This window comes from Halomonas nitroreducens (assembly GCF_003966155.1).
Lineage (GTDB): Bacteria > Pseudomonadota > Gammaproteobacteria > Pseudomonadales > Halomonadaceae > Halomonas > Halomonas nitroreducens.
Genome location: NZ_RXNS01000014.1, coordinates 1 through 56,072, shown reverse-complemented (window position 1 = coordinate 56,072; position 56,072 = coordinate 1). Strand labels below are relative to the sequence as shown.

Annotated in this window: 49 protein-coding genes and 2 pseudogenes (1 of these 51 running past the window's edge); 20 read left to right on the top strand and 31 right to left on the bottom strand. The window is 69.6% G+C overall.

Annotated elements, in window-relative coordinates; translation table 11 throughout:
• The 7 genes in view from hypF to EKG36_RS14635 are tightly spaced (at most 33 nt apart) and all read left to right on the top strand, a layout consistent with a single transcriptional unit that may run on beyond the window.
• Positions 1-2,717, top strand: the 3' portion of a protein-coding gene (gene hypF, locus EKG36_RS14665; protein ID WP_221766089.1) for a carbamoyltransferase HypF. The gene continues 730 nt to the left of window position 1, outside the view; 2,717 of the gene's 3,447 nt are visible here — the last part of the coding sequence; its start codon lies beyond the left edge, outside the window; it ends in the stop codon at positions 2,715-2,717.
• Complete coding sequence (gene hypE / locus EKG36_RS14660) at positions 2,714-3,736, top strand: hydrogenase expression/formation protein HypE (RefSeq protein WP_221766088.1); 1,023 nt, start codon at positions 2,714-2,716, stop codon at positions 3,734-3,736. Before hypF ends, hypE begins: the two co-directional genes overlap by 4 nt.
• 33 nt (positions 3,737-3,769) lie before the next feature.
• Complete coding sequence (locus EKG36_RS14655) at positions 3,770-4,966, top strand: 4Fe-4S dicluster domain-containing protein (RefSeq protein ID WP_126485380.1); 1,197 nt, start codon at positions 3,770-3,772, stop codon at positions 4,964-4,966.
• Positions 4,959-5,792 carry an FAD/NAD(P)-binding protein gene (locus EKG36_RS14650; RefSeq protein WP_126485378.1) on the top strand — a complete coding sequence of 278 codons (834 nt, stop codon included), beginning with the start codon at positions 4,959-4,961 and terminating at the stop codon, positions 5,790-5,792. Before EKG36_RS14655 ends, EKG36_RS14650 begins: the two co-directional genes overlap by 8 nt.
• Before the next feature lie 14 nt (positions 5,793-5,806).
• Entirely contained in the window at positions 5,807-6,625 is an 819-nt protein-coding gene (locus tag EKG36_RS14645; RefSeq protein WP_126485376.1) for an NADH-quinone oxidoreductase subunit B family protein, read from the top strand.
• Positions 6,622-7,923: a Ni/Fe hydrogenase subunit alpha gene (locus EKG36_RS14640; protein ID WP_126485374.1), complete on the top strand. Its 1,302-nt coding sequence runs from the start codon at positions 6,622-6,624 to the stop codon at positions 7,921-7,923. Before EKG36_RS14645 ends, EKG36_RS14640 begins: the two co-directional genes overlap by 4 nt.
• On the top strand, positions 7,907-8,443 hold the full coding sequence (locus EKG36_RS14635) for a hydrogenase maturation protease (protein ID WP_126485372.1): 537 nt from the start codon (positions 7,907-7,909) through the stop codon (positions 8,441-8,443). Before EKG36_RS14640 ends, EKG36_RS14635 begins: the two co-directional genes overlap by 17 nt.
• A 41-nt stretch (positions 8,444-8,484) precedes the next feature.
• On the opposite strand, the gene EKG36_RS14630 is transcribed toward EKG36_RS14635, so the two are convergent.
• From EKG36_RS14630 to EKG36_RS14605, 6 genes are all read right to left on the bottom strand, one after another.
• Positions 8,485-9,255, bottom strand: a complete 771-nt coding sequence (locus EKG36_RS14630) for an META domain-containing protein (protein ID WP_126485370.1) — start codon at positions 9,253-9,255, stop codon at positions 8,485-8,487.
• 88 nt (positions 9,256-9,343) lie between these two features.
• On the bottom strand, positions 9,344-9,787 hold the full coding sequence (locus tag EKG36_RS14625; protein ID WP_126485368.1) for a DUF4399 domain-containing protein: 444 nt from the start codon (positions 9,785-9,787) through the stop codon (positions 9,344-9,346).
• Positions 9,788-10,035: 248 nt separating this feature from the next.
• Positions 10,036-10,893: a PA4780 family RIO1-like protein kinase gene (locus tag EKG36_RS14620; RefSeq protein ID WP_126485366.1), complete on the bottom strand. Its 858-nt coding sequence runs from the start codon at positions 10,891-10,893 to the stop codon at positions 10,036-10,038.
• A 43-nt stretch (positions 10,894-10,936) separates the two neighbouring features.
• On the bottom strand, positions 10,937-12,343 hold the full coding sequence (dbpA, locus tag EKG36_RS14615; protein WP_126485364.1) for an ATP-dependent RNA helicase DbpA: 1,407 nt from the start codon (positions 12,341-12,343) through the stop codon (positions 10,937-10,939).
• Between the two features lie 117 nt (positions 12,344-12,460).
• Positions 12,461-15,505: an EAL domain-containing protein gene (locus tag EKG36_RS14610; RefSeq protein WP_246007528.1), complete on the bottom strand. Its 3,045-nt coding sequence runs from the start codon at positions 15,503-15,505 to the stop codon at positions 12,461-12,463.
• Positions 15,505-16,650 (bottom strand): substrate-binding domain-containing protein, encoded by a 1,146-nt coding sequence (locus EKG36_RS14605; protein ID WP_185827568.1) that lies wholly within the window; start codon positions 16,648-16,650, stop codon positions 15,505-15,507. Before EKG36_RS14605 ends, EKG36_RS14610 begins: the two co-directional genes overlap by 1 nt.
• Positions 16,651-16,987: 337 nt before the next feature.
• Between EKG36_RS14605 and mltF the strand changes: the two genes are divergently transcribed.
• Positions 16,988-18,418, top strand: a complete 1,431-nt coding sequence (gene mltF, locus EKG36_RS14600) for a membrane-bound lytic murein transglycosylase MltF (protein ID WP_246007522.1) — start codon at positions 16,988-16,990, stop codon at positions 18,416-18,418.
• On the opposite strand, the gene EKG36_RS14595 is transcribed toward mltF, so the two are convergent.
• The 3 genes and pseudogenes from EKG36_RS14595 to EKG36_RS14585 all read right to left on the bottom strand — a co-directional run bounded on the left by EKG36_RS14595 (position 18,401) and on the right by EKG36_RS14585 (position 21,834).
• A complete protein-coding gene (locus EKG36_RS14595; protein WP_185827567.1) occupies positions 18,401-19,387 on the bottom strand; it encodes a sensor domain-containing diguanylate cyclase in 987 nt (328 codons plus the stop codon). The two genes, mltF and EKG36_RS14595, sit on opposite strands and share 18 nt — an antisense overlap.
• Positions 19,388-19,573: 186 nt before the next feature.
• Entirely contained in the window at positions 19,574-20,905 is a 1,332-nt protein-coding gene (locus EKG36_RS14590) for a tetratricopeptide repeat protein (protein WP_126485356.1), read from the bottom strand.
• Between the two features lie 96 nt (positions 20,906-21,001).
• Positions 21,002-21,834 (bottom strand): annotated as a pseudogene (locus EKG36_RS14585) (IS481 family transposase).
• 221 nt (positions 21,835-22,055) lie between these two features.
• Between EKG36_RS14585 and EKG36_RS14580 the strand changes: the two are divergent.
• Positions 22,056-23,546 (top strand): cysteine synthase, encoded by a 1,491-nt coding sequence (locus EKG36_RS14580; RefSeq protein ID WP_126485353.1) that lies wholly within the window; start codon positions 22,056-22,058, stop codon positions 23,544-23,546.
• A gap of 9 nt (positions 23,547-23,555) precedes the next feature.
• Here the strand turns inward: EKG36_RS14580 and bluB are convergent, their stop codons facing one another.
• Both bluB and EKG36_RS14570 read right to left on the bottom strand, forming a co-directional pair.
• Positions 23,556-24,293: a 5,6-dimethylbenzimidazole synthase gene (gene bluB / locus EKG36_RS14575; RefSeq protein ID WP_126485351.1), complete on the bottom strand. Its 738-nt coding sequence runs from the start codon at positions 24,291-24,293 to the stop codon at positions 23,556-23,558.
• A gap of 114 nt (positions 24,294-24,407) precedes the next feature.
• Positions 24,408-25,025 carry a LysE/ArgO family amino acid transporter gene (locus EKG36_RS14570; protein WP_126485349.1) on the bottom strand — a complete coding sequence of 206 codons (618 nt, stop codon included), beginning with the start codon at positions 25,023-25,025 and terminating at the stop codon, positions 24,408-24,410.
• Between the two features lie 90 nt (positions 25,026-25,115).
• On the opposite strand from EKG36_RS14570, the gene EKG36_RS14565 reads away from it, so the two are divergent.
• Complete coding sequence (locus EKG36_RS14565) at positions 25,116-25,985, top strand: LysR family transcriptional regulator ArgP (RefSeq protein ID WP_126485348.1); 870 nt, start codon at positions 25,116-25,118, stop codon at positions 25,983-25,985.
• Positions 25,986-26,036: 51 nt separating this feature from the next.
• On the opposite strand, the gene EKG36_RS14560 is transcribed toward EKG36_RS14565, so the two are convergent.
• Both EKG36_RS14560 and EKG36_RS14555 read right to left on the bottom strand, forming a co-directional pair.
• Positions 26,037-27,704 carry a mechanosensitive ion channel family protein gene (locus EKG36_RS14560; RefSeq protein ID WP_126485346.1) on the bottom strand — a complete coding sequence of 556 codons (1,668 nt, stop codon included), beginning with the start codon at positions 27,702-27,704 and terminating at the stop codon, positions 26,037-26,039.
• 122 nt (positions 27,705-27,826) lie between these two features.
• The gene (locus tag EKG36_RS14555) at positions 27,827-29,239 is read right to left on the bottom strand and encodes a sensor domain-containing diguanylate cyclase (RefSeq protein WP_126485344.1); all 1,413 of its coding nucleotides are present in this window, start codon (positions 29,237-29,239) and stop codon (positions 27,827-27,829) included.
• A 263-nt stretch (positions 29,240-29,502) separates the two neighbouring features.
• Between EKG36_RS14555 and EKG36_RS14550 the strand changes: the two genes are divergently transcribed.
• Entirely contained in the window at positions 29,503-29,814 is a 312-nt protein-coding gene (locus EKG36_RS14550) for a hypothetical protein (protein WP_126485342.1), read from the top strand.
• Between the two features lie 89 nt (positions 29,815-29,903).
• Here EKG36_RS14550 and EKG36_RS14545 read toward each other — a convergent pair whose 3' ends face one another.
• A complete protein-coding gene (locus EKG36_RS14545; protein ID WP_126485340.1) occupies positions 29,904-30,779 on the bottom strand; it encodes a PhzF family phenazine biosynthesis protein in 876 nt (291 codons plus the stop codon).
• 100 nt (positions 30,780-30,879) lie between these two features.
• On the opposite strand from EKG36_RS14545, the gene EKG36_RS20490 reads away from it, so the two are divergent.
• On the top strand, positions 30,880-31,062 hold the full coding sequence (locus EKG36_RS20490) for a LysR family transcriptional regulator (protein ID WP_185827566.1): 183 nt from the start codon (positions 30,880-30,882) through the stop codon (positions 31,060-31,062).
• On the top strand, positions 31,059-31,829 hold the full coding sequence (locus tag EKG36_RS14540) for a LysR substrate-binding domain-containing protein (RefSeq protein ID WP_185827565.1): 771 nt from the start codon (positions 31,059-31,061) through the stop codon (positions 31,827-31,829). Before EKG36_RS20490 ends, EKG36_RS14540 begins: the two co-directional genes overlap by 4 nt.
• 64 nt (positions 31,830-31,893) lie before the next feature.
• On the opposite strand, the gene EKG36_RS14535 is transcribed toward EKG36_RS14540, so the two are convergent.
• Positions 31,894-32,451 carry a hypothetical protein gene (locus tag EKG36_RS14535; protein ID WP_221766087.1) on the bottom strand — a complete coding sequence of 186 codons (558 nt, stop codon included), beginning with the start codon at positions 32,449-32,451 and terminating at the stop codon, positions 31,894-31,896.
• 493 nt (positions 32,452-32,944) lie between these two features.
• On the opposite strand from EKG36_RS14535, the gene EKG36_RS14530 reads away from it, so the two are divergent.
• Complete coding sequence (locus EKG36_RS14530; RefSeq protein ID WP_126485336.1) at positions 32,945-33,751, top strand: DUF5602 domain-containing protein; 807 nt, start codon at positions 32,945-32,947, stop codon at positions 33,749-33,751.
• A 214-nt stretch (positions 33,752-33,965) separates the two neighbouring features.
• Complete coding sequence (locus EKG36_RS14525) at positions 33,966-34,853, top strand: S66 peptidase family protein (protein WP_126485334.1); 888 nt, start codon at positions 33,966-33,968, stop codon at positions 34,851-34,853.
• 60 nt (positions 34,854-34,913) lie between these two features.
• Here the strand turns inward: EKG36_RS14525 and EKG36_RS14520 are convergent, their stop codons facing one another.
• The 3 genes from EKG36_RS14520 to ftsH all read right to left on the bottom strand — a co-directional run bounded on the left by EKG36_RS14520 (position 34,914) and on the right by ftsH (position 39,309).
• Positions 34,914-36,719 carry a C1 family peptidase gene (locus EKG36_RS14520; RefSeq protein WP_126485332.1) on the bottom strand — a complete coding sequence of 602 codons (1,806 nt, stop codon included), beginning with the start codon at positions 36,717-36,719 and terminating at the stop codon, positions 34,914-34,916.
• A 191-nt stretch (positions 36,720-36,910) separates the two neighbouring features.
• Positions 36,911-37,258 carry a hypothetical protein gene (locus EKG36_RS14515; protein WP_126485330.1) on the bottom strand — a complete coding sequence of 116 codons (348 nt, stop codon included), beginning with the start codon at positions 37,256-37,258 and terminating at the stop codon, positions 36,911-36,913.
• A gap of 68 nt (positions 37,259-37,326) precedes the next feature.
• Positions 37,327-39,309: an ATP-dependent zinc metalloprotease FtsH gene (gene ftsH, locus EKG36_RS14510; RefSeq protein WP_246007521.1), complete on the bottom strand. Its 1,983-nt coding sequence runs from the start codon at positions 39,307-39,309 to the stop codon at positions 37,327-37,329.
• A 294-nt stretch (positions 39,310-39,603) separates the two neighbouring features.
• Between ftsH and EKG36_RS14505 the strand changes: the two genes are divergently transcribed.
• From EKG36_RS14505 to EKG36_RS14495, 3 genes are all read left to right on the top strand, one after another.
• On the top strand, positions 39,604-40,746 hold the full coding sequence (locus tag EKG36_RS14505; RefSeq protein WP_126485328.1) for a putative sulfate/molybdate transporter: 1,143 nt from the start codon (positions 39,604-39,606) through the stop codon (positions 40,744-40,746).
• A gap of 260 nt (positions 40,747-41,006) precedes the next feature.
• Positions 41,007-41,942 (top strand): aldo/keto reductase, encoded by a 936-nt coding sequence (locus EKG36_RS14500; RefSeq protein ID WP_126485326.1) that lies wholly within the window; start codon positions 41,007-41,009, stop codon positions 41,940-41,942.
• Between the two features lie 12 nt (positions 41,943-41,954).
• Positions 41,955-42,626 (top strand): MFS transporter permease, encoded by a 672-nt coding sequence (locus EKG36_RS14495; protein ID WP_126485324.1) that lies wholly within the window; start codon positions 41,955-41,957, stop codon positions 42,624-42,626.
• 82 nt (positions 42,627-42,708) lie between these two features.
• On the opposite strand, the gene EKG36_RS14490 is transcribed toward EKG36_RS14495, so the two are convergent.
• The 7 genes from EKG36_RS14490 to EKG36_RS14460 all read right to left on the bottom strand — a co-directional run bounded on the left by EKG36_RS14490 (position 42,709) and on the right by EKG36_RS14460 (position 48,913).
• A complete protein-coding gene (locus EKG36_RS14490; RefSeq protein WP_126485322.1) occupies positions 42,709-43,884 on the bottom strand; it encodes an MFS transporter in 1,176 nt (391 codons plus the stop codon).
• Positions 43,875-44,915 carry a GlxA family transcriptional regulator gene (locus EKG36_RS14485; RefSeq protein WP_126485320.1) on the bottom strand — a complete coding sequence of 347 codons (1,041 nt, stop codon included), beginning with the start codon at positions 44,913-44,915 and terminating at the stop codon, positions 43,875-43,877. The genes EKG36_RS14490 and EKG36_RS14485 overlap by 10 nt, the downstream gene beginning before the upstream one ends.
• 155 nt (positions 44,916-45,070) lie before the next feature.
• Complete coding sequence (locus tag EKG36_RS14480) at positions 45,071-45,769, bottom strand: exonuclease/endonuclease/phosphatase family protein (RefSeq protein ID WP_126485318.1); 699 nt, start codon at positions 45,767-45,769, stop codon at positions 45,071-45,073.
• The gene (locus EKG36_RS14475) at positions 45,769-46,083 is read right to left on the bottom strand and encodes an exonuclease/endonuclease/phosphatase family protein (protein WP_126485316.1); all 315 of its coding nucleotides are present in this window, start codon (positions 46,081-46,083) and stop codon (positions 45,769-45,771) included. Before EKG36_RS14475 ends, EKG36_RS14480 begins: the two co-directional genes overlap by 1 nt.
• Before the next feature lie 18 nt (positions 46,084-46,101).
• Positions 46,102-47,466 (bottom strand): glutamate--cysteine ligase, encoded by a 1,365-nt coding sequence (locus EKG36_RS14470; RefSeq protein WP_185827564.1) that lies wholly within the window; start codon positions 47,464-47,466, stop codon positions 46,102-46,104.
• Positions 47,467-47,710: 244 nt separating this feature from the next.
• Positions 47,711-48,157: a DUF6789 family protein gene (locus EKG36_RS14465; RefSeq protein WP_126485312.1), complete on the bottom strand. Its 447-nt coding sequence runs from the start codon at positions 48,155-48,157 to the stop codon at positions 47,711-47,713.
• A gap of 210 nt (positions 48,158-48,367) precedes the next feature.
• The gene (locus tag EKG36_RS14460; protein WP_246007520.1) at positions 48,368-48,913 is read right to left on the bottom strand and encodes a cytochrome P460 family protein; all 546 of its coding nucleotides are present in this window, start codon (positions 48,911-48,913) and stop codon (positions 48,368-48,370) included.
• 119 nt (positions 48,914-49,032) lie between these two features.
• On the opposite strand from EKG36_RS14460, the gene EKG36_RS14455 reads away from it, so the two are divergent.
• Positions 49,033-49,905 (top strand): AraC family transcriptional regulator, encoded by an 873-nt coding sequence (locus tag EKG36_RS14455; protein WP_126485308.1) that lies wholly within the window; start codon positions 49,033-49,035, stop codon positions 49,903-49,905.
• Positions 49,906-50,057: 152 nt separating this feature from the next.
• Here the strand turns inward: EKG36_RS14455 and EKG36_RS21110 are convergent.
• The 3 genes and pseudogenes from EKG36_RS21110 to yghU form a co-directional block, all read right to left on the bottom strand.
• Positions 50,058-50,213 (bottom strand): annotated as a pseudogene (locus tag EKG36_RS21110) (YpsA SLOG family protein); the annotation flags it as partial.
• Positions 50,210-51,493 (bottom strand): dicarboxylate/amino acid:cation symporter, encoded by a 1,284-nt coding sequence (locus tag EKG36_RS14445; protein ID WP_126485304.1) that lies wholly within the window; start codon positions 51,491-51,493, stop codon positions 50,210-50,212. The pseudogene EKG36_RS21110 and the gene EKG36_RS14445, both read right to left, overlap by 4 nt.
• Positions 51,494-51,563: 70 nt before the next feature.
• On the bottom strand, positions 51,564-52,433 hold the full coding sequence (gene yghU / locus EKG36_RS14440; RefSeq protein WP_126485302.1) for a glutathione-dependent disulfide-bond oxidoreductase: 870 nt from the start codon (positions 52,431-52,433) through the stop codon (positions 51,564-51,566).
• Between the two features lie 646 nt (positions 52,434-53,079).
• Here yghU and EKG36_RS14435 point away from each other — a divergent pair.
• Positions 53,080-53,286, top strand: coding sequence for a cold-shock protein (locus EKG36_RS14435; RefSeq protein WP_126485300.1), 207 nt, complete (start codon positions 53,080-53,082; stop codon positions 53,284-53,286).
• Between the two features lie 264 nt (positions 53,287-53,550).
• On the opposite strand, the gene EKG36_RS14430 is transcribed toward EKG36_RS14435, so the two are convergent.
• The 3 genes from EKG36_RS14430 to EKG36_RS14420 form a co-directional block, all read right to left on the bottom strand.
• Positions 53,551-53,943, bottom strand: coding sequence for an HIT family protein (locus EKG36_RS14430; RefSeq protein ID WP_126485298.1), 393 nt, complete (start codon positions 53,941-53,943; stop codon positions 53,551-53,553).
• Positions 53,944-54,012: 69 nt separating this feature from the next.
• A complete protein-coding gene (locus EKG36_RS14425; protein WP_126485296.1) occupies positions 54,013-54,645 on the bottom strand; it encodes a hypothetical protein in 633 nt (210 codons plus the stop codon).
• A gap of 210 nt (positions 54,646-54,855) precedes the next feature.
• Positions 54,856-55,968, bottom strand: a complete 1,113-nt coding sequence (locus tag EKG36_RS14420) for a DNA glycosylase AlkZ-like family protein (RefSeq protein WP_126485294.1) — start codon at positions 55,966-55,968, stop codon at positions 54,856-54,858.
• Between the last annotated feature and the right edge of the window lie 104 nt (positions 55,969-56,072).

Genomic DNA, 56,072 nt, shown 5'->3' with positions numbered 1-56,072 from the left:
ATGCCTACCCGCAGTGTGTCAGCGCCGACGGCAATCCCCGGGCCCGGGCGCTGCTGGCCGAGCGCTTCGCGGTCGGCGCGGCGCCGTGGCGCGGCATCGGCACCCTGCCCGGCTCGGGCTACGCCTGCCGCGACGCCCTGGCCGAGCGCGACGCCCGGCGCCGCTATCCGGAGGTGCTCGAGGCCGCCTATCGACGGCGCGGCGAGATGCCCCCCGGGTGCGACTGCGCGGGAGTCGTGCTGGGCCGCATCCGGCCGCCGCAATGCCGCCTCTACGGCAGCGCCTGCCGCCCGGAGAATCCGGTGGGGCCCTGCATGGTCTCCGAGGAGGGCGCCTGCAGTATCTGGTGGAGCAGCGGCGTCACCGCGCCCGAGACGCCGGCCCCATCGCCCGCCGTAGCGCCCCACCCCGTGGACGGCCCCGACGCGGCGCGCCGCTGGGTGCTCGAGGGGGGCGTCCAGGGCGTCGGCTTCCGTCCCTTCGTCCACCGCCTGGCCCACCGCCTGAACCTGGGGGGACGGGTCCGCAACCACGGCGGCCGGGTGGTAGTCGAGGCCCAGGGACCGCCGGAGCGCCTCGCGCGCTTCGCCCGCGCCCTGCTCGACGAGGCCCCGCCCCGCGCCGCCCCACGCATCACCGCGACCCGGGCCATCGCCGCCGACCTGTCGCGTCCCTTCGCCATCCTGCCGAGCGACGGCGATGCCCCCGGCCCCCTGCCGCTGGACCTGCCGGTCTGCGAGGCCTGCCTCGCGGAGATGGCCGACCCCGCCGATCGCCGCCACCGCTACCCCTTCACCCACTGCGACCAGTGCGGTCCGCGCTACAGCGTGATCGAGGCGCTGCCCTACGACCGTGCCCGCACCAGCCTGGCGGACTTCCCCCTGTGTGCGGCTTGCCGGCGGGAGTATGAGGATCCCGACGATCGCCGCTTCCATGCCCAGTCCATCGGCTGCCCCGACTGCGGACCGCGGCTGCGACTGGTGGACGGCGACCGGAAGACGCCGGGCAATGGCGAGGCCCTGGCGGGGGCCATTGCCGCCCTGGCCGATGGCCGGATCGTCGCGGTGAAGGGCGTGGGCGGCTATCACCTGATGGCCGATGCCGGCCATCACGAGGTGGTGGCGCGCCTGCGCGCGCGCAAGCATCGCCCGGACAAGCCCTTGGCGGTGATGTTCCCCTGGGCCGGGGCCGACGGCCTGGACGCGGTGCGCCACCACGCCGCCGTCGAGGCGGCCGCCGCCCGGGCCCTGGCAAGCGACGAGCGCCCCATCGTGCTGCTGCCGCTGCGCGAGGGCCATGGCCTCGCCGCGGGCATCGCCCCGGGCCTCGGGGAGGTCGGCGCCCTGCTGCCCTATGCGCCGCTCCACCACCTGCTGCTGCAGACGCTGGAGCGCCCCCTGGTCGCCACCTCTGCCAACCTCGGCGGCGAGCCGATCGTCACCGACGCCGCCACCGCCGAGGCGCGCCTCGGCGCGATCGCCGATGCCTTCCTGCATCATGATCGCGACATCCTGCATGCCGTCGATGACAGCGTCCGGCGGGTGATCGCCGGCCGGGCGCGTCCGCTGCGACTCGGCCGCGGCGCGACGCCCCTCGAGCTCGCGCTGCCCGCGCCGCTGCCCGCGCCGGTCCTCGCCGCGGGCGCCCAGCAGAAGGCCGCCCTCAGCCTGGCCTGGGAGGCTCGCCTGGCGTTGTCGCCCCACCTGGGCGACCTGGACGGCCTGCGCGCCCAGCGGGCCTTCGCGGTCATGGCCGCGGCCATGACCGCCGCCTACACCGTGCGCCCCGAGGTCGTCCTCCACGACCGGCACCCCGACTACCACAGCACCCGCTGGGCTCGCGACAGCGGCCTGGCCTGCCACGGCGTGGCCCACCACCATGCCCATGCCGCCGCCCTGTGCGGCGAACATGGCCGCCTCGACGAGACACTGCTGGTCTTCACCTGGGACGGGACCGGCCTGGGCGCGGACGGCACACTGTGGGGCGGCGAGGCCCTGCTGGGCCGACCCGGTCAGTGGCGACACCATGGCTCCTTCCTGCCCTTCCCCCTGACCGGCGGCGAGGCGGCCATTCGTTCGCCCTGGCGCCTCGCGACCCTGCTCGGCTGGCAGGCAGGCCTCGACTGGCGGCCCGAGGACGTCGCCGATGACGAGCTCGCGCTGCTCCACCAGGCCTGGCGGCGGCGGCTCAACAGCCCGCCCTGCAGCGCGGTGGGCCGGCTGTTCGATGCCGCCGGCGCCCTGTTGCTGGACCTCTACCACACCAGCTTCGAGGCCCAGGCAGCCATGCGTGTCGAGGCCCTGGCCGAGGGCGAAGGACGGGCGCTGGCCCTGCCCCAGGTCAGGGACGACGCCGGGGTGCTGCGCTGCGACTGGCGCCCGTTGGTTCGCCGCCTTGCCGACGCCCGTCGGCCACCGGCCCAGCGCGCCGCAGACCTGCATGCCACCCTGGCGGAGAGCCTCCGACACCAGGCCCGGGCGGCCCGCGAGGCCACCGGGATCGCCACGGTCGGCCTGAGCGGCGGGGTGTTCCAGAACAGGCGCCTGACCGAGAGGGCCGCCGCTGGCCTGGCGGCGGACGGCTTCGAGGTGCTGCTCCACGAACGCCTGCCCTGCAACGACGCCGGGATCAGCGTCGGGCAGGTCATCGAGTATGGCTATCGGCATGCCCGCCAGGCCCCACCGGCGTCCGGTCACCCCATGAGGAGGAGTGAGTGATAACGCCCGAAACCGACAGCATCACCCTCGCCCACGGTAACGGCGGTCGCCGCATGCGCGAGTTGATCACCTCGATCTTCGTGCGCCACCTGGGCAATCCCTGCCTGGCACCGCTCGCCGACGCCGCCCGGCTTCCCGACCATCTCGCCGACGACGAGGCGCTGGCCGTGAGCAGCGACGGGGTCACCGTGCAGCCCCTGTTCTTCGCCGGCGGTGACATCGGCAGCCTGGCGGTACACGGTACGGTCAACGACCTGGCCGTCGCCGGGGCGACACCCCGCTACCTGACCATCAACGCCTTCCTCGAGGAAGGCCTGCCCCTGGCGACGCTCGAGCAGATCGTCGCCAGCCTGGCCGCGGCCGCCCAGGCATGCGGCGTGCAGGTGGTGGCCGGCGACACCAAGGTTCTGCCCCGGGGACTGTGCGGCGGGCTCTATCTGGGTGTCTCGGGGATCGGGGTGCGGTCACGCCGCCTGTCCCTCGGCGCCGAGGCCATCCGTCCCGGCGATGCCGTGCTGGTCAGCGGGCCGGTGGGCGACCACGGCGTCGCGGTGATGCTGGCCCGCGAGGCGTTCGGCCTGCGCGGGGAGCTGCGTTCGGACAGCGCCAGCGTGCTGCCCCTGACCCAGGCGCTGCTGGCCCTGCCGGGACTGCGCTTCATGCGCGACCCCACCCGGGGCGGACTGGCCACCGTGATGCACGAGGTGCGGCAGGCCACCGGTCTGGGCATTACCCTCAGGCAGGAGCGGATACCGATCCGGGGGGGCGTGTGCAGCGTGTGCGAGATGCTCGGTTATGACCCCCTCTACCTCGCCTGCGAGGGCCGGGTGGTGGCGATCGTCGCCGCCGAGCGGGCCGAGGAGGCCCTCGGTCGCTGGCGGGCCCTGCCCCAGGGGCGCTCGGCGGCGCGGATCGGCACCCTCGAGGCGGACCACGACCGTCTGCTGCTGGTCAACGACTGGGGCGGGGAACGGACCCTGCTCGAGCTGGAGGACGATCCCCTGCCGCGGATCTGCTAGGTCGGACCGCTCGACGAGACCGGAGGATGCCCCATGAAGGTACAGCGCTTTCTCGCCCGGGACCGCTTCCCGTCGCTGCTCGAGCGGCTCGAGGAGGCGGGCTATGACGTCATCGGCCCCCAGGTCCGCGACCACGCCATCGTCTTCGATACCTTGCCCTCGGTCGAGGCGCTGCCCCGCGGGGTCACCGACGAGCAAGGCCCCGGCCATTACCGTCTCGCCGCCTCGCACTCGGGCCGCTACTTCGACTGGGCCAACGGCCCCCAGGCCCTCAAGCCGCTGACCTTCGTGCCGCGGGAGACCCTGTGGACCAGCAAGACCCGGGATGACGGCACCCTGGTGTTTCGCGAGCAGCCTCCCGAGGCTCGCCCCACCGCGGTGATCGGCGTGCGGGCCTGCGACCTGGCGGCACTGGCGATCCACGACCGCCACTTCCTGCACGGTGCCGAGCCCGACCCTCATTATCGCGCCCGGCGCGAGAACCTGTTCCTGGTCGCCGTGAACTGCTCGCGCTCGGCGGCCACCTGCTTCTGCACCGCCACCGGGGACGGGCCGAGGGTTCGCCATGGCCACGACCTGGCGCTGGGGGAGCTCGACGACGGCTTCGTGGTAGAGGCACATACCGACCGCGGCCGGGAGCTTCTCGCCACCCTGGACACCACCGAGGTCACCGCCGAGGCACTCGACGAGGTCGAAGCCGCCCTCGAGCGCGCCGCCGGCCAGCAGCATCGCCGCCTGCCCGCCGGTTCCCTGCCGGATCAGCTGCAGGCGGCGGTGGTGCACCCGCACTGGCAGAACCTGAACGACCGCTGCCTGACCTGCGGCAACTGCACCGCGGTCTGCCCCACCTGCTTCTGCCAGACCCACGTCGACACGCTATCGCTGGACGGCCGCGAGGCCGGCCACGCCCGGCAGTGGGAGACCTGCTTCAGCCCCGACCACAGCTACATCCACGGCACCATCATCCGCGCGGAGCGGCCTCAGCGCTATCGCCAGTGGCTGACCCACAAGTTCGGCACCTGGGTGGAGCAGTTCGGTCGCAGTGGCTGCGTGGGCTGTGGCCGCTGCATTGCCTGGTGCCCGGTCGGCATCGACGTCACCGAGGAGCTTGCCGCGCTATGTCAGGCGCCCGCCCCCGCGCCGGGTCAGACACCCGAACGCGCGCCGTCCCGGGCAGGCGACAGCGCGACAGGCGACATCCCCGGACGCCAGGAGGCCGGCGATGACTAGCGCCCTGCTGCCCCACGAGGCCGTGGTCGTCGACCGCAAGGACGAGACCCCCGAGATGTTCAGCCTGCGGCTGCGCTTCACTGATCCCGAGGTGCAGGCCGGCTACCGCTTCTCGCTGGGCCAGTTCAACATGCTCTGCCTGCCCGGCATGGGCGAGGTACCGATCTCCATCGTCTCCGATCCCGAAGACCGGCAGACCATCGACCACACCATCCGCCAGGTCGGCTCGCTCACCCGCAACCTGGGACGCCTCGAGATCGGCGACCGGCTGGGCCTGCGCGGCCCCTATGGCCGCGGCTGGCCAGCCGCGTCGGCCGAGGGGACCGACCTGGTGATCGTCACCGGCGGGCTGGGCTGCGCGCCCGCCGTCTCGTTGATCGAGTTCGCCCTGCGCCGGCGCTCCCGCTACGGACGCCTCCACATCGTGCAGGGCGTCAAGCATGCCCACGACCTGATCTGGCGGGAACGTTACGATGCCTGGCGACAGCACCCCGACGTCGAGGTCTACCTGACCGCCGACACAGGTGACACCCTCTGGCCCTGGCACCTCGGCCCGGTGACCCAGTTCTTCGACCGCATCGACATCGATCCCACGCGCTGCTCGGTGTTCCTGTGCGGGCCGGAGGGCATGATGAAGGCCGTGATCCGCGAGATGGACCGGCGCCGCGTGCCGGCCCGGCGGATCTGGCTGAGCATGGAGCGCAACATGCACTGCGCCCTGGGCGCTTGTGGCCGCTGTCAGCTGGGAGCCAAGTTCGTCTGTCGTGACGGGCCGGTCTTCTCCTGGGCGGAACTGGCCCCCTACCTGGCCCACCAGGGCATCTGACCGGGAGGCTGCCGATGATCACGCCGCACCGACGCCCGCGCATCGCCGTGCACAAGTTCAGCTCCTGCGACGGCTGCCAGCTCGCCTTCCTCAACCTGGGGGAACCGCTGCTGGCCCTGGCCGAGAGCGTCGACATCCTGCACTTTGCCGAAGCCGGCCCCGTGGACGAGTCCGCCGACGTCGACATCGCCTTCATCGAGGGCAGCGTCGCCACGTCCGCGGACGCCGCCCGGCTACGCGGCATCCGCGAGCGCAGCCGCCACGTGGTCACCATCGGCGCCTGCGCCACGGCCGGCGGGCTCCAGGCCCTGCGCAACCTCGCGGACAGCGAGGCCTGGATCGAGGGCATCTACGCCCGGCCCGAGGACATCGACCTGATGGCCGACTCCACGCCCATCGCCAAGACCATCCGCGTCGACCTGGAGCTGTGGGGCTGCCCGGTCAACGGCGAGCAGGTGCTGGGAGTGACCCAGGCGCTGCTGGCCGGCCACCTCCCGCACGTGGATCACGCCGCGGTGTGCACCGAATGCAAGCGCCGGCAGACGGTCTGCGTGATGGTCGCTCGTGGCACGCCCTGCCTGGGGCCGGTCACCAGTACCGGCTGCGGGGCGATCTGCCCACAGCTGCAGCGCGGCTGCTACGCCTGCTACGGTCCCGCCGTTCAGGCCAATGTCGCGGCCCTGAGCAGCTACCTGGTGGACACCGGCATGCCGGCCGACGAGATCGCCCGCCGCCTGCTGTTCATCAACAACCAGGCCCCGCCTTTTCTTGACGCCGGCCGGGAGTGGCAGGCCCGGGTGATCCAGCGCAGCGGCGGCGAGGAGACCTCATGAACGACAACACGCGCACCGGGGAGATCCATGTGCCGGTCCTGGCCCGGGTCGAGGGCGAGGGCGCGCTCGACATCCGGGTGCGCGAGGGGCGCATCGAGACACTCAAGCTGCGCATCTTCGAGCCACCGCGCCTGTTCGAGAAGCTGCTCGAGGGCCGCGCCGTCCAGGACGTGATCGACGGCGTGGCGCGCATCTGCGGCATCTGCCCCGTGGCCTATCAGATGAGTGCCGTGGCGGCGCTCGAAGCGATCCTCGGGATCACCCCCTCACCCTGGGTGACGCGCATGCGGCGGGTGATGTACTGCGGCGAGTGGCTGCAGAGCCATAGCCTGCACATCCATCTGCTGGCCGCCCCGGATTTCCTGGGCTTCGACAGCGCCCCGGCCATGGCCAGGCGCTACCCCGACGAGGTGCGCCGTGGCCTGCGGCTGCAGGGGCTGGGCAATGCCATCATGCAGACCTTCGGCGGCCGCTCGGTGCACCCGGTCGGCGTGTGCACCGGGGGCTTCTTCCGCGCGCCCGATGCCTCGTCCATGGCCGCCCTGCGGGCCCGGCTCGAGGCGAGCCGCGACGAGTCCCTGGCGCTGATCGACTGGGTGGCCGGCCTGCCGCTTCCCGAGGACGACCAGGACTTCGTCTCGGTCTCGCTGCGTCACCCAAGGGACTATCCCATCACCGCGGGACGGATCGTCTCGGACCATGGACTGGATATCTCTGTCGACGATTTCGAGCAGCACGTCCGGGAATTCCAGGTGCCCCACTCCACGGCCCTGCACGCCCACCTCGACGGACGTCCCTACCTGGTGGGGCCGCTGGCCCGGCTCAACAACAACCTCGACCGGCTGCCGGCCGAGCTGCGTGACCGGCTCGCGACGAGCGGCATCCGCTTCCCCAGCCGCAACATGTTCCACAGCATCATCGCCCGGGCGGTGGAGATGCATCTCGCCCTGGACGAGGCGCTGCAGCTCACCGAAGCCTATGACCCCGCCGCAGAGCCCCATGTCCAGGCCACGCCCCGCGCCGGCACCGGAGTCGGCTGCACCGAGGCGCCGCGGGGCATTCTCTGGCACCGCTACACGCTCGACGCGCAGGGCCTGGTCGAGAGCGCCCGCATCGTGCCGCCGACCAGCCAGAACCAGGCGCGCATGGAGGAAGACCTCGGCGCGGCGCTGACCCGCTTCGGCCTCGACCGCGACGACGATGCCCTGCGACTCCACGGCGAGATGGTGATACGCAACTACGACCCCTGCATCTCCTGCGCCACCCACTTCCTCGACTTCCATGCCGACCGTGAATGAGCCGCGATCGTCCGGCGCCGGGGGCCACGCCTACCTGTTCGGGCTCGGCTCGCCCCATGGTCGCGACCGACTCGGCTGGCTCGCCGCCGAGCGGCTGGGCGCCGAACTGGCCGGTCGGGGCGACCTTTCGGTCGCGTGCCTCGGCCAGCCCAGCGATCTCTTCCTCCACCCGCTGGCGGCTGGCGACCGTCTGCTGCTGCTGGATGCCATGCGCGGCAAGGGGCCACCCGGCACGGTCATGGCCTTCTCGCCCGGAGAGCTCCCCGATGGCGTCGGGACATTGTCGTCGCACGGCATCGGCCTGGCCGGCACTCTGGCACTGGTCGAGGCACTGGGCCTCTGCCGAGCGGGCATCCGGGTCGTCGGCATCGAGATGGCGCCGGCCGGTGCCGCTCCCACCCTCGGCGAGGGCACCGCCAGGCGACTGCGCAACGAGGTACAGCGCTGGCTCGAGGCCCCCCCGCATGCACCGGGCCCGGCCACTGCCGGAGCCTCGACCGCGCGGCCGCCGCCGGAATAGCCGCTCCGGCGGCGGCCGATGCCGATGCCGATGCCGATGCCTCAGGTCAGATGGCGCACCACGAAGCGGGCCAGCAGTTGGCCCCGCGCATCATAGAGCTCGAGATGATCGGCCAGCACGCGATAGCCGGCCGTGGCCTCCAGGGCGGCCAGGAAGCGCGACTCGAGGGGGGCGGCGTCCCCGCAGGCCATGCGGGTGGCGGCCAGCGTGCCGAAGCGCAGCGCATCGCCCCTCAGCAGGTAGGCGCCCGCCAGGCGGTTGCAGCCGGTGGAGCCGGCGACCCGGTTATCCTCGCCATGCAGGACCAGGTGCGGCTCGCGGCCGTCGGCCGGCAGGGCGACCGGGGTATCGCCGAGCTGGACCAGCTTCCAGTAGGTGTCCTCCAGGGTCTCGGTCACGAAGGCCTCGGTGCGCCGTAGTCGGTAGTCCAGCGCGGAATCGATCTCGCGCCCTTCCAGGTCGAGCAGTTCGAGGGTGTCGGCATCACGCAGCCGCCAGAACCGCGGCCCCTGATCGCCGCCCACCAGGGTGAGGGTCTGGCGGTCGCCATCCAGCGACCACTCGCCGCGCTCGTGGAAGCGGCGGCGTTCGTCCGGCCCCAGGTAGGCCGTGGCCAGCGTGTAGACCCCGTCGGGGAACAGCGAGAGGTGATAGCGGATGCCCGTGCAGTCGGCACAGGGCAGTTGACCGCGGAAGCTGGCCGGCAGCTCACCCAGCGCCTCCTCCGGCTTGCCGGAGCGCTCGAGCGCCGCACAACCCACCAGGAAGACGGCGGTCAGCAGGAAATAGGCAAAGAGAAACATCCTTTTCATCGGGTAACATCCTGTCGCAAGGGGCGGGTAGGCGCTTGGACCACAGGATGCGAAAAGGTTCGGCGCGGCCGGCGGCCGCGCCGGGAGATCACTCCACGGTGATGGTGATCGGCTCGGAGGCCACCGGTGGATCGAAGCTCAGGTGGCGATGGTCCATGAACAGCAGCTGCAGGGTGTGCTCGCCAGGGGGCAGCTCCAGGGTGGCCTGGGTCTGGCCGCCGCCGAAGTGGCGGGTCTGGTCGGTGGAGGGCAGCGGAGCCGAGAGATCGACCTCCGCCAGCGGCGTGTCGATCAGCAGGTGATGGTGTCCGGTCTTGGGGGCCTCCATGCCGGCCGGGGCCACCCCCATGCCCTTGAGCCCCATGCGCACGGTCAGCGGCCCCGAGACGGTGGCCCCGTCCTGTGGTGCGATGATGTAGACCTCGGCATCCTCCGGCGGCGCCTGGCGCTGCATCTCGTCGGCCAGGGCCGGCGAGGCCAGCAGGGCACTGCCGAGCAGCACGGCGGCAATTCCGGAAAGTGAACGGCGCATGACGATACCTCCTGTACCTTACTTGGGCTCCATGACGGGCCCCGGGGCCCATCGCGGGCGTGCCCGAGCGGCGGGCACGTCAGCCAAAGTGTAGCAAGGCACGTCCCGCCTGCGCGCCTCGACGGCTGTGCACTCGAAGCCGGGAGCGCTGGCCGGGACGGCGCCTGCCGGCTCCAGACCCAGCAGGTCTGGCCGATCCGGCATCCCGGATACGGATGCATTGCGCCCAGCGCCCGCCGCCGGCCAGGCTATTCCTCGTCCTGCGCTTCGCCGCACCGCGCGAGACGCCAGGCCTGCTGCTCCCGGGCATCCTCGATGACGGTAATCAGCTCGTCGACATCCACGGCCGTGGAATCTCCCACGAAACGCCCGGTCAGGGCGCTGTCCGGATGCAGCTCGCCGGCCTCGTAGAGCGCCCAGATCTCCCGACCATAATCGGTGTCGTGCAGGGCCGGGGCAAATCGCCCGAAATAGGCTCGCATGTTGTCGACGTCGCGGCGCAGCAGCATGCCGGCGCTGTTGTTGCCGGCGGCATCCACCGCCTGGGGCAGGTCGATGATCACCGGCCCTGCGTGGCCGAGTAGCACGTTGAACTCGGAGAGATCGCCATGCACCAGGCCGGCACACAGCATGCGCACGACCTCACGGATCACGGCGTCGTGATGGGCGATCGCCTGCTCGGCGCTCAGGGTGACGTCATCGAGGCGCGGCGCCGCCCGGCCGTCCGCGTCGGAGACCATCTCCATCAGCAGCACGCCATCGACAAAGCCCAGGGGGGTGGGCACCCGGACTCCCGCCGCCGCCAGGCGATGGAGAGCCTCGACCTCGGCATTCAGCCAGGCCTGCTCTTGTTCCTGCTGGCCATAGCGGGTCTTCTTGGCCATGGCCCGTTCGCGTCGGCTGTTGCGCCCCCTGCGCCCCTCCCGGTACTGCACCGCCTGCTTGAAACTGCGCTGCCGGGCCTCCTTGAAGACCTTGGCGCAGCGACGCTCCTCGCCACAGCGCACCACATAGACCTGGGCCTCCTTGCCGCTCATCAGCTGGCCGAGGACCGCATCGATCAGGCCGTCATCGACCAGCGGCTGCAATCGCGCGGGAATCTTCATTGCGTGACTCCAGCGGCGCGAATGAGGAACACTGCGCCGCTCATCAACGGCTGACACGACGGGCGCGGAAGGTGCGTCCCTTGATACGCCCGCCGTTCAGCTGCGCCAGGGCGATCGCGGCAAGCTCGCGCTCGACGGCCACATAGGTGCTGCGTGCCAGCACCTTGATCTTGCCGATCCGCGCCCCGTCGAGGCCGCCCTCACCGGTGAGGGCCCCGAGAATGTCCCCGGGGCGAATCTTCTGCTGCTTGCCGGCACCGAGTTGCAGGGTCGCCATGGGTGCACGCAGGGGCGCTCGCTCGCCCGGCCGATCGGGCAACACCTCGGTCTCGAGGGCCTGGCCGAGGAAGGCCTCGAGACGCGCCAGCCGATGCATCTCGTCCTCGCCGACCAGGGTGCAGGCCATGCCCTGGCTGCCGGCCCGACCGGTACGCCCGACCCGGTGCACATGGACCTCGAGTTCCCGGGCGATGCGGTAGTTGAACACCGCATCGAGTTCCGCGATATCCAGCCCCCGGGCCGCCACATCGGTGGCCACCAGCACCGAGGCGCTGCGATTGGCGAACAGCACCAGGCGCCGATCGCGGTCCTGCTGCTCCAGGTCGCCATGCAGGGCCAGGGCACTGATACCCGCCTCGTCCAGCGCCTCGGCGAGCTCCCGGGTCTCCTGCCTGGTATTGCAGAACACCACGCTGGACGTCGGCCGCCGCTGCAACAGCAGTTGCCGCAGGGCCTCGAAGCGCGCCGGGTCATCCGCCACCCGGTAGAAGTGCTCACGGATAGTGGCGCGGTCGTGGGTCTCGGCAGCCGAGATCGAGACCGGGTCGCGCATCCGGCCCTCGGCCAGCGGCCGGACGCCCTCGCCGTAGGTGGCACTGAACAGCCAGGTGCGACGGTCCTCGGGGGTGGCGGCGATGATCGCCTCCAGGGTCGCCTGGAAGCCCATGTCGAGCATGCGGTCGGCCTCATCGAGCACCAGGGCGTCGAGGTCCGCCAGGGCCAGGCTACCCTTGCGCAGGTGCTCTTCCACGCGCCCCGGGGTGCCGACGACGAGATGGGCGCCGTGGACCAGTGAGGCGAGCTGCGGGCCCAGGGGGGCGCCGCCACACAGCGTCAACACCTTGATGTTGGGCAGCCCACGCGCCAGGCGGCGCAGCTCCTCGGCGACCTGGTCGGCCAGTTCCCGGGTCGGGCACAACACCAGCCCCTGCACGCGGAAGCTCGCTGGGACAAGCCGCGCCAGCAGCCCCAGCCCGAAGGCCGCGGTCTTGCCCGATCCGGTCCGGGCCTGGGCGATCAGGTCACGCCCGGCCAGCATCGCCGGCAGGCTCTCGGCCTGGATCGGCGTCATGCGCCGGTAACCCAGCGACGCCAGGTTGGCCAGCAGTTCGGCGCCCAGCGGCAGGCGGGAGAAGGCGCCGGCGGCGTCCGGGGAGAGGGCATCAGTCACGGGTCGGACCTGTCTTGAGGGGGCGGGGAAGCGGGACAGGCGACGCTACGCACTTGCCGGCGCCAGGGCAAGAAAAAACGTCACCACTGACGCTCCCTGCCGGTAGCGGGATCCGCGTCACGGACTGGCAGTTGCATCGCAGCGGCGCAGCTTGCCGAGCAGCTTGCCGGCACTCTCGGGACGGCCGAGCAGGAAACCCTGCACCTCGTCGCAACCGAGGCCCTCGAGGAAGGCGCGCTGTGCCTCGGTCTCCACGCCCTCGGCGACGACCCGGAAGTTCAGGCTGTGCGACATGCTGATGATCGCACTGACCAGGACCTCGTCATCGACGTCGCCGGGGACGTCGGTGATGAAACTGCGATCGATCTTGAGGATCTCGATCGGCAGCCGCTTGAGGTAGGTCAGGGACGAATAGCCGGTGCCGAAGTCGTCGATCGCCAGCCCCAGTCCCATGGCGCGGATCTGGTGGAGCACCGGCAGCACCTGATCGACGTTGTCCATCAGATGGGTCTCGGTGATCTCGAGCTCCAGCAGCTGGGGGGGCAGATCGGCCTGCTGGATCGCGCCCTGGATATCGCGGATCAGCTCACCCTCATGGAGCTGACGCGGCGAAAGGTTGACCGAGACCGGCACCGGGTAGCCCGCCTCTGCCCACCGAGCGGCCTGGCGGCAGGCCTCCTTGAGCACCAGGTGGCCGATATCGACGATCAACCGGGAGTTCTCGGCGATGGGGATAAAGGTGCTCGGCGGCACCGGACCGTATTCCTCGCTCTGCCAGCGCACCAGCGCCTCGGCACCGACCACGCGCTGGCCGGCAATGTCGAAGCGAGGCTGGAAGTGCACGTAGAGTTCGCCGTTGTCGATGGCCTTGCGCAGCCCCGCCTCGTAGCGCAGACGTAGCTGGTGGCGCTCGTCGATGGACGGGTCGAAGAGGACCACCTTCTGGCGACCCAGCGACTTGGCCTCGTACATCGCCTGGTCGGCGTTGCGGACCAGCGCCTCGACGGAACAGCCATGCCGCGACGCCAGGGTGATCCCCAGGCTCGCGGTGCTGAAGCAGGAGGCGATGCCCAGATCATAGGGCTCGCTCAGGGCGCGCAGGATGCGCCGGGCGATGGCCATGGCCTGCCCCTCCTGGGTGATCCCCCGCAGCAGGATGGTGAACTCGTCGCCCCCGAAACGGGCCACGGTATCCCGTGACTGGACACAGTGACGCAGGCGATCCGCCACCTGGCAGAGCAGTTCGTCGCCCAGGGAGTGGCCGTGGGTGTCGTTGATGTCCTTGAAGTGGTCGATATCAATGAAGATCACGCCGGTCTCTTTCGAGGCTTCGCCCTGCAGTGCCTCGTCCAGCTTGAGGGTGAAGAGGCTGCGATTGGCCAGGCCCGTCAGGGGGTCGTACCAGGCCAGCCGTTCCAGACGCTGCTCGGCGACCTTCAGCGAGGTGATGTCGCTGAACAGCAGCACGTGGTGCCGTTCGCCCTCGGTGGGCGGCAGGCTGGTGACCGAGACCAGCACCGGCAGGCTGCCGCCGCCATTCTGCTGCAGGTCACACTGGCCCTGCCAGCGATGCCCCCGCGACAGGTGGTAGGTCACCTCGGGGTGTCTCATCAGGAAATCGCGGATGGCGGCGGTGGCTCGCGACTCGTCGTGCCCGCTCATCTCCCCGAAGGCCCGGTTGGCGAGGAGCGTGCGATGGTTGTCGTCGAGCACGATGATCGCCTCGCTGGTCTCGGCGAACACCTGGTGGGCGAGCTGCAGCTGCTCCCGGGCCTGGGTGATACCGGTGATGTCGGTGGCGATCCCGCCGACCAGATAGGGCCGCCCCTGGTCGTCATAAATGGGGAACTTGGTGACCAGGTAGCGATGGATGCCGTCCGGTGTCGCGAGTTCCGTCTTGTACTTGACCGGCTTCAGCTCATGCAGCAACTGCTGGTCGGACTCCGTGGCCAGGACCACCACCTCTTCGTCCAGGGCGTCGTCCGCCCGGCTCTGGAGCATCGCCTCCGGCGTCGAGTGGACCGCCCAGGCGTAGCGCTCGTTGACCAGCCGGTAGCGATTCTCCAGGTCCTTGACGAAGACCAGGTCGGGAGAGTGCTCGAGGATGCCGGACAGGTACTTGTCGTGTTCGCGGATGCGCGTGAGCATGGCCTCGAAGGCCTTGCCGACCCGGTTGAATTCCAGGAACCGTCCTCCCGGGAAGGGCGTCGGCACCCCGCTCTGGGGCACCCGCTCGGCATAGCTCACCAGGTTGTCCAGCGCCCGACTGCTCAGCCGGCGCAGCACCAGCATCAGGGCGACTCCCAGGCCAAGCACCAGCAGGGTAGCGTAGAGGATGCTGGACATGTAGGTATCGCGCAGCGCTGCGAAGCTGTCGTCGGGCAGCAACGACCGCACCCGATAGCGATCACTGTTGCCAACCTGCAGCACATGCTCGCGTACCACCCCCTGGGGGGTGGTCACGACCGAGTCGTCGACGCTGTCCATGACCTCGAGGGCGTCGAGCTGGCCCGGTTTCTGCGCCAGGGCGTCGAGCACCGCGCCGTCGTGGCCGAGCACGGTGGCCCGCGCCCCGAACAGCGTCTGCAGGGCATTGGTGATCCAGAAGTTGTCGTTGATCTGCACGAAGACATGCAGCCTGCCGACCACTCGGCCCAGCGACGACTCGAGGATCGGCCGGGTCAGGCGCAGCAGGCTGTAGTGCCGCCCCTCCACCCGGGCATTCACCGTGCTCCAGGTCGACAGCGGGGCCGGCTGTCGACTCAGTGCCACCAGCGGCAAGGGCGTGCCCAGCAGGCTGACACTGGTCGAGACGAAGGCCTCGTCGTCGGTCTCGACCACCAGCGCATCGATACGCTGGGCTTCGTTGTCGTCCCGCAGGCTATCGAGGACCGCGGTCACCGCCGAGGCATCGCCATCGCTCAGGGCCCGGCTCAGACTGTCCCGCTCGACGAGGCCCAGGCTGTAGCGCCGGATGTTGCGCAGTTCGGACTCGATCAGGCTGTCGAGCACGCGCTGGTCCCGCGCATGGGCCTGTCGGGAGCCCTGCTCCAGGGCCTGCTGGGCCCCCATATAGGCGGTGGTCAGCAGGATGACGGCGACCGTCGTCAACAGCGCCAGCTGCAGCACCAGCACCATCCGCGAAAAGCGCCAGACCCGCATCACGGCGACTCCGACGACGGCTCGCTGAGCCGGAAGGCGCGGCGCTCGAGCCGCTCGATCGCGCCTGGCGACATGTCCCGGGTGATCAGGGCGATGTCCCCGGCGAAGATGTCGGGCACCTGTCGGGCCTGGCCCGACAGGTCCAGCTTGAGCGCTTCGGCCATGGCGATGCCGTTGTCATCATTAAGGCGCATGGCGGTGACATCCAGCCCCCCGGCCGCGAGGGCCTCCAGCTCGGCCGCCCCGCCGCCCCAGCCGTTGAGCAGGACCGTCTCTTCCCGCCCGGCCTCGCGCAGGGCGCGCAGGGCGCCGAGGGCGACATCCGTGGCACTGGCGAAGATCATCGCCAGGTCGGGATGGGCCTCGAGGGTCCGGCGGGTGGCGCGATAGGCCTGGTCGCTGTCACCATCGGTGTAGAAGGCCGCCACCTGCTCGACCTCGGGATAGTCGGCGGCCATGGCGGCGAAGGTGCCGCCGCGCATGCGGCTCACATAGCCCGGGGTGAAGTAGAGCATCAGGTACTTGCCACGCTGGTCGGCACGCTCGAGCATCCAGTCGGCGATCAGCCGGGTGCCCTGGGCATGGTCGAAGCCGACGTGCAGGAACGGCAGGTGGCCCTGCCACTCGGCCAGGGGCGTGGTGATGTTCTGCAGGATCAGGCGGGGCTCTCCCCGGGCCAGCAGGCGCTCGATGATGCGCTTGTGCGGCAGGGCATCCAGGGTGAAGACCAGGTAGTCCGGCTCCCAGGCCAGGGCCTCGGCGAGCTGCTTCGCCTGGAGGTCGACGTCCACCGAGGGACGCGAGAAGAAGGCCTTCAGCTCGTAGGGAATGTCCAGGCGGGCCAGCCGTGACTCGAAGGACACCAGGCTGCGCCGCCAGTAGTCCGAGGTCTGCAGCCCCGGATAGACGACGGCGATCCGTACGGGCGTCTCGGGCGGTGTCGCCAGCGGCACGGCCGGTGCACGCACCTGCTCGGCGAACTGCGCCATCAGGGCGCGCTGCTCGGGGTGTCGAGCCACATGCTCCTCGACACGAATGTACTCGTTCTCCGCCCGGGCCGGCATCGCCACGCCGAGGCCGGCGACCAGGGCCAGGCCCATGAGCCAGGCGAGCGGAGCGGTGAGTCTCGACCAGCGATCCTGCATCGTATCGCTCTCCTCATGCGCCGGAAGCGCCGTCAGGAGACCGATGCCCGACCACCCGCCTCCCTGACGACCGTCCCCATACGCTACCAGGCCGACTCCCCACCCCGGGTGAGTCAACGTTACCATTCCTTATAGTTAAGTTAACGCTGATGAAAAACGCAAAGGGGGAGACCACCTGGTGCTATCGGCTTACATCAAGCCAAGCGATATCGTACAAAGTATCCCGCCACGGTCATCGCGCTTTCCGTCCCAGGGAGGCTGCCACCTCCCCGGCTCACGCCACGCCAACGCTCGGGCCTGTTAGGGTGGCAGGCGAACTTCCCGACGCCGAGGGCCCTTGAGACCGCCACGACGCCTTCTCTCCCTGACCCTGGTGGGGCTGCTGAGCGTGGCCCTGCTGCTGGTGATGATCCATGAGGCGACACCGCGCCTTGCGCCGCCGAGCGAAAGCGGGACGCTGCGGGTGGCCACCCGCAACGCCGCCACCATCTACTACCTGGATCGCCACCAGCGGGCGGTCGGCCCCGAGCATGACCTGGTCCGGCGCTTCGCCGCGGCCAATGCCTGGCAGGTCGAATGGGAGCTGTTCGAGACCACCGCCGAGGTGCTCGCGGCCCTGGAAGACGGCGCGGTCCACCTGGCCGCCGCCGGTCTGACCCACCTGCCGTCCCGCGATGCGCGCTTCGCCCGAGGTCCCGCGCATACCGAGATCGTCGAGCAGCTGGTCTGCCACCGGGATGACCGTCCCCTGCCCCGCCGGGTGAGCGAGCTGGCCGGGGTCGAAGTGCGTGTCACCGCCGCCTCCAGCTACTCGGAACGGCTGCAAAGCCTGGTCAATGCCCACACCGGCTTTCGCTTCCGGGAAGACCCGCGCAATACCGAGACCCTGCTGGCGGCGGTGGCCGAGCAGGAGGTCGAATGTACCGTGGCCGATTCCAACATCGTGCGCATGACACGCCGCCACTTCCCGCACCTGGAAGTGGCGCTCAACCTGACCGCCGGGGAACCTCTGGGCTGGTACCTGCCCGACGACCAGGCACCACTCGCCGCCCAGGCCCGGCAATGGATGGCAAGCGCGGCGGGCAAGACGGCCCTGGCGGCCATTCGCCAGCGCTACTACAGCCATATCGGCGAGTTCGACTTCGTCGACCTGCGGGCCCTCAACCGGCGCATCGACGAGCGGCTGCCGCGCTTTCTCGACCTCTTTCTCGCGGCCGAGGCCAAGACCGGCATGCCCGCGGACCTGCTGGCCGCCCTGGCCTACCAGGAATCCCACTGGGATCCCGAGGCGGTCTCGCCCACCGGGGTGCGCGGCATCATGATGCTGACCCGCAACACCGCCGCCTCCCTCGGGGTGGCCAACCGGCTGGACCCGGCGGCGGCCATCGATGGCGGCGCCCGCTACCTCGCCGACCGCCACCGCCGCCTGCCCGAGAGCATCCCCGAGCCGGATCGCACCTACCTGGCGCTGGCCAGCTACAACCTCGGCCGCGGCCACCTGCTGGATGCCCGGGAACTGGCCCGGGAACTCGGCAAGAACCCCGATTCCTGGGCCGACATGAAGGAGGTGCTGCCACTCAAGGCCGACCGCCGCTACTACCCGCGCACGCGCTATGGCTATGCCCGGGGCTACGAGCCGGTGCACTATGTGGAACGGATCCGCAACTACCTCGACGTGATCGCCGCCGCCCTGGGCGAGCGCTCCCGGGCAGACGGCACCGCGCCGGAGCAGAGCGCCCCCCTGGCAGGTTCACCCGCCACCGGCTGACAAGATCGCCTCGCGCGGCGGCTCCCCGACCGAGTGGTTGCGCCCCGCCGCCTTGGCTCGGTACAGGGCGTCGTCGGCGCGGCGGAGGACGGCCTCCGCGGAGTCATCGTCGGGTCTCAGGGTGGCCACCCCGCAACTCACCGTGTAGGGGATGACCTGGCTGTCCTGTGGCACCGGGTGCTGCTCGACGCGCCGTCGCAGGCGCTCGGCCACCCTGGCAGCTCCCTCCCTGTCGGTATCGGGCAGCAGCACCGCGAACTCCTCGCCCCCCAGGCGTCCCAGCAGGTCCACCTCGCGCAGGGAATCACGGACGGTGTCGCAGAAGGCCTTGAGCACCTCGTCGCCGGTGGCATGCCCCCAGTGGTCATTGATGCGCTTGAAGTGATCGAGATCCAGCATGAGCAGCGAGCAATCCCCGCCGGAGCGCCGCACCCGGGCGTACTCGTCGGCCGCCCGCTCGAAGAAGTAGCGCAGGTTCGCCACGCCGGTGAGGGGATCGCGACGCGACAAGGCCTCCAGCCGGTGCTCCACCTCCTTGCGTTCGGTGATGTCACGAAAGAACCATACTCGTCCGAGATGGCGGCCGTGCGGACCCCGCAAGGCCTTCGAATGGCGCTCCAGGGTACGGCCATCGACGAGCTCGATCTCGCAGTGATCCTCGAGCGCCGGATCCGCATAGAGCTCCTCGACCCGACTCAGGAACTCGGCCGGCTCCAGGATGCGCTGGAGGGCCAGCGCCATCAGGCGCCGCTCGGGGAGACCGGCGAGATCCCCGTCGTCGTCGGTCCCGGTGATGGCGGCGGGATCGATGTCGAACACTTCGAACAGCCGCTGGTTGTGCGAAACGATCCGGCTCTGGTCATCCACGACCAGGATGCCATCGGGGGAGGCCTCGTGGATCGCCGTGATCAGGGAGGCCTCGAACTCTCGCCGGCCGGCGAGGTCGGCGCCGTCATGTGTCGGGATCATGCGCCGTGGCCGGGGTGGAAGCCCATGGAATCGTGTCCTCCGCGGTCGTCTCGGGTGGGACGTCGCGTACGGCGACGCTCCATGCAGCGCTGGGTGACAGTACATCCAAGACTTGCGTGGAATGCAAAAAAACGGCCCGTCCGTCGACGGGCGTCTTCGGCCATCGGGACGTGCCGCCCTGCCGGCTCAGCCCCGGGCCGTTGCCCCTCGGGTGGCCCGGGCCAGGAAATCGCGATTGACCCAGCTGTGGGGCTTCAGGGCCAGGCGCTCGTGGGCCAGCGCCGCGGCCAGGTCATGCAGGCCGCCACGCAGGGCGGCCTCGGTCAGCGTCCAGTCGATCACGTCGCGCTGGGCGTGGCTGCCGCCGAAGCGATTGGCGATGAAGCGCGCCGCATGGAGCTGCTGCGCCGCCAACCGGTAGTCCCCGTGCCAGTAGGCCACGAAGCCCTGGACCAGCGGCAGGCCGATGTCTCGGGTCCAGCGGGCCACCTCGGCGGACGGCTCCTCGGGCGAGCGGAAGGCGGCCAGGATCCGTGCCACGTCCTGCTCGCGCCCGGCGCCGAGATAGGCCATCACCGCATGCCAGTCGTTGAAGGGGTAGAGTCGGCCATCGGCATGGCGATCCCAGGTATCGGCCAGCTCCTGCCAGTGCCCCGCGAGGTCACACCCCAGCAGCGTCAGCCGCCACAGCAGTGCGGAGGCATCGATCATGTCGAGAGCCACCCCGCTGCGGTCCTGGCGCACCGGGCCGTCGTAGAGCGCCAGCGCCTCGTCGACCCGGCCCAGGTCGAGGTAGTAGAGGGCGTGATGCCACCAATTGTGGACCCGGAAGAAGTTGTCATCGCCTGACCAGTAGGGCTCCCGGGTGGTCATCCAGCCGATGCCGTCCTCGGCGCGGCCCTGCATCTCCATGACATGGGCGACCGCATGGTGCGCCCAGCAGTCGCGGGGCTCGAGCTCGACGGCCCGACGCCCCTGCGCCTCGGCGCGGGCGTAGTCGCCGGTCTCCTCCAGGCCGAAGGCATGCATGCCGAGCAGGATCGAGTAGCCCGGCAGCTCGGCCGACCAGCGCGGCAGGACCCGGGCGATGCGATCACGCAGGTCGCGGGCATTGGCCCGATAGAAGTCCAGCAGGTGGCCGCACTGCAGCGCCACCAGATCCCTCGGGAAGGCGACGTTGTGGTGATCCAGGGCCAGCGCCGCGGCGGTCCAGTTGCCCTGCAGCAGGCGCTCCAGGGCGGCCAGCAGCGATGCCTCCCGTTCGTTGAGCGCCAGCCGTCGGGCCGACGCGGCGATGGCGCGGGCCTGTGCCGCGGCCTCGGGCTCGGTGGCCACTGCGAACAGCCAGGCCTTGAGGAGATGCGCCATTGCGAAGGCGGGCGCCTCGGCGATGGCCTGATCCACCCGGGCGACGGGGTCGCCCCGGTACAGGTTGAAGGCCGTGACGGCCTCGTCGAAGGCCGCGACCGCCGCGGGAGTCGCGCCCGACAGCGGGTTGCCTTGGCGGTCGGCTGACATGGGGAGTCCCTCCGGGAGTACGGTTGCCAGGGAGACGTGCCCCGCCACCGCCAAGCCCTCGCCAGGCGATGCCGAGCGCACAGTGTCTCCCTGAGTCTAGCTGTGTAAACCCACCAGGTTGTTCACGGAATGCCCCAGCCGGCTAATGGGAGGTTGGTAGTTCAGGCTGGCATGGGGCCGATGCCAGTTGTATTGGTGGAGCCAGACGGGCAGATGCTTGCCTCGTGCCTCCGAACTCTCGTAGCGCCACGCATAGGCCCGCTCGCGCAGAGCGGTTTGAATGAACCGTTCTGCCTTGCCATTGGTTCGGGGCGTGTAAGGCTGGGTGCGCTTGTGCTTCAGCCTCAGTCGCCGGCATAGACGGTGGAACGCCTTGGATCGGTAGCAGGCGCCGTTGTCGGTCAGCACACGCGTGAAGCGAACGCCCAGTCGTCGGTAGTACCGCACGGCCTCGAGCAGGGCATAACACGCACTCCAGCCGGTTTCATCGGGATAGCGGGTGCCGTAAGCCACCCGCGAGTGATCGTCGATGGCGATGTGAACATACTCCCAGCCAGCCCCACGGGTGGCCTGTTGTCGATCGCCGGTGACGCGATGCCCGGGGCGCTCGAAGCAACCGAGCTTCTTGATGTCCAGGTGCAGGAGATCGCCCGGCGCCTCATGTTCGTAGCGATTCGCGGGACGGGCAGGCGCCAAGGCCGAGAGACGGTTCAGCCCCTCGCGCGCGAGGAGGCGCGCGACGGTGCTGAGTCCGATGCTCAGCAGATGGGCGATCTGGCGGTAAGTCTGACGCTGCCGGCGGCGCTCGATAACCTGCTCGCGGAGCTCATCCGGAGTTGCATGAGGACAGCGGCGTGGGCGAGACGCACTCGATGAACCAGCAGGGCTCGACCATGAGGAGTGAGACGGGCATTCTTATGGGTGTTCATCCGGGCCTCCTGGAGGTTGGTTTGGGTCGCACCTCCAATTGTCCGGGTAGGTTCCGGATGAACAACCTACCGAGAGATCACATCTAGCCCCGCGACGCGCAGCCCACCGCGGAGCGGCCTGGGCGGCTGGTTCGCGTCAGCCTCGATTCAGCCGAACAGCCTATGGCGAGAGGTATCCGGCCTTCATACAGTGAGCCTGTAGTCCGGCGGGAAACGTCGACATGAGCCATCGCTACCAGAGCATCCTCGAGACGATCGGCAATACACCGGTGGTGCGCATCCACAACCTCGCACCGCCGGACGTGTCGCTGTTCGTCAAGCTCGAGGCCTGCAACCCGATGGGGTCGGTCAAGGATCGCCTGGCGCTCGGCGTCATCGAGGATGCCGAGCGTCGCGGCGACCTGGCGCCGGGGCAGACGGTGGTCGAGGCCACCAGCGGCAACACCGGCATCGGTCTGGCCATGGTCTGCGCCCAGAAGGGCTATCCGCTGGTGGTGACCATGGCCGAGAACTTCAGCGTCGAGCGGCGCAAGCTGATGCGCTTCCTCGGCGCCCGGGTGGTGCTGACCCCGGCCTCGGAGAAGGGCTCGGGCATGGTCGCCAAGGCCCGCGAGCTCGCCGAGAAGCACGGCTGGTGGCAGTCACGGCAGTTCGAGAACCCGGCCAATGCGGCGATCCACGAGCGGACCACGGCCGTCGAGATCCTCCGCGACTTCGCGGACCTGCCCCTGGACTACTGGGTGACCGGTGTCGGGACCGGCGGCACCCTGAGCGGCGTCTCCCGGGTCCTCAAGCGCGAGAGCCCCCACACCCGCATCGTGGTCTGCGAACCCGACAACGCCGCCATCCTGGCCAGCGGCATCCCCCAGGCACGCCTGCCCGACGGCGGCCATGCCCAGAGCCACTCGCAGTTCCGCCCCCACCTGATGCAAGGCTGGACGCCGGACTTCATCCCGCAGCTGGTGGAGCCGGTGCTCGCGGGGCATCGCATCGACGAGTTCCTGGCCATCAACGGCAAGGACGCCCTGCGCTGCGCCCGGGAGCTGGCCAGCCGGGAGGGCATCTTCGTCGGCATCTCCGCCGGGGCCACCTTCGCCGGAGCGCTGCAGGTGGCCGAGCGGGCCCCGGCGGGCACTACCCTGTTGTGCATGCTGCCGGACACCGGCGAGCGCTACCTGTCCACACCGCTGTTCGAGGACGTGCCCGTCGAGATGACCGAGGAGGAGACCCTGCTGTCCTGCTCGACCCCGGGCTACCGTTTCGACGTGGCGCCCCGCCCTGCCCCATCCGGCGCCGCGGCCTCCACCGAGGCCACCGATGCCGAGGCGGAGGCCGAAGTCGACCGGCTGATCGGCGATCCCCGCCAACCGGTGGTGATGTTCGCCCTGGAGTGGTGCGAGTTCTGCTGGTCGGTCCGCAAGCTGCTGCGCCACTACGCCATCCCCTACGAGAGCGTCGACCTGGATGCCGTGGACTACCAGCAGGACAACCTGGGCGGCCGGATCCGGGCGGTGCTGCGGGCCCGCACCGGCGTGCTGACGCTGCCGCAGATCTTCATCGGCGGCGAGTTCGTGGGGGGCTGCAGCGAGCTGTTCGACGAATGCAAGGACGAGCGCCTGTTCGCGCGCCTGAGGACGTTGCAGGTCCCCCACGACGCCAACCAGCCGATCGACCCCTACAGCCTGCTGCCGGGCTGGCTGCACCCGCGCTGAGCGCCGCGCTCAGTGCTCGCCCGGCGTTGATTCGCCGGCGTTGAACGTCGCGGGAAAGTCCCGGTCCTCGCGCAGCTGCGCGATCAGCGGCTCCTCTGCTGCCGTGGCGCCCTGCCCCCAGCGCTCGAAGGCCACCAGCTCCTCCAGCGGGGTCCGCGAGTGCCAGCCGGCGGTCTCGAGTTCCGGGCGCTCGGGAAAGTGGCTGACATAGCCCAGGCACAGGTAGGCGACGGGCACTACCGTCGCCGGCAGGGCGAGGATCTCGCTGAGCACCTCGCGGTGCAGGATCGACACCCAGCCCACCCCGCCCCCCTCGACGCGTGCCGCCAGCCACAGGTTCTGTACCGCGCAGACGGTACTGTAGAGGTCCATCTCCTGCTGCGGGGTGCGGCCGATCACCGGGCCGCCGCTGCGCTCGCGGTCGCGGGTGATGCACAGGTTGAGCGGCGCCTCGAGGATGCCCTCCAGCTTGAGGCCGCGGTAGGTCTCGCGACGCGCCGCCTCGAACATTTCCGCGGCCTCGCCATGGGCGGTGCAGAAGTCGCGATGGATGCGCTCGCGCACCGCCCGCAAACGGATCAGGATGAAGTCCCAGGGCTGCATGAAGCCCACCGAGGGGGCCTGGTGGGCGGCGTGCAGGATGCGGCTCAATACCGCGTCCGGTAGCGGCTCGGGACGGAACTGGCCGCGCACGTCACGCCGGTTGAACACCGCCCGGTAGAGGCCCCGGCGTTCCTGAGCGTGCATGGGTGGGCCCGGTGCGTGGCCGGGAGTGGTGTGTTCGGCCTGCCTGGATACCAGGGTCTGTCCCTCGCTTTATGCCGCGTCGATATCGTCGCGGGGACTGTACCACTGCCGGGGTCAGGCGACTCCGCCGAGCTCGCCGCCGGCCAGCTGCACGGCGATGATCGCCATCATCACCCCGATGCCGCCGTCGATCACCCGCCAGGCCCGCGGCCGCGACAGCCAGGGCGAGAGCAGCGCCCCGCCCCAGGCGAGCAGGCTGAACCACAGGATGGAGGCGCTGCCGGCGCCGGCCACGAAGGCCCCCGCACTGTCCTGCTGGGCGCCCACCGAGGGGATCAGCAGCAGGGTGTCCAGGTACACCTGGGGATTGAGCACGGTGACGGCCAGGGTGGCCAGCACCACCCGGGTGACGCTGTGGCCCCGTGCCTCGGCGACGGCCAGCCCCTGGCGTCCGGCGGTGGCGCGATGCAACGCCTGGAGGGCCAGCCAGCCGAGAAACACCACCCCCAGCCAGCGCAGCGCCTCCAGAGCACCGGGCATCGTCAGCAGCACGGCACTCATGCCGAACATGCCAGCAGAGACCAGCAGCAGGTCGGTGCCCATGCACAGCCCGGCGGACCACCAGTGGTGCTCGCGCCGCACGGCGAGCCCCAGCACGTAGGCATTCTGGGCGCCGATGGCGATGATGATGCCACCGCACACCACCAGCCCGGTCAGGTAACTCTCCAGCATCGTGGGTCCTCCCTGAAGGTGAGGAGGCCAGCCTAGCGGCGAATCGTTATACTGAAAAATCATCCTCCTAATGCTGCATCAGTTTTGCTTATGCTTGACTACAAGCTGCTCGAGGCCCTGGCCACGGTGATCGAGTGTGGCGGCTTCGAGCGCGCCGGAGCCGCGCTCGGCCTCTCCCAGTCGGCGGTCTCCCAGCGCATCAAGGCCCTGGAGATCCGCCTCGGCCAGCCGGTGCTGATCCGTCACCCCCATCTCGAACCCACGCCGGCGGGTCGGCGGCTGCTCAACCACCACCAGCAGGTCCGGCTACTGGAACGCGACCTGCGTTCCGCCCTGCCGACCCTGGAAGCCGCCTCGCCGCGGCTGCGGATCGCGCTCAACGCCGACAGCCTGGCGACCTGGTGGGCCGAGGCCGTGAGCGACTTCTGCCGGGCCGAGGGGCTGCTGCTCGACCTGGTGATCGAGGATCAGGACGTGGGGCTCAAGCGACTACGCGACGGTGACGTGGCCGCCTGCCTGTGCGCCAGCGACCAGCCCATCGCCGGCGCCCGCTGCGTGCCGCTCGGCACCATGGTCTATCATCCCTACGCGACCCCGGACTACATCGCTCGCTACTTCCCCGAGGGGCCCACGGAGGTGGCCTTCCGCCAGGCCCCGGCCATCGTCTACGGCCCCCATGACCAGCTCCAGCACCGCTTCCTCGCCCAGTGCGGCTATCACGGTGCCTTCCCCCACCATCTCTGCCCGTCCTCGGAGGGGTTCGTGCGCCTCGCCGCCGGCGGCATCGGCTACGGCATGATGCCGCGCCTGCAGGTGGAATCGCTGGTGGCCGAGGGCCGCCTGGCGAGCATCGCCCCGGCGCGCTCCCTGGCGGTGCCGCTCTACTGGCACTTCTGGCGCCACAGCGGCGAGCTGCTGGCGCGGCTAACCCGGGTCCTGGGCGATATCGTGCTGCGCTAGTCGCGGCTCGCCCACGTGGGGCCGACGGCGACCCGCTGCGGCGACATGGCGTCATCGGTGACCCGACGCATGGCCACGCGCCACGTCCTGATGACTGATGACCACGACCTCCCGAGGCCACCACTCGGGATGCTGCTCCCTGACGAACGCCAGCATGCGCTCGCGCAGATTGGTCTCGGCGAGCCAGCCGGACATGGGCTCCGGCGTCATCAGGTAGAAGGTGATCTCCTGGGCGTCCGCGGATTGCCCGGTCACGTAACACAGCAACCGGTCATGATCGATGACGCCCTCCTCGTCTTTCGCGAGTTCCTGGAACTTGTCCCGCAGGCACTGCACGTCGGCGCTGAGGTGGAGGGTCAACACGAACTGGCGGTACATCTTGGCGTTCTTGGTGGACCAGTTCTCGAACGGCTTGGAGATGAAATACGTTACCGGCACGATCAGCCGCCGCTCGTCCCAGGTCCGCAGGCGAATGAAGGTGTAGAAGATACCTTCCACGTAGCACCACTGCCCCTCGAAGAACACGCTGTCACCGATGCGCACTGGCTTCGCCAGGGCCACCTGGAAGGAGGCGAGGATATTGCCCAGCACCGCTTGTCCCGCGATGCCCACCAGCACCGTCAGTACACTGGCCGACGCCAGCAGCGTCATGCCGAGCGAATCGAAGATGCTCAGGTTGCCCAGCACATAGACGGCCGCGATGACCACCGTGATCAGGATAATGGTCCGGCGCAGGGCATAGAGGGTGGTCAGCAGCCTGCGCTCGTCCTGGTGGCGGGTATCGTCGATCTCGCCGACCAGGCGTGAGGTCACCTTGAGCAGGATGGTATCGACGAAGCGCAAGGCGATGAGCCCGAGCCCCCAGGCCATGATGAGCGCCAGCAGGATGCGGAAGACGGTGGTGGCCGCTCCCGAGAAGGAGACCACATAGCCGAGCGTCCATTGGGCCACCAGGGACATGACGATGAAGGCCAGTGGCATCCCCACCCGGCCGGCGAAGATGCTGGAGACGCCGGCTGGCAGCCAGCGAGCCAGCAAGCTGGTCAGGCTGTACACCGCGAACCCCAGCAGGCCGATCATGCCGATGAACAGTGGAATGGCCAGCCATTCCCAGAGCCGCAGCATCCCCAGGGGCTGCTTGAAACGCTCGGGGATATGGGGCTCCACCCAGGCCGGGCCGAAGGCCTCGTACAGGGCGGGGACGACCGAGAGGGTATCCGGCATGAACAGCCACACCGGTTGCTGATCGCCCGCCTTGTAGCGAGCTAGCCGTATATCGTAGGTCTGGCCATTTGCCTCGAGCGACGCCAGTTTGAGATTACGCCGCGCCTCCCCTGCCCGAGGATGCTGGTTGGCCCCTTCATCGATCATGGCATCCCGACGGGCCGGCAGGGACGAGATATTGACCCACTCACCGTGCTGCAGAACCGAGGCCAGCTGCCTGGCCAGCTCGGGTCCCTTCGCGGCCTGCTCCTGCGGGGAAAGGTCCTCGAGGTTGAGCAGATGCGCGGCGGCGGCAAAATCGTTTTTCTCGGCGAGCTCGAAGAAGCTGCGGATCGACTCGCGGGGGGTCAACCGCTCGACCTCCTCGGGCACTGCCCCGAGTCCCGGGTTCAGTGCACTGACCTCGAACCAGTGGTCCTCGGCTTCCTGAGCCGCACACACGGCGGGAAACACGAGGATCATCATCAGCAGCATCCAAGCGAATCGTTGGCCCATGGCAACCTGACTCTTGCGAAGGTGATATCGACGGAACGCGAGCGCTGCCCGATGTCGCCGGTCGCGGCAGGCGTCACCGAACGGGACGCCCCGCTGGCCCGAGGGGCGCCCCGGCCGGGCGCTCAGTCGTGGGCCGGCCGGGGCGGGTTGAGCCCCGACGCCGGAGGCACGGGGACACCGGTGCCACCGGCCCAGGCGCGCTTGCGGGCCTTGCGGGCGAGCATGCGCGACTCGGCCTGCGCCATCAGCGCCGAGAGCGCGCCGGTCTCGTCCGGGGCGATGACCGCCTCGCCCTGGCTGTAATCGATGACGAAGGACTGCTCGGGGCGGGCATTGAGGGCCTGGCGCTCGCCCTCGAGCCGAGTCAGCAGGCCCGTCAGGTGCTCCGGGTGGATGCGCATCAGCACGGCGAACTCGTCACCGCCGAGGCGGGCCACGATATCACTCTCCCGGGTATGCGAGGCCAGCAGCCCGGCGAAGTCGGCGATCAGCCGCGAGCCAGTCTCGTAGCCCAGCTCGTCATTGATCCGCTTGAGTCCGTCGAGATCGAAGTAGAGCAACGACAGGGACTCGCATTCGCGCCGTGCCAGGCGGCGCAACTGCTCGCCCAGCGCCTCGAAGGCATGCCGGTTGTAGAGGCCGGTCAGCGGGTCGCTCAGCGAGAGCTCGCGCAGACGCGCCTCCAGGCGACCGTTCCAGCCGCCCATCCACAGCAGCATGACCAGCAGCAGTGTCGCCAGCAGGGCAGCCATGAGCGCCGCCGCCGAGGAGGACAGCGACGCCGGCGCCAGCCGGCTCGCCAGGGTCACCACGAGGAAGGGCAGCACCACCACCGCCGGCCAGCCGCGGCGCAGCAGGCGACCGGCGCGCCCCGGCATCGCCAGCAGCGAGAAGAGCCCCGCCCGGGCGTGAAAGGCCAGCTGGGCCAGGGTGAGCAGCAGCAGGACGACCAGGGTGGGCAGGGTCAGGCTCGAGCCGGCAGCAGGGGGGAAGAGGCCGAGGGCATCGAACAGCCGGGCGCCGCCGAGGGCCAACAGCAGCGCCAGCTGCGCCACCAGCAGCCCGTCCCTCAGCCCGGTCGGGACACGGCCGCGCGCCCGGGCCAGCAGCAAGGCCAGGCTCGCCAGCATCAGGTGGCCGGCGACCGGCCATGCCATGTGCACGGGGTCCATGCCCAGCAGGCTCTCTCCCACGAAGGAGATCCGACCGGCCAAGTGGCCGACCAGCGCCAGGCCGGCGAGGCCCAGCACGATGCCGCCCCCCAGGCAGCGGGCCGAGCGGGGCGCGACGATCCGCCGGGCGAGCCCCAGCTGGCCCAGCGCCAGCAGCAGGCAGGCCGCCGCGGTGGTGGCCGGCATCAGCGCCCACCCCGTTGGCAGCCAGCGGCCGAGCGGGGCGATCCCCCAGCCGAGCAGCACCGAGCCCGTCAGGATCACCACCATCACCGACGCGGCCACCTGGAGTCCCGACAGCCGCTCGAGCCAGGCCACGTCGGTCCGCGGGTCCATCGCGCCATTCGTGTCGTCTTCGCTCACCTCGACCTCCCATATGTGTCGTTCCGCTTCCGTGCGGCTACCCGGGCTCGTGCCCGATCAGCCGGGGCATCCTCCGGGCAGCCCCTGCTCCGGCCACGCCGCCGTGAAATCAGTTAAGCGAAAACCCTCGACCCACGCAACGCTGCGGCACGGCACGCCTGCGCGGATCGGCAAAATCGGATAGGATGGTCGGGCAACATCTTCAGATCACGGAGCAGCAACGACGATCGAGCATTCATTCCAAGCCAGCACCGGAGGTTCGTATGAGAGTCTACAAACCCGAGTGGCAGTGCACGTTTAGCGTGAACGAAGGCGCGGAAGAATCGGCCAACTGGAAAGAACGACTCGCCTGGCAGCTACGGGCGTTCGCCGACAGGCTGGAAGGGAGCGGAAGAACGCTCAAGATCGACTGCAACGTCACACCGGAAGTGAGCCGCGAAGAGGTGGACACCTGCCTGGGCAAGGGCTTCGCCGTGACCCAGGGACTGCTGACCCAGCTCGCCCACCAGGCCGCCTGCGAGGACGTCATGCGCGACGCCAAGGCCGAGCTGTTCGAGGAAGACCCGCAGCATTGAGGGTCGCGATGCCGCGGCGTTCGTCCTCACCACACCCCACTGCGCCCCTGGCGAGTGGGGTGTTTTGCGTCAGGACACCGGTGCGTGGTTTATCCCGGTGTCGCCGACCTCGTGGCGTCGGTCGGCACCGCCTCGAGATCCACCGCCGTGCCGGCCACCACGATCCCTCCGGAGACCGGTACCCTGACCTCGATCCGGCTCGGGCGCCCCATCGCCTCGCCCTGTAGGATTGTCAGCCGGGTGGGCGTCTCGATCAGTCCCGCCGCCCGCAGGTGGCCGCCCAGCGCCGCCGCCGCGGCGCCGGTTGCCGGGTCCTCCACCACTCCACCCACCGGGAAGGGGTCCCGGGCATGAAAGCGCGTCGTCGACTCGCGCCACACCAGTTGCAGTGTGGTGAGGTGCTCGCGTTGCATCAGCGCCTTGAGCGCCGCGAAGTCGTAGCTCAGGTCATCGAGCCGTTCCTTGGTGGCCACGGCCAGCACCAGGTGCCAGGCCCCGGCATAGGCCAGGACCGGCGGCAGGCCCGGGTCCAGCTCGTGGGCCTGCCAGCCGAGGCTTGCCAGGGCCGCCTCGATCAGCGCGGGGGCCGCGGCGCGGGAGTCTGGTGTGACCGAGACCAGCGAGGCCCGCCAGTCGCCGCCGTCGCGTTCCACCGTGACCGGCACTTCGCCGACCGCCGTGGCCAGCCGGTAGGTGCCCGCGCCTTCGAGGCGCCCCAGCAGCACACCGGCGGCCACGGTGGCATGGCCGCAGAAGCTGACCTCGGCCTCGGGACTGTAGTAACGCACCTGTCGGGTCTCGCCATGGCGTGGCGCGAGGAAGGCGGTCTCGGAATAGCCCACCTCGGCGGCGATGCGACGCATGGTGGCGGGATCGAGCAGGGCCTCGCCCAGCCAGACGCCGGCCGGGTTGCCACCCCGGGGGTCACGGGTGAAGGCGGAGAGGCGGTAGAGGGTACCGGTCATGGGAGGTCTCCTGATCGAGGGGGGATGCCTCGCATTCTGGGTTTAGCGGGTGTAATAACAACATATGGTTTCTCGCCCAGAGGCTTATCAGGAGTAAGCCATGCCGCCGTCCTCTCACCTGCCCCTGGCCACCCTGCATGCCTTCGAGGCGGCGGCCCGGCTGGGCAGCTTCAGCGCCGCCGCCGACGAGTTAAACGTCACGGCCGCGGCCGTCAGCCATCGCATCAAGGCCCTCGAGGAGGGCTCGGGCTGCGGCTGTTCAAGCGCAAGGTACGCGGGGTGATCCTGACCGAAGCCGGCGCGCGCTACCGCGAGCGCATCGCCGAGGCCTTCGTGCTGATCGAACGGGCCACCCGGGAGCTGCGCCAGCCGAGCCTCGACGGCCCATTGCGGGTGTCGGCGCCCCAGGCCTTTGTGCAGCAGACCCTGATGCCGCGGGTGGGCGAGTTGCTGCACCGCCATCCGGGACTGGCGCTGACGCTGGCGGGTGACAACCGGCTGGCCAGCCTCCGCGACGGCGAGGTCGACCTCGCCATCCGCTTCGGCACCGGCGACTATCCGGGACTGCAGGTGGTGCCCCTGCTGGACGATGCGATCACCGTGGTGGGCCCTGGCAAGGGCTCGCCGGGGCCTGGCGACTGGCGAGACGCCTGCTTCATCGAGGATGCCGGAGCCATGTCCGGCGAGCCCTGGAGTCACTGGGGGCCCTGGTGGCGTGAAGCCGGCCTGCATGCCCCCCAGGCGCTGCGGCGCCTCAGGGTCTCCGACAGCAGCCTGGCACTGGCCGCCTGCCGACAGGGCCTGGGACTGTGCCTCACACGCCTCTCGGTGGTGCGGGAGATGCTCCAGCGGGGCGAGGTGGTGGCACTGCGCCCCTGGCGGCGCTGCGAGTTCAGCTACTATCTGGTCAGCCTGCCGGCCACTGCCGAGGCCCCCCGTGTGGTCGCCTTCGGCGACTGGCTGGGGGAGGCACTGGCGCCAATGCGGCAGGCCTTGGAGGCGGCGATCGGCCCCTCCGCCCGCCGGGACGACGCCGCCCCGCCAGCATAGGCAAGCGACAGCCGCCCGGCCTAGCGCTATGACGATGGATGTGGATGACGGCACGCTCGCCGGGTCACTCCCCCTCGGACGCGTCCCGGGCCCCCACCGGCACCATGATGTGCTGGTAGTCGGTGCCCTGCCACATCACATAGGGGCCCCCGTTGTCGGGGTCCGTGGGCATGCCTTCCAGCAGCTCGGGCGGCGCGATGATCATCAGGTGCGGTCCCTCTTCGATCCACTGGTTGTCATCGGTTGCCTCCTTGGCATACGGATCGATATTGCTGGCCCCCTCGTCGCCCTGCAGCATGTAGGCGATGCCCAGCCGCTCGGCGGTGAAGGGTTGCTTGTTCTGCCAGGCCTCGGCCCAGGCCTGCCATACCTCGTCCAGGCACATCGGCGCCCGCCCCGCCATGGTCGGCGGCGTCGGCAGGCAGGTATAGCCATTGCTTCCCTCCTGCAGTACCGTGCCCTCCCAGTCGACCACCGTGGCGTCCTCGACCATGCCCGGCCAGGTGGCGCTCAGCGCTTCCTGCAATTTGTCCGACTGGGCCGACGCCGAGCCGGCCATCGCCAGGCTCGCTCCCGCGGCGGCCATGACCATGGCGCCGCGCCAGGAAATACGTGTTCTCATCGTCCACTCTCCCTTCGACAGAACGGACCGCCTGCGCTTCCCGCCTTCCCACCAGTCGGCCCTGGAATCGACATCTTCGCCCGCAGTCCCTCCCCTTGCTGCCTGTCATTCAAGTCAAACGGTGGCGTTTCCTCCACCCGGGACCGAAGAAAAGCGCGGCAACGGGAGACATCTCATGCGCCCATCAGCAGTGGTCTCATTCCCGCGACGAGTGCCGATTGCCACCGGGCTGGCGCTCGCCTTCATCCCTGCACCACGGCGCCAGGCACTATACTCAATGAGCCAACGCCAGCCGCCTTCACCACGGCCAAGGGCACCGCGCCAGGACCGCCGACAGGCAATGCCTCCTGCTCCTTCCGCACGCGACACCTGACTCCCGAGATGACACGGTCATGGCGGGCATGCAAGCCTGCAGCATCAGTCAATGGCACCGGCGACGGGCAGCGACGCACGGGCTCACGCCTGTCGGTCCGGCACCTATCGTGGAGGGGTCATGAACATCATGAGTGTTGCCGGATTCCGCCGGCTCGGCGGCGTATCGGCCCTGGCGCTGGTCATGGCGGCTACCGCCCTGCCGGCCGTCGCGGAGCGGGTCTCGTGGGGCGATCCGGTGGCCGTCGGCAACGGCCAGGCCCGGGTCGCCGTCAGTGAACAGACGGATGGCATCCCGAGTTCGGTCGCCGTGGTGCTGAGTGCCGGCGTCCTGGAGGGGCTGCCGGTGGAGACGCCGGACCAGCATGAGTGGGAGTACCTGCTGCCGATGCCCGATGACTCGCCGATCACCGGTTATCGCCACGTCGGACTGAACTGGAACCCCATCGGCCACATCCCCGAGGGCATCTACTCGGTTCCCCACTTCGACGTACACTTCTATCTCATCGACGCGGCCGAGCAGCAGGCCATCACCTTCCAGGGCCCCGACCGGGAGGCGCGACTCATCCCGCCGGAGAGCACGCTGGTGCCCGCGGGCTATGTGATCCCGCCCGACTCGGCCGTCGAGCGCATGGGCGTCCACGGCATCGACACCGACAGCGAGGAGTTCCAGGGCCAGCCGTTCACCCGCACCTTCGTGTACGGCTACGACACCGGCAGGCTGATCTTCATCGAGCCGATGATCGCCCTGGACTACCTGCGGTCGCGGCCGGATGCCACCCTGCCGGTGAGGACTCCGGCCGCCTACAGCAGCCCCGGCTACTACCCCGGCCGTTACCGCGTGGCCTACGAACCCGCCACCGACGAGTACCGCGTCGAGCTGCTCGAGTTGCGCCCCTTCCCGGCCATGCCGGCCAAGCCCCTCTAAGCCTCGGGCGCGGATGCCCCGGCGAGTGCCCGCCCCCTCCGACCCGACCGGCGGGGGCGATTGAGCGCTTCCTGCCCCGGCCGCCCACGGCCGGGCCGGCGACGCCAGAGACCAGCTGCCTGGCCACCGGGAAGGCGGCACCGGCGTGACAGCAGGCGACTTCCTGCCGACAATGCTTGCCTGTCTCCTCCGCTCGCCACAGGATTCCATTGCCATGTCGCTCGCCGTCAGCCTGATCGCGCCCTCGTCCTACACCGCTCCGGAAGCCGTGACCGCCGGCATCCGCGGCCTGGAGTCGCTGGGGGTCGAGGTGCGGGTCGAGGAGCCGCTGCAGGCGCCGGAGCGCTACCTGGCCGCCAGTCGCGAGCGGCGCCTGGCCCAGCTGCATGCCGCCTATGCCGACCCCGACACCCGGGCGGTGTGGGCGGTGCGCGGCGGCTATGGCGCCGCCCAGCTGGTGGCGGGCATCGACTGGGACCACCTGGCCCGCCACCCCAAGCCGCTAATCGGCTATTCCGACGTGACCGTACTGCTCGACCAGTGCCATCGCCATGGGCTCCCGGCCATCCATGGGCCGGTGGCCAAGGCTGCCGGCGACCTGTTCGGGGCCGACGAGGCGGCGCGCGAGGTGGTCCGCCTCCAGTTCGAGGAGACCCTGGCCCTGGTCCGGAGCCCGACGGCCCTCGACTACCCGCTGACCGCCCACCGGCCGGCCCCGCCGGCGCTGCAGGGGCCGGTGGTGGGGGGCAACCTGGCCACCCTGGCGAGCCTCGTCGGCACGCCGGCGGCCTTCCAGGCACCGCCCGGCGCACTGGTGATCCTCGAGGACGTGGGCGAGCCCTACTACCGTCTGGAGCGCACCCTGTGGCAGCTGGTGCACGCCGGTGCCCTGAACGAGGCCGCGGCGGTGTGCCTGGGCACTTTCGAGGGTTGCACGCCCTATGGCGAGACGACCCTGGAGGCCATCTTCGCCAGGACCCTTGCCCCCCTCGCGCTGCCGCTGTTCAGTGGCCTGCCCATCGGTCATGGCCTGCGCAACCGCCCCTGGCGCTATGGGGCCGGCGGGCGCATCGAGAACGGCTGCCTGACCATCGTGGCCTGATGCCCGCCCGGTGGGCGGGGTGGCCCAGGGACGAGCGTGCCGGTGCCTCCGTCACCGCCCTCAGTAGTCCAGCTCTTCCGCCACGAAGGGCCGGTCGGGGGCCTGGCCCAGAATCCGCCTCAGCACATCGTTCAGGGTGCAGGGATCGTTGTCGAAGCCACCATGGCTGAGGCTGGCGCTGCGCTGGGAGCGATCCCCCTGGCTGTAGACGATCTCGACCGGCAGGCCGGCCAGGCGAAGCCGGGGATTGTAAGCCTGCATCCCCAGCAGGGGCGTCATGGGCTTCTCCTCGAAGGCCCTGGAGACCAGGTAGAGCAGGGACTTGCCGTACACCTGGGCCACCTGGTCGGCCCGTTCCAGGCGCTCGGTGAGGTTGTAGATGCACAGCTCCTGGAGGTGGCCGCGCTCCAGCAGCGGCACGTAACACTGCTCGAACAGGGCGTTGCTCGCTGCCGGGGCAAGCAGCGAGCAGGTCCGCACCTCGAGATCGGGAAACAGCGACACGGCCCTCGTCAGCAAGTGAGCCTGCAGGATGGCCCCGGTGGAGTGTCCCGCCAAGTGAATGGGCACCTCCCCGCCCAGCGTGGCCAGCAACCTGCCGAGCGCATCGCTGCCGTCGGCGCGCTTGGTGCTGAAGGGCTGCCGGGCACCGAACTTCATCTCCCGCCAGAGGGCCCGGCCGACCTTGCGGGTGAGGCTCTCGATACGGCGATCGACCCAGTCGCGGATATCGCCGGCGACCCGCTCGGCCGCCATGCGCTTGCCGAGGATCACATCCCGCAGCTCCTCGACCAGGCCGGTGTCGTACATGACGTGGAACGGATAGATGCCGTTGGCCAGGAAGACACCCTTCATGGCGGCGATGCGCTGCGCCGAGGCCTGGGTACTGTTCAGGCCGCCATGGGCATACAGCAGCACATGATCGAAGTCGCGCTGCTTCAGCCGGTGCTGGACCAGGGTCATGTGCTGACGGTTGCTCCAGTAGCGCCCCTGGTCGTGGTAGTCGCCATCATCGAGATGCACGAAATGGTCCTCGATCTGCTGCCTGGGCACACTGCCCCGGGCAACCACCCGGTTGCCGGCGGACTTGTCACCCGCTCGCCCGGCGAAGATCTGCGGGGTCGGCAAGGCGAGCTGCACCACCCAGGCATCGAGGACATTGCGCGCCCAGTCGGCGTAACGCCAGAGCGCGAGGCCGCCATGTCCCCAGGCCTGACCGCCCCAGGAGTTCTGCACCCAGAACCCCTTGGCGTTGTAGCCGACGATGGCGAAGGCATGCCCCCCGACGATGTCCGGCGACTCGGGGATATGGGCCTCGCCGTCCTCGTCCGCCACCGGGTCGTACCAGCCCACGTGCACCCGGGCGGAGACGTAGATCACGCCGACCTCGTTGAGGGCCGCATGGAAGTCGGTGATTTCGGGGCGCAGACGATAATAGGCGCCGAGGGTTCGCCGCCGGGCGTCATCCGCCATGCGGGGCGTGATGGCGAAGTGCCGCTGGCCGGGCCGAAAGGGCGCCAGCTGCTCAAGACAGACCCCCGAGTTCCTCCAGCCCTTGATCGCCCCCCGGCAGCTGGAACCTTCGTAGTCCTCGCCCGCCCACTCGTCGTAGCGCCTGGCCAGCTCGTAGAGCATGCGCGGGCTGACTCGGTGAGCCTGGCCCTGGAAGCGATAGAGAAGGTTGATGGTCGCCGCCAGCCCGAAGCCGGTGCAGGCCCCTTCGTGACCCTGATCGAGGATATGCAGGTCCCGGGGCGGCAGCATGGTCTCGCTGAGCGGGGACAGCGAGGGCTCGTAGAAACGGTCGCGGAAGTCGGGGGCATCGGCCACGACGTTCAGCGCGGCGGCAGGAGGATGACCAGGCATGACGGAATCCCCTGTTCAGGCGTGCCTCGTCGCACGCGGGCCAGGCACGGCAGGCAGTTCTCGCGCGCAAGACCTCGGGCGCACATCCTTGATCGGGATGACTAGCCACCTTAGCTCCCCATCCCCTCCGCCGCTAGCCGAGGCCGGGGCCAGCCGTCACCGGCGACATGGCCCCATCAGGCCGTCATGGGCTAGGTGAACAGCGCCAGGTGGGCCAGGTTCAGCCCCCAGTGGACCAGCACCGCCCACAGCAGCCGCCCCGACCATAGGTCGGCCAGGCCATAGAGGCCACCGGCGAGGCTGGCGACCAGCCACAGCGCCCGTCGGCACCATGAGAGCCAGGGCGCCACCCGCCACTCGACCATCCAGGCGGTCAGCGCCACATAGCCAAGCGCCGGCACCACGAACAGCCAGCCGACATGGCCCACTGCCACTGCGGCCAGCAAGACCACAACGGCGCCGCCATAGAGGAGCCGCGCATCAGGGCTCAAGCCGCAGAGGATCAGCGTCAGGGAATAGAGGATGCCGAAGGGCAGCATCGGGCGTCCTTGCCATCGAGGAGGGAGGGACAGTTCACCATAGGCGAGCCCGGGTGTCGCCGGGCGGCTCAGCCCGGCCGTCCACGGTCCTTGGCCGCCGGCACGCCCCGACGCTCCTGGCGCTCCTGGCGCTCCGGCGCCGCGCCGGGAAGATGCGCCTCGAGCAACGCATGGATCTCCTCGAACTCGAGGGTCTCGCGACGCTCCAGCGCCTCGGCCAGGGCGTCCAGGGCCTCGCGGTGACGCTCGAGAAGCTCCCGGCCACGGGCCTCGACATCGGTCAGCAGCCGGCGGATTTCCGCGTCCACCAGACTGGCGGTCTCCTCGCTGTGCTCCCGGGCCTGGGCAATCTCCTTGCCGAGGAAGACATGCTCGTGGCTCTGGGTGAACACCACCGGGCCTACCCGCTCGCTCATGCCCCAGCGGGCCACCATGCGCCGGGCCAGTTGGGTGGCCTGGTCGAGGTCGTCCTGGGCGCCGCTGCTGACCTCACCGAAGACGATGGCCTCGGCCAGCCGGCCGCCGTACATCACGGTCAGGCGATCGCACAGGTAGGCCTCGCCGTAGGTGAAGCGATCCTCGGCCGGCACCTGGGCGGTGACCCCGAGAGCCTGCCCGCGCGGCAGCACGGTCACCTTCTCGAGGGGGTCGGCATGGGGCAGCAGGTAGGCCAGCAGGGCATGCCCGGACTCGTGATAGGCGACCCGGTGGCGCTCGTCCTCGGACAGGGCGACGTCCTTGGCCTCGCCCAGCAGCACACGGTCACGGGCATTCGAGAAACAGGCCCAGTCGACGATCTCCAGTTCCCGGCGCCCGGCCAGCAGTGCCGCCTCATTGGCCAGGTTGGCCAGGTCCGCCCCGGAGAAGCCGGTGGTGATGGCGGCCAGCCGCGCCAGGTCGACGTCGTCGGCCAGCGGGATGTCGCGGGTATGGACCTTGAGGATCGCCTCCCGAGCCTGGCGATGGGGCATCTCCAGGACGATCTTGCGATCGAAGCGCCCCGGGCGCAGCAGGGCGGGGTCGAGCACATCGGGACGGTTGGTGGCGGAGAGCACCACCACCGAATGGTGCGGCTCGAAGCCGTCCATCTCGGCGAGGATCTGGTTGAGGGTCTGCTCGCGCTCGTCGTGGCCCCCCCCCATGCCGGTACCCCGGGCGCGGCCGATCGAGTCCAGCTCGTCGATGAAGATCACCGACGGGGCCTGCTCCTTGGCCTTCTTGAAGAGGTCGCGGACCCGCGCGGCACCCACCCCCACGAACATCTCGATAAACTCGGAGCCGCTGATGCTGAAGAAGGGCACCCCGGCCTCGCCGGCCACGGCCTTGGCCATCAGGGTCTTGCCGGTCCCCGGCGGGCCCATCATCAGGAGCCCGTGGGGCACCTTGGCGCCCAGGGCCCGATAGCGCTCGGGCTGCTTGAGGAAATCCACCACCTCGAAGATGTCGCGCTTGGCGTTCTCCGAGCCGGCCACGTCCTCCATGCGCACCTCGCTCTCCTCGGCCCTGAACTGGTGCGCCCGGGACTGGCCGATGCCGAAGGGCCCCCCACCCGACATCAGGCGCTGCTGCATGCGGTTCCAGAACCAGAACAGCAGGGCCAGCAGCAGGATCCAGGGCACCACCAGCATCAGCATGCGCTGCCACCAGGAGACCTCGTCCGAGCGGGCGACGATCTCGACCTCGTTGGCCTGGAGGCGATCCAGCAGCTGACGCCCCTCCACGGTCGGCCGGGTAGTGTGGAAGCCCTCGCCGGCATCGAGGTCGCGCTGTGTCCGGGCCCGCTCGGTGAAGGTGCCCTCCACTGACTGGCCCCTCAGGGTGACCGTCTCGACCTGCCCCTGTTCGACCGCCTCGAGGAATTCGGTGTAGGTCATCTCGACCCGTCCCGGCTGTCGCGAGGCCTCCATGAAGTTCGCGACCAACAGGATGGCGATCGCCATCCACAGGAACATCAGCCATTGCTGACGCTGGGGAGAGCCCGGGGGGAGCCTCCCGCCCCCCTTCGGCTGGCGGTCTTGCGGGGATTCGGGAGTGGGGTCCGGTCTCGCCATGCTGGTCTCGTCTGGCCACAGGAGAATGGCGCCGCGGGGGGACATCTCGGCGGAGAGCCCCGTTCCCAGGCGGTGCTTTCCCACAACATAGCTCCTGATGCCCGCCCTCACCGTCTGGCCGGGCAAATCGGCGCTCGGGCGCGCTCCCGCCGTTGCCAGGGGCGGCAGCGCCGCTGCTCGTGACAATAGCGGCGCCGAGGGGAAAGCCACGAGCGCGTTCCTGGGGCACCCTGGACCGCCGAGCGACCCGACGGCAGAGGATGGCGGCCCCGGGTGGGACTAGAGTGGAGAGTCATGACAACCCGCAACCATCATCCCCCCTGGCGGGAGCCGCTGAAGGCCCTTTCCGGCGAGGTGTCCGGCGCCTGCGGCGACCTCGGCACCCTGCTGCCCTATGTAGTGGCCGCCGTGAGCATGGGCGTTCTGGCGCCCACGCCGGTCTTCCTGGGGTTCGCAGCCGGCTACCTGCTGGTCGCGCTGTGCTACCGCCTGCCGGTCGCCGTGCAGCCGATGAAGGCGCTGGGCGCGGTGATCCTCACCGGCGGCCTCAGCGCCAGCGAGACCGCCTGGACGGGGGCCCTGATCGGCCTGGTCCTGCTGCTGCTGGCCGCCACGCCGCGCCTCACCGCCGTGGCCCGCGGCCTGCCCCAGTCGGTGGTCACCGGCCTGCAGGCAGGCCTGGGACTGATGCTGATGAGCATGGCGCTGAGCCTGATGGCCGGTAGCTGGGCCATCGCCATCCCGGTGCTGGGCGTGCTCAGCCTGTCATGGGTCTGGCCACGCGGCCCCTGGGCCCTGCTGGTGGTGCTCGCCGCCCTGCTGCTCGGCACCCCGGGCGAGCCCCTCGGCCAGTCGCTGCCGCCCGGCGGTGCCGGCCTCTCGGCCAGCGCCGTGGCCACCGGGGTGATCGCCCAGCTGCCGCTGACGCTGCTCAACGCCGTGGTGGTGGCCGCGGCGGTGGCCCACTCCCTGTATCCGCAGCGAGGCACGATGGTCAGTCCGCGCCGGCTGGCCGCCTCCAGCGGGCTGCTCAACCTGGCGCTGGCCCCGCTCGGCGCCATGCCGATGTGCCATGGCGCCGGCGGCATCGCCGCCCATCACCGCTTCGGCGCCCGGGGGATCGGGGCCCCTCTGGTGATGGCCGCCGTCTGTGCCCTCGCCGCCCTGCTCGGCCCCGGGGTGATGGCCTGGCTCGCCGCCATTCCCGAACCGGTGATCGGGGCCCTGCTCGCCTACGCCGCCGCCGAGCTGATCCTCGGCCGTCGGCTGTTCGATGCCCGCGCCGACTGCCGCCCGGTGATCGGGGTCACGGCGGTGGCGACCCTGTTCGGGGGGGCCGTGATCGGCCTCGCCGGCGGACTGGCAGCCGAACGTCTGCGCGTGCTGATCCGGCGCAGGCGCCCGCCCCGCCCGGCCGGCGGAGAGAAGTCGCCCTAGCCGATACACGAGGAGACCGCGAAGCCGCTCAGTGCACGCAACGTCATTACCGACGCCGTCCTCGAGGTGCAGGCGGGGCCGCTCAACCGCCACAGCATCGCGTCGATGAACACCATCGATGCCATCGAGGCCCTCGGCATCGCCTCCGCCGACCGGTTCCAGGTGACCGTCGAGGCCTCCGACATGATGCTCGGGGCGGACTGAACCAGCGCCGGTGCGGGCCATCTCCCCTGCCCACAACACGCCTCCCGGGAGGAACCATGTCTGCCTATCCCGATCGCCTGTCGCGACGCCGGCTGCTCGGCGGCCTGCTGGCCCTCGCCGCCGGTGCGGCGCTGCCCGCCTTCCCTGCCCAGGCCCGCGCGGACGGGATCCTGACCCGCGAGGTGCCTGCCACCGGCGAGGCCCTGCCGCTGGTGGGCCTCGGCAGCTGGATCACCTTCAATGTTGGCGACGACCCGCTGCTGCTCGAGGAATGCACGGCGGTGATGGCGGCCTTCTTCGCCGGGGGCGGGCGCATGATCGACTCCTCGCCGATGTACGGCACCTCACAGGCGACCATCGGCCACGGGCTGGCCACCCTGGAGGCCGCCGATCGGGTCTACGCGGCCGACAAGGTCTGGACCTCCAACCCCGCCGAGGGGCCGGCGCAGATCGCGACCTCACGGCGTGACTGGGGGGTGCCGCGCTTCGACCTGCTGCAGGTGCACAACCTGCTGGCCTGGGAGACGAACCTGGCCACCCTGCAGGGCATGAAGGCGGCCGGCGAGCTCCGCCACATCGGCATCACCACCTCCCATGGCCGGCGCCACGACACCCTCGAGCGCATCATGCGCCAGGCCGACATCGATTTCGTGCAGCTCACCTATAACATCGTCGACCGCGAGGCCGAGCAGCGCCTGCTGCCGCTGGCCCGGGAGCGCGGCCTCGGGGTGATCGCCAACCGCCCCTTCCAGCGCAAGCGCCTGATCCGCCGCCTGGCGAGCGAGCCCCTGCCCGGCTGGGCGGCCGAGATCGGCGCCGAGAGCTGGGCGCAGGTGATCCTCAAGTTCATCGTCTCCCATCCCGCGGTGAGCTGCGCGATTCCCGCCACCACCCGGGTCGACCACGTGCGCGAGAACCTGGCCGCGGCCCGAGAGCCACTGCCCGACGCCGCCCTGCGTCGGCGCATGGCCGCGCATGTCCGGGCGCTGTAACAGGGCAGCGGCATGAGCGAGTGGTGGAGCTACCGGCCCGGGGACCTGCTGATGATCTCGCTACGGGTCTACGAGCGCCTCTTCGTGCTGCACAACCAGGCGCTTTGGCCGGGCCAATGGCTCGCCCTGGCCCTCGGCGCCGGCCTGCTGCTCGCGCTGTGGCGCCCCGGCCCCGCGCGTTGGCGCCTGGCGATGGCCGGGCTGGCGGCGGCCTGGGTCTTCGTCGCCTGGGCCTTCCTGTGGCAGCGCTATGCCCCGCTCAACTGGGGCATCCGCTATCTGGTGCCGTTCTTCGGGCTGCAGGCGCTGCTGCTGCTCGCCACGGTCCTGGGCCGAGGCGCACGCTTCTCGACCTCGGCGCGGGGAGCCTCGCGGGGGCTGGGCCTGGGGCTGGTCACCTACGCCGTCTTCGGGCATCCGCTGACCGCCTGGCTGCACGGTCGCGGCCTCGCCGGCGCCGAGGTGATCGGCCTCACCCCCGACCCGCTGGCCATCGCCACCCTCGGCGTGGCGGTGCTGGTACGGCCGGCACGACGCGGCTGGGCGCTGCTGGCGATTCCCGCCCTGTGGTGCCTGACCAGCGCCGTCACCCTGCAGCTGCTGGGAGCATCGGGCGCCTGGCTGCCGCTTGCCGCCGTGGCGATCGCCGTGGCGGCCCGGCTGCTGCCAGCGGGCCGGCCGTAGGCAGGAGCCGGCCACAATCGCCGCCGATGACGCAACGCCGCCTCGCCGGTGGTTCGGGAATGGGTACGCATTGCCCATTGTGTCACTCCCCAACCTGCGGGCGGCCCCGCAAGGCAAGATGTCGGGCGCCCAGCAGTGCCAGCGGTACCGTGCACAGCGGAATCATCAAGGCGTTGAGTCGTGGCCAGCCCAGGGCGTCGGCGGCGTGGCCGGCCAGTAGCGCGGTGATGGCCACGGTCGAGAACACCAGGAACTCGTTGGCCGCCTGGGTACGGGCCTTCTCGATGGGCCGGTGGGCCTCGGTGAGCAGGCCGGTGGCCGGCAGGAAGGTGAAGTTCCAGCCCAGGCCCAGCAGGATCAAGCCGGTGTAGAAACCCGCCAGGCCGGCATCGATCTGGGCCACCAGGGCGCTGGCGATCAACAGCAGGCAGCCACCGCCGATCATGCGCGAGGCGCCGAACCAGGCAGTCAGCCGGCCGGTAACGAAGGATGGCAGGAACATTGCCACCACATGCCATTGGATGGTGGTGGCCACATGGTCGAACGTGTGGCCGGCTTCGGCCATGGCCAGCGGTGTGGCGGTCATGGCCAGGTTCATCACGCCATAGCCGACCATGGCGCTGACCACCGCCAGCACGAAGATCGGCTGCTTGACGATCTCGGCCAGGGGCCGGCACTCGCCGACCGCATCATCCCGAGGGGGCTCGGGCAGGCGGATGAAGGCCAGCAGCGCCAGGGCACATAGATACAGGACTCCCAGGCCGATGAAGCTCCCCAGATAAGGGGTGTCGGCGAGGGCGTGACTGTGGCGAGCCAGCCAGGGACCGAAGAAGGCCGCCAGTACGCCACCGCCCATGACCATACCGATGGCCCTGTCCCGCCCGCCAGCCGGGGCTGCCTCCACGGCGGCGAAACGATACAGCTGCCCGAAGCCGATGCCGATGCCGATCAGCCAGGTGGCGACCAGGAACAGCGGGAATTGCTGGCTGTGCAGGGCCGCCACGGCGAGCGCGGCACCGGCGAGCCCAAGCAGGTTGCCGAGCACAAAGCCCCGACGACGCCCTAGGCGAGCCATGATCAGCGAGGCCGGGATGGTGGCACACATCAGCCCCAGCCACTGGGTCGCCACCGGGGCGGTGGACCAGGCGGGAGCCGGCGCGAGTTGCGCGCCGATCAGCGGCGACACGGCAATCAGCAGGATATTGCCGCTGACCAGCAGGGCCTGGCAGAGCGACAGCAGGGGGACGGTCAGGCGCATGGCATGTCCTCGAGGGAGGGAGACGTGGAAGGAGGGGGCGTGGTCGCGAAGCGCTGCCGGTAGACCGACGGCGAGACGCCATACTGGCGGTGGAACAGGCGCCGGAGCTGTTCGGCGCTGCCCAGTCGCCATTGCATGGCGAGACGCTCCAGCGGCGGCGCGGGACGGGCGTTCAGCAGGCTCAGGCGCGCCCCCTCCAGGCGCAGGCGCGTCAGGTAGGCACCGGGCGAGGTACCCAGATAGCGGCGGAACAGCCTCGAGAGGTGGCGTGGGGTGACCGACATCTGGGCCGCCATGCTCTCCAGGCTGTGATCGCCGGCGGGGTCGGCATGGAGCCGGCCGACCAGCTCGCGCAACGGACCGGTGGCGCGCTGTTGATGCAGCAGTGCCTCGCTGAACTGCGCCTGACCGCCGGGACGATGCAGGAACATCACCAGTTCCCGGGCAACGCGGCCGGCCAGGGCGGCCCCATGGTCGGCCTCGACCAGCGACAGGGCCAGGTCGATGCCGGCGGTGACCCCAGCGCTGGTATAGCGGCCTCCATCCTCTACGTAGAGGGCATCGGGGATGACGCGGAGGCGCGGATACTGCCGGGCCAGGGTGCTGCAGTGACGCCAGTGGGTGGTGACCCGGCGGCCATCCAGCAATCCCGCTTCCGCCAGCAGGAAGGCACCGCTGCAGATGGCGCCCAGGCGCCTGACATCGGGGGCCAGCTCGCGCAGGCCATCGATATGGTAACGCTGGCGGCATTGGCTGAAGACGCCACTGCCGCCGGCGGCCAGCAGCGTATCCGGTGCCCCCAGTGCCTCCAGGCCTGCCCAATCGAGTTCTGCCATCATCACCAGGCCACCGTTGGTGATCACGCGACCGGGGGAGCGAGCGACCAGGCTCAGTTCGTAAAGTGTCTGGCCCGAGAGTTCGTTGGCACTCGCGAAGACCTGCCAGGGGCCGCAGACATCGAGGACCTGACAGTCGGGGTAGGCGAGCAGCGCCACGCGGCGTGCAGGGGGCAATGCGGACAAGGGGGACATCGGGGCTCCGAGAATCAACGCGACGTCCCCGAGTCTGGAAGACGGGAGCTATGTCCTCAATGACCCATATCCCACCGATAGGGACATCTCAAGGGCGAGAACGGCGAGGCCCAGGGCGGCGAGGCAGGACAAGGGAAGGCCGCCTCGTCGGTGGCTCAGTCGGCGATATCGCCGAAGGGGTCCGGCCCGTTGGCATCCACGCCCAGGGTCCTGGCCATCGCCTCGTCGCTGCGATCCAGGGTGAACTCGACCCACAGGGGAAAGTGGTCACTGACCCGATAGGTCATCTGGAAGGAACTGAGCTCCTGAAAGACGGCGCCCGCGAAATCCACCTTGCCGGCCCGCCCGGTGGGCCGTAGGGACAAGTCGTCGCGGAACCAGGCGATCTGGTCGTAGTGCTTGGGCTCGGTGCCATAGGTGGTGCTCAGCGTGCGCAGGGCCTCGGGCACCCACAGCCCGGTGGCCACGGAGGCATCGAACAGGGGATTGCCCTGGCGCCGGTCGATGTTGAAGTCGCCGAGCACGATCAGGTTCGTCTCCTCGGCGCCGTCCTCCCGGACGCGATCGCGGATCTCCCGGGCCACGAAGTGGGCCAGCCGGCGCAGTTCAGGAAGCCGCGCGACCGGTTCGTCCCCATAGCGGATATGCGCGCTGAGCAGCACGAAGTGCTCGCCGCCCGCCTGGAAGCCCACCAGATAGGGCGTGCGGTCGAACTGCTCCCGGGGATCGCCGTCGGCCGTGGGCGGCAGAACGATCTCGCCGGCCAGCCCCGACGGCGAGATCCGGCGGCTATCGAACAGGTAGGCCTGGCGCTCCTGGCGGCCCTTGTCCCCCGTGGTGACGTCGGTGAGCATCAGGTTCCAGTGCGGGCCCAGGAAGCGTCCTGGAGCACGCGCAGCGCCGTGGTCTGCCGCTTGACCTCCTGCAGGGCCACCACGTCGAAGTGGCGCACGACCTCGGCGATGATGGCGAGGCCGCGCAGGTTGCACTTGGGCGAGCCCGAGGTCTCGGTCCAGTCATCGAACAGGCCGCCGAAGTCCCGGATGTTCCAGGTGCCGACAATGAAGTTGTCGTCGGTGCAGCGGGGCGGCATCCTCGCGGCCGCAAGCCGCCGGCGAAGGCGCACGATGTCCTCGACCACGAAGGCCGGGTATTGCGGATAGATCATCGTAGACCTCGCGACGGTTCATAGGGTGGCGCGTTCGTAGAGGGGGCGGAGATCGCCGCACCACCGGCCATGGTAGCGCGACCGCCAGTGTTCGGATGGGCTCCGCCCCAGGGCGACGACCGCCTGGAGGGGACGCAGGTAGCGCCGCTCGTCCTGCCCCTGGGCGTCCAGGCGGTGGCGTCGCTGGAGGCCGGCCTCGGCCAAGGCCAGGGCGCGCTCCAGGGCCTCGGGGAAGGAATCGGCCGCATAGACGCCCGCGACCGGGATCCGCTCGCTCTCCGTCAGGCCGTAGCGGGGCAGTTCGTGGCGCAGCTGATTGAGGCGGGCGACGTCGCAATCCGCCACCAGGGCCAGGGCGCCTGACAGGGCCTGGCGATCGTAGAGGATGCCGGTCCAGAAGGCCGCCAGCGCCAGGCTGTACTCCAGGCTCAGGGAGTCGTTGCCCCGCAACTCCAGGTGATCCTTCAGGCGCACGTCGTGCATCAGGGTGTTGAGGTGCGCCTTCCAGTCCTGCAGCGTCGGCCGCTCGCCGGGCAGCTCCGACAAGGCCCCGCGCATCATGTCGGGGAAGTGGCGACCGGCGAGGTCGAGGTGCTCGCCGTGGCGCGCCACCGAGTACATCGGCACCGCCAGCGCCCGGTCCACGAACTCGGCGAAGGACAGCGCCGGCGACAACGCCAGCGGGAGGATGCCGCACCGCGCCGAGTCGGTATGCAGCCAGACGTAATTGCGATAGGAGGTCAGGGTGCTGTCGCGGCCATCGGCGAAGGGCGAATTGGCCAGGGCCACCATGACCAGCGGCTGCAGCGCCATGGCCACCCGGAACTTGGCGCGCATGTCCTCCTCGCTGCAGAAGTCGACATTGAGTTGGAAGGCGCAGGTGCGGGTCATCATGTCCTTGCCGTGCACCCCGACCCGGGGCATGTAGGCGCGCATGATCCGGTAGCGGCTCTTGGGCACCCAGCCCATCTCCCTACGGGTCCACTCCGGCGCGAAGCCCAGGGCCATGACTCCCAGCCCCATCGCCTCGGCGATCTCCGCCAGCTCGCGACGGTAGCCCAGCAGTTCCGCCTGCACGCCATGCAGGTCCGCCCAGGGCGCCCCGGACAGCTCCAGCTGTCCGGCCGGCTCCAGGGTGATGGCAGCCTCGCCGCGGTTCAGGCCGACGAGTCGCTCCCCCTCCCAGCTCGGCCACCAGCCGAAGCGCTGGAAGGCCTCGAGCACAGCCCGTATGCCGTGCCACCCCGCATAGGGCAAGGGCCGGTGGTCCGCCCGGGTGAACAGGAAGACCTCGTGCTCGACGCCGATCAGGCACCGGTCAACGGCCTTGCAGTGCGCGGCCAGGTCATCGCAGAGCTGACGAGCCTCGGTGATCTCCGCCATGTCGTGACCTCCTCGGCTCTCAGATACGCCAGCCCGGGCATCGGAAACCGGCGGGTCCCGCATGACGAGGGGCTATCCGGGCCCCCCTGCCCGGGCGCCGTCGGGCCCTCCTGGGCCATCGCCTCGCTGCCCTTCCGTGAACCGCCTAGGGGGGGCGACACGGAACGGAGCAACGAGATTGACCGAAAGCCCGCGATTCGCCGTAGATCGGCGTCGAGTCCGACGGGCTCCTGGATGTGCACATCTAGAGCACGCCTTTCGCCCAGCCGTAGACGGCGCCCATCACCGCGCCGAACACCACATGGGCGAGCAGCATGGACAGCGGCGCCACCAGCCCGAAGCCCAGGCCGAACAGGCCGGACCCCGCCAGGGGGAAGACCGTGATCATCACCACCAGCCAGCTGGCCACCCCGAACTCCAGGCCCCGCCGCGTGGGGGTGCGGCCCGGCAGGTAGGGCACCACCAGCGCGAACAGCAGGCCCCATATCAGGGTACCCACCACGAAGTGGATGCCCCAGGCCAGCATGTGGCTGTCCGGCGTGCCGAGCAGGTCCTGGGCGGCCAGATTCATGACCTCGATGGGGTCGTACCAGGGCATGATTCCCGCCGCCAGACGCAGGACCAGGATCATGGAAATGACAAAGGTGGCCACGAACCCGGCCATCAGCCCCCTTACCAGACGCGCACCCATGGCGTAACTCCCGATTGTCGCTGTGACTTCCAGTGTAGGCGCTCAGCCACGCACGACCCCGCAGCTGACCATATCGGCCACCCGCGGGAACGCCAGCCCCTCGTCCCCGCCGGGAGGTCGGCGAAGGGCCGGCGTTCCCACGGCATGGGCGGAGGGGCTGTCTCGAGGGGACGCATCGCCGCTGGCCGCCACCGCCGGCCAAGGCGCGGCTCATTCAAGTGTCGGATACCCCTCGACGAACACCCAGTCGGTCTGCTGCGCCGGGACATGGCAGCCCTTGCAGGTATTCTCGAAGCTCTCGGACACATTCACGTCCGGGGCGTCGGCCTTGAACAGCGCCCAGCCCCAGCCGTTGCCCCAGTGGGGGCCGTCGAACCGTTCCTGGGTGTCCTTGACCATCACGAACCAGACCTGCGGCTCCCCTGCCCACAGCGCCGGTCCGGTGGTCATCTCGGCGGACTCGATGCCGCGAATCTCCTTGATCAGCACGGTGCCATCGGCAAACTCACCGGTGTCCCGATAGGCCTGAGCGGCGCCGGGCTGAGTGTAGACATCGTGAAAGCCGGCGCCTGGGGCATCGGCGTCATCGACCACCCAGGAGCCCAGGTGAACCCAGCTGTCCCGGGCATCCGCTGGAAGTGAGATATTGCCCTCGCTGTCCACGTGATCCCGGAAGGTGGTCGTCGCCAGGTCGGCGCCGAAGACGGGGAAGGCCGCCAGGGTCAGCAGTGCCGCCAGGCCTAAGGCATTGGTCATCGTCATAACCTCGCTCCTCTCGTTCAGATGCCATTTCGATCGCTTCCGATTGACAGTGTAGGGCGATGACTGGACTATTGGACTCCATATATCTCTAAATAGCGTCCAGAGGTCTCGTCATGGACCGGCTCGCCGCCCTGCTCTCCAGCTTCCATCTTGCCGCCAGCGTGTTTAATGCCGGCCCGCTGTGCTACAGCTCGCGCCATCCGGCACAGGCGGGCATGGGCTTCGTGCATATCCTGACCCACGGAAGCGTGCACCTGGGACTGGCGGACGGCACCCAACGGCGGTTCGATGAGCCGGTACTGATCCTGCTGGCCGCCGGCGACGCGCATCGCCTCGAACCGGGTCCCCAAGGCACGGAGACCCTGTGCGGTTCGTTCCGCTTCGGAGCCGGCAATCTGTGTCCGATCTATCGCGCCCTGCCGGCACTGCTGGTGATTCCCCTGGACAGGCTGAGCGGCATGGCCGGTCTGCTGGACCTCATGCAGGCGGAGATGCGGGAGCAGCGCTGCGGCCGGCAGGCGACCCTGGACCGGCTGTGTGAACTGCTGGTGATCCAGTTGCTGCGCTACCTGATGGATGCCGGCGAGGTGGATTCCGGCCTCCTGGCGGGCCTGGCCCACTCCAGGCTGACCAAGGCGCTGATCGCCATGCACGACCGGCCGGCCGCCGACTGGACCCTGCGCGGACTGGCCACCGAGGCCGGCATGTCGCGCGCCCGCTTCGCCAGCGTCTTTCGCGACACCGTCGGCCAGCCCCCCGCAGAGTACCTGGCCCAGTACCGGCTCAGCCTGGCCAAGACCCTGCTGCGTGACGGCTTGCCGCTGGACACCATTGCCGACCGAGTGGGCTACAGCAGCCCCTCAGCCCTGGCCAAGGTATTCCGCCGGCATACCGGGCACTCGCCGCTGGAGTGGCGAAGCGCCGACGCCGAGGCGTCGCCCTCCGGGCAGGAGACGAGAGGCGCTGACCGAGACATCCCGGACTGACGGGTTATCCCCTCGATTCGTGCAGGATAGGTACCCAGCAGTGAGCGCACATAGGGGGGCAGGGCCGGCGCCTTGGGGGTGCTGGGCCCGGCCACGTTGAGCGTGGCGATGTCGTGCTCGGCGATGAAGCGGGCGAACAGCGTGACCGGATAGCGTTCGGGAATCGGGCCGTCCTCGGCCCGGCGGTCCGCCGGGCACCAGCCGCCGCAGGGAAAGCCCGCTGCCAGGGCCGCATCCAGAGCGGCGCGGTCCACGCCGCTCTGCCCGCCCGAAATGATGCGCGCCAGGGAGGCGGTCGGCCCGCTCATGCGCGTTGGCCCTCGGCGGCCGCTTGCGCACTCACGCCTTCCGGCTCGGCGATGCGTTCGCCTTCGCTGCGGCCGATCAGCGCGCTGCCGACCAGGTCGCCGGTGACGTTGAGCGCCGTGCAGCCCATGCCGACCAAGGCGTCGATGGCGGTAAGCAACGCCACGGCCTCGATGGGCAGGCCCACCTGCGCGAACACCGTGGCGATCATCACGATGCCGGCGCCGGGCACCCCGGCCGTGCCCACCGAGATCAGCGTGCCCACCGCGACGATCTGCAGCATGCTGGCGAGATCCAGCGGCGCGCCCACCACGTTGGCGGCGAACACCGCCGAGATGGCGATGCGGATCGCCGCCCCGTCCATGTTCAGCGTTGCGCCCAGCGGCAGGCTGAAGCCGTAGAGGCCGCGGGGCAGGCCCAGGCGGCGGGCGGCGTCGAGGGTCAGCGGCAGGGTGCCGGAGCTGCTCTGGGTGGCAAAGGCGGTGGCCATGGGCGTGCGCGCCTCGCGAAAGAGAGCCCGCGCCGGTACCCCGAAGCCCTTGAGCAGGCCGAGATAGACCAGCAGCTGCACGCCCAGCGCCACATAGAGCACCACGACCATGTCGCCCAGCGACAGCAGGGTCGCCATGCCCTGCTCGGCGACGGTGCCGGCGACGATGGCGAAGACCCCGACCGGCACATAGTGCAGGATGCCGCCCATCACCTTGAGGGTGACGGCGTTGAGCGCCTCGATCAGGCTCGCCAGCCGTTCGCCCAGTTCGCCGTGGCTCTCGGACTGGCGCAGCCGGGCCACGGCGAGGCCGAACACCAGGGCGGTGAAGATGATGCCGAGCAGGTCCTGCTCGGCGAAGGCGCCGACGAGGTTGGTCGGCACGATGCCGAGCACCACCGAGAGAAGCCCCGGGTTCTCGGGCACCGACATCGAGGCGGCGCCCGCAAGCGACATGCCCTCCCCCGGCGACAGCAGGGTCGCGACCGTGAGGCCAACGACGATCGCCAGCGCCGAGGTGGCCAGGTAATAGAGGAACACCTTGCGGCCGATCCGCCCCAGGCTGCCGGCGCGGCCCTGATTGAGCCCCGACATCAGGGTGAACAGCACGATGGGCAGGATGATGAACTTGAGCAGCCGCATCAGCAGCTCGCCCAGCGGGGCCAGCCCTTCGGCGACGGCGGGCCCGCCGACCAGGCCAACCGCTACGCCCAGCAACAGGGCAAGGCTCACCCGCAGGATCAGCGAGGCATCGCGATAGCCGCGCCACAGGGACATCAAGGGAGTGGACATGGGGACCTCTTCAAGACGGACAAGCGCCGCGGGCCTGGGGGCCGCGGCGCTTCTTGTGCAACGACCGGACCTATGACGACAGCACGTCCTGGGTCCTGTGCTCGAAGTCGCTGGTGTCGTGGCGCTCGTGGAGCTGCATGGCCGGGTCGCCGAAGGTGCGGTTGACCATGCGCCCGCGCTGCACCGCCGGGCGGGCGTCGATCTCCTTGGCCCAGCGCAGCACATGCTCGTACTGGTGCACCTGCAGGAACTCGGCGGCGTCGTAGAGCCGGCCCAGCACCAGCTGACCGTACCAGGGCCAGGCGGCCATGTCGGCGATGGTGTAGGTGTCGCCGGCGAGGTAGCGCGTCTCGGCCAGGCGGTGGTTCAGCACGTCGAGCTGGCGCTTGGCCTCCATGGCGTAGCGGTTGATGGGGTACTCCAGCTTCTCCGGCGCATAGGTGTAGAAGTGGCCAAAGCCGCCGCCCAGGAAGGGCGCGCTGCCCATCTGCCAGAACAGCCAGTTGAGGGTCTCGGTGCGCCCGGCGAGGCTGCCCGGCAGGAATTCCTCGAAGCGCTCGGCCAGGTAGAGCAGGATCGAGCCGGACTCGAACACCCGGATCGGCTCGGCGGGGCCATGGTCGACCAGCGCCGGGATCTTGGAGTTGGGGTTGATCGCCACGAAGCCGCTGCCGAACTGGTCGCCCTCGCCGATGCGGATCAGCCAGGCGTCGTACTCGGCATCCTGGTAGCCCAGCGCCAGCAGCTCCTCGAGCATCACCGTGACCTTGACGCCGTTGGGGGTGCCCATGGAATAGAGCTGGAAGGAATGCTTGCCCACCGGCAGTGCCTGCTCGTGGGTGGGCCCGGCGACGGGCCGGTTGATGCTGGAGAAAGTGCCGCTGCTGGCCTTCTCCCAGGTCCAGACCTTCGGCGGAGTGTAGTCGTTGCCTTGGCTCATGGGGGGCTCCTCGATAGCGAATCCGATGGCTAGGGCCCTAGATGGGGGCATGTTAGCCTGCTATCAACCTTTGACAGGCTATCGCCTGGTTAGGTTTCCTCTTCGAGCCGGGACCATGGTCGCCCAGAGGACCAGGCTCCCGAGACCCTCCCCGGCAAGTCACGGTCCCTTGGCGCCGCTGCTAGGCGATGCCGTCGCGATAGCCATCTCCGATGAACTCGATCGGACAGAACCCATGGCCAAAGGGGTCGGAGAACGTGATGCATTTCGAGCCTCGCCATTCGATGCATTCGCTTTCCTGTACCGCGCCACAGCCGAGCACACGATTGAGTGCCTCGCCAGCCGCACCTCACTTCCGGCGAGCTGATAGTGCCCGACATCGTGATGCCTCCGCGTAGCGGGGACCTGGCCGTGGAAGCATGCCGGTCAGGGGCAGAGCCAGGTGGTGTCGAGAAATAAAGAACACGAAAGTCTTTGACCCACGCTGCCGGGCGTGACACCGTGGTGCCAGTTGGTTGGCAAGCAGCATGGTTTCAGCAGCATTCGAATCCTTTCGATCGCCTGTAATTGTATTTCTTGTTTTACCCGCTACTCATCTGGGTGACGCCAGGAACTTTGCAAGGCGCTAAGCGCGAGAGGATTTTTCATGACGACTGGTACCGTCAAGTGGTTCAACGATTCCAAGGGTTTCGGCTTCATTTCTCCTGCCGATGGCGGTGATGATGTGTTCGCTCATTTCTCCGAAATTCAGGCTGAAGGCTTCAAGTCCCTGCAGGAAGGCCAAAGCGTCTCTTTTGACGTGACTCAGGGCAAGAAAGGCCTCCAGGCTTCGAACATCAAGTCGCTCGCCTGATCTCACGGATCACGAGCGCTCTCGAACCTCACTGGTTCGATGATTAGGGCCCGCTTAGCGGGCCCTGATTCGTTATATGCCAGCTCGACGGTGCCGGCAAGCGGTCGTCATGGATACCCGTGTGAGGCACCGCGGAAGCTCCAACCTGCCTGTCGACAGCGCCCATGACGCACGGCAGATCGCCTGTCCGGGTTTCCGCGTGCGCCCCTGGCATAGCCCCCTTCCTTCCCCGCCACCGGCGGAACCCGCACGAGACTACCGGGCTTACGCCAATGCCGCCCGGATCCGGGTTGCCGCCGCGGCCAGTTCGTCGGCCCCTGCCTGGGGCAGCCCCTCCACCCGGATGTCCTGCATCGCCTCCAGGGGCACCAGGTGGAGATGCACATGGGGCACCTCCAGCCCGACCACCAGCAGCCCCACCCGCTGGCAGGGGAAGGCGCGCTTGAGCGCCTTGGCCAGCCGCTGGGAGACGGCCATGAGATGGGCGGCGAGCTCCGGCGGCAGGTCGTCCCAGTGATCGATCTCCAGGCGCGGGATCACCAGCACATGGCCGGGCTTCATGGGGTTGAGGGTCATGATCGCCACGCACTGCTCGTCTTCCCAGACGAAATGGCCCGGCAGTTCCTGATTGATGATGCGGGTGAAGATGCTTGCCATGCCGAGAGACTCCTTTCAGAAGGCGGCCACTGCCATGAGGGGCCGTGAGCGAGGCCACAGAGGCCGGCATCACGGCAGCCTGTCACTCCTTGCACGTAACATGAGTGCCACGCACAGCATAAAGGCGGGAGCCGTGATTGCCCACGGCAGCCCCAGCAGCAACAGGGCCGGGGAAAAGGTCGGGTGGAAATAGACGATACCAATCAAGGGCGTCACAAGGGCGTGGGCGATCAGCGAGCGTCTCGCCCAGCACTCGACGCCGCCTTTCCCCAGGGAGAGGGCGGCACACAGGGCGGCGAGGCCCATGGCGATATAGCCTACGGCGTCGAAGCTCCAGAACAGGGAGTGAGGGGTCTGCTCGAGGACACGAACCGCCTCAACCCGACCCGCCAGCTTGGCCGGAATGACGGTGGCGAGCTGGACGACGTAGTTCGCGGTGACGAACACCGCATACAGGGTGGTGAGGATGACCGCGGCATGGGTCCAGAATCGCCGAGGACCGTGCGTGAGGTAATGCAGGGACAGCATCATCAGGATGAGCGGCAGCACGATGCACAGGGAGGTCCCGTAGATGAGAACCTCATCGAGCGGGAAGGTCAGCAGGCCCAGCAACTGCAGGATCTGGACGACATCGTAGGCAATGGCCGAGGCACAGGCAGCCAGGCCCGACCAGTAACCGATCCTGCCAATGGTTGTCGTCACGATGTGCCTCTCCAGCAAGGCTAACCAGATAAGCTCAGTGCTCCGGCTCCACGCCGCATAACGTGCGTCCGCAGAAATGGTGGTGCGACCAATGCCGTTTCCCGCCTACTGATCCCACACCATAGTCGACGGGGCAGCAGGTGAGGCGTGCACGTCGCCCATTGCTGGATAGCCCATGGCGCAAGCCCCCATCCGCTTGCCGAGGGGCATCTATCTGGCGGCCCGCTGCCAGGCGCGGCGCGCCTCACGGCCGAGGCCCCTGGGCAGGACGAGGCGCGAGGCCCCGAGGTAGGCGAGAAACGCCCGGGCGGCCTGCTCGAGCGCCTCGGCCAGGCCCTCGGGCAGCCTGGCCGGCAGGATGTCAGGCTCCCAGTGCCAGGCGAGCAGGGTCAGGGTGCCTTGCTGGCACTTGGCGTCGAAGCGGGCCACGAAGCGCTCGCCCCAGAACACCGGGACCACGTAGTACCCCCAGCGACGCTGGGCCTGGGGCTTGTAGACCTCCCAGACGTAGTCGAAGGCGAACAGCCGGGTGACGCCGCCACGGTCCCATATCAGCGGATCCAGCGGGGCGAGAAAGCGCACGTCCCGCGCCGGGGAGGAAATCGGGTCAGGCGCCGCCTCCAGCACCGCGAGGGCCTCGGGCGTCGTCCAGTAGACGGTGCCGTCGACGTCGAGCTCGATCAGGGCGCCCCGGGTGATGGCCCGGGCGGCGATACGATCCCGCTCCGCGCGCGAGCACGGCAGCGACCAGACGGCGCCATCGGCCGAGGGGCGCAGCAGGCCGGCGGCCTGCACGCGCCGGATTACCAGCCGTTGCAGGGCCTCGTCGTCCGTGACGCCCGGCACGCTCGCGCCCTGAGGGAGCACCCGCTTGGGCAGGTCGTAGGCATGGCGACCGCCCACGCGATGGTGGGTCATCAGGCGCCCGGCGTCCCATAGCGCCTTGAGCAGGTGCCGCGAGCGCTTGGGGCCATACCAGCTGCCGCGCAAGGCGGGATCGGCCCGCTGGTCGCCGAGTTCGAGGCTGGTGGCGGGACCATGGCGTTCGACCTGCTCGACCAGGACGCGGGCCTCGGCGGCGTCGACGTCCACGCCCCGCCGCCGCCAGCGCTGGGCGAACCAGCGATGGAACGGCGCCTGGGCCCACCATTCCCCGGGCTGGATCAGGCTGGCCTGCTTGTCCCAGCCATCGACCAGAAGCCGCTGCCCGTAGGCCGCCTCCTGCCAGTCGCCCTGGCGATAGCCGGGCACGCGGGCCTGCAGGACCAGGTCGGGGTTGGTGCCGACCGGCGCCAAGGGATCGAACTCGGAGCCTGTCAACATAGTTGGCACATGAAATGACTTCGGCTCTTTAAAATCCTGATGCCTGTGACATCGGGACCCGCTCGGGATTCAGGTGCACGATTTCTGGCAAGCTGAGGTTTCGG

Bases quoted from the DNA above. Each gene is read 5' to 3' on its own strand.
- EKG36_RS14655 (WP_126485380.1), top strand. From the start codon at position 3,770: ATGAAGGTACAGCGCTTTCTCGCCCGGGACCGCTTCCCGTCGCTGCTC.
- EKG36_RS14650 (WP_126485378.1), top strand. From the start codon at position 4,959: ATGACTAGCGCCCTGCTGCCCCACGAGGCCGTGGTCGTCGACCGCAAG.
- EKG36_RS14645 (WP_126485376.1), top strand. From the start codon at position 5,807: ATGATCACGCCGCACCGACGCCCGCGCATCGCCGTGCACAAGTTCAGC.
- EKG36_RS14640 (WP_126485374.1), top strand. From the start codon at position 6,622: ATGAACGACAACACGCGCACCGGGGAGATCCATGTGCCGGTCCTGGCC.
- EKG36_RS14635 (WP_126485372.1), top strand. From the start codon at position 7,907: ATGCCGACCGTGAATGAGCCGCGATCGTCCGGCGCCGGGGGCCACGCC.
- EKG36_RS14630 (WP_126485370.1), bottom strand. From the start codon at position 9,255: ATGAAAAGGATGTTTCTCTTTGCCTATTTCCTGCTGACCGCCGTCTTC.
- EKG36_RS14625 (WP_126485368.1), bottom strand. From the start codon at position 9,787: ATGCGCCGTTCACTTTCCGGAATTGCCGCCGTGCTGCTCGGCAGTGCC.
- EKG36_RS14620 (WP_126485366.1), bottom strand. From the start codon at position 10,893: ATGAAGATTCCCGCGCGATTGCAGCCGCTGGTCGATGACGGCCTGATC.
- EKG36_RS14610 (WP_246007528.1), bottom strand. From the start codon at position 15,505: ATGCGGGTCTGGCGCTTTTCGCGGATGGTGCTGGTGCTGCAGCTGGCG.
- EKG36_RS14605 (WP_185827568.1), bottom strand. From the start codon at position 16,650: ATGCAGGATCGCTGGTCGAGACTCACCGCTCCGCTCGCCTGGCTCATG.
- EKG36_RS14595 (WP_185827567.1), bottom strand. From the start codon at position 19,387: ATGATCCCGACACATGACGGCGCCGACCTCGCCGGCCGGCGAGAGTTC.
- EKG36_RS14590 (WP_126485356.1), bottom strand. From the start codon at position 20,905: ATGTCAGCCGACCGCCAAGGCAACCCGCTGTCGGGCGCGACTCCCGCG.
- EKG36_RS14580 (WP_126485353.1), top strand. From the start codon at position 22,056: ATGAGCCATCGCTACCAGAGCATCCTCGAGACGATCGGCAATACACCG.
- bluB (WP_126485351.1), bottom strand. From the start codon at position 24,293: ATGCACGCTCAGGAACGCCGGGGCCTCTACCGGGCGGTGTTCAACCGG.
- EKG36_RS14570 (WP_126485349.1), bottom strand. From the start codon at position 25,025: ATGCTGGAGAGTTACCTGACCGGGCTGGTGGTGTGCGGTGGCATCATC.
- EKG36_RS14565 (WP_126485348.1), top strand. From the start codon at position 25,116: ATGCTTGACTACAAGCTGCTCGAGGCCCTGGCCACGGTGATCGAGTGT.
- EKG36_RS14560 (WP_126485346.1), bottom strand. From the start codon at position 27,704: ATGGGCCAACGATTCGCTTGGATGCTGCTGATGATGATCCTCGTGTTT.
- EKG36_RS14550 (WP_126485342.1), top strand. From the start codon at position 29,503: ATGAGAGTCTACAAACCCGAGTGGCAGTGCACGTTTAGCGTGAACGAA.
- EKG36_RS14545 (WP_126485340.1), bottom strand. From the start codon at position 30,779: ATGACCGGTACCCTCTACCGCCTCTCCGCCTTCACCCGTGACCCCCGG.
- EKG36_RS20490 (WP_185827566.1), top strand. From the start codon at position 30,880: ATGCCGCCGTCCTCTCACCTGCCCCTGGCCACCCTGCATGCCTTCGAG.
- EKG36_RS14535 (WP_221766087.1), bottom strand. From the start codon at position 32,451: ATGAGAACACGTATTTCCTGGCGCGGCGCCATGGTCATGGCCGCCGCG.
- EKG36_RS14530 (WP_126485336.1), top strand. From the start codon at position 32,945: ATGAACATCATGAGTGTTGCCGGATTCCGCCGGCTCGGCGGCGTATCG.
- EKG36_RS14525 (WP_126485334.1), top strand. From the start codon at position 33,966: ATGTCGCTCGCCGTCAGCCTGATCGCGCCCTCGTCCTACACCGCTCCG.
- EKG36_RS14520 (WP_126485332.1), bottom strand. From the start codon at position 36,719: ATGCCTGGTCATCCTCCTGCCGCCGCGCTGAACGTCGTGGCCGATGCC.
- EKG36_RS14515 (WP_126485330.1), bottom strand. From the start codon at position 37,258: ATGCTGCCCTTCGGCATCCTCTATTCCCTGACGCTGATCCTCTGCGGC.
- ftsH (WP_246007521.1), bottom strand. From the start codon at position 39,309: ATGGCGAGACCGGACCCCACTCCCGAATCCCCGCAAGACCGCCAGCCG.
- EKG36_RS14505 (WP_126485328.1), top strand. From the start codon at position 39,604: ATGACAACCCGCAACCATCATCCCCCCTGGCGGGAGCCGCTGAAGGCC.
- EKG36_RS14500 (WP_126485326.1), top strand. From the start codon at position 41,007: ATGTCTGCCTATCCCGATCGCCTGTCGCGACGCCGGCTGCTCGGCGGC.
- EKG36_RS14495 (WP_126485324.1), top strand. From the start codon at position 41,955: ATGAGCGAGTGGTGGAGCTACCGGCCCGGGGACCTGCTGATGATCTCG.
- EKG36_RS14490 (WP_126485322.1), bottom strand. From the start codon at position 43,884: ATGCGCCTGACCGTCCCCCTGCTGTCGCTCTGCCAGGCCCTGCTGGTC.
- EKG36_RS14485 (WP_126485320.1), bottom strand. From the start codon at position 44,915: ATGTCCCCCTTGTCCGCATTGCCCCCTGCACGCCGCGTGGCGCTGCTC.
- EKG36_RS14480 (WP_126485318.1), bottom strand. From the start codon at position 45,769: ATGCTCACCGACGTCACCACGGGGGACAAGGGCCGCCAGGAGCGCCAG.
- EKG36_RS14475 (WP_126485316.1), bottom strand. From the start codon at position 46,083: ATGATCTATCCGCAATACCCGGCCTTCGTGGTCGAGGACATCGTGCGC.
- EKG36_RS14470 (WP_185827564.1), bottom strand. From the start codon at position 47,466: ATGGCGGAGATCACCGAGGCTCGTCAGCTCTGCGATGACCTGGCCGCG.
- EKG36_RS14465 (WP_126485312.1), bottom strand. From the start codon at position 48,157: ATGGGTGCGCGTCTGGTAAGGGGGCTGATGGCCGGGTTCGTGGCCACC.
- EKG36_RS14460 (WP_246007520.1), bottom strand. From the start codon at position 48,913: ATGACCAATGCCTTAGGCCTGGCGGCACTGCTGACCCTGGCGGCCTTC.
- EKG36_RS14455 (WP_126485308.1), top strand. From the start codon at position 49,033: ATGGACCGGCTCGCCGCCCTGCTCTCCAGCTTCCATCTTGCCGCCAGC.
- EKG36_RS14445 (WP_126485304.1), bottom strand. From the start codon at position 51,493: ATGTCCACTCCCTTGATGTCCCTGTGGCGCGGCTATCGCGATGCCTCG.
- yghU (WP_126485302.1), bottom strand. From the start codon at position 52,433: ATGAGCCAAGGCAACGACTACACTCCGCCGAAGGTCTGGACCTGGGAG.
- EKG36_RS14435 (WP_126485300.1), top strand. From the start codon at position 53,080: ATGACGACTGGTACCGTCAAGTGGTTCAACGATTCCAAGGGTTTCGGC.
- EKG36_RS14430 (WP_126485298.1), bottom strand. From the start codon at position 53,943: ATGGCAAGCATCTTCACCCGCATCATCAATCAGGAACTGCCGGGCCAT.
- EKG36_RS14420 (WP_126485294.1), bottom strand. From the start codon at position 55,968: ATGTTGACAGGCTCCGAGTTCGATCCCTTGGCGCCGGTCGGCACCAAC.